Source organism: Streptomyces sp. NPDC102402, assembly GCF_044765765.1.
Lineage (GTDB): Bacteria > Actinomycetota > Actinomycetes > Streptomycetales > Streptomycetaceae > Streptomyces.
Genome location: NZ_JBIWKR010000020.1, coordinates 55,373 through 111,275, shown reverse-complemented (window position 1 = coordinate 111,275; position 55,903 = coordinate 55,373). Strand labels below are relative to the sequence as shown.

Annotated in this window: 39 protein-coding genes and 2 pseudogenes (1 of these 41 only partly in view); 16 read left to right on the top strand and 25 right to left on the bottom strand. The window is 71.5% G+C overall.

The genetic code is table 11. The annotated features are described in order from the left end of the window. Window positions 1–254: 254 nt before the first annotated feature. Complete coding sequence (locus ACIRJR_RS33965; RefSeq protein ID WP_403788046.1) at window positions 255–689, bottom strand: VOC family protein; 435 nt, start codon at window positions 687–689, stop codon at window positions 255–257. A 328-nt stretch (window positions 690–1,017) separates the two neighbouring features. Between ACIRJR_RS33965 and ACIRJR_RS33960 the strand changes: the two genes are divergently transcribed. Next, entirely contained in the window at window positions 1,018–2,133 is a 1,116-nt protein-coding gene (locus ACIRJR_RS33960) for an AI-2E family transporter (RefSeq protein ID WP_403788044.1), read from the top strand. A 105-nt stretch (window positions 2,134–2,238) separates the two neighbouring features. Here ACIRJR_RS33960 and ACIRJR_RS33955 read toward each other — a convergent pair whose 3' ends face one another. From ACIRJR_RS33955 to ACIRJR_RS33915, 9 genes and pseudogenes are all read right to left on the bottom strand, one after another. Beyond that, entirely contained in the window at window positions 2,239–2,598 is a 360-nt protein-coding gene (locus ACIRJR_RS33955; protein ID WP_403788042.1) for a DUF6204 family protein, read from the bottom strand. Between the two features lie 106 nt (window positions 2,599–2,704). Continuing rightward, window positions 2,705–3,142, bottom strand: coding sequence for a glutaredoxin domain-containing protein (locus ACIRJR_RS33950; RefSeq protein ID WP_403788040.1), 438 nt, complete (start codon window positions 3,140–3,142; stop codon window positions 2,705–2,707). A gap of 68 nt (window positions 3,143–3,210) precedes the next feature. Then, window positions 3,211–4,283 (bottom strand): annotated as a pseudogene (locus ACIRJR_RS33945) (protein kinase family protein). An 88-nt stretch (window positions 4,284–4,371) separates the two neighbouring features. Beyond that, window positions 4,372–5,958 carry a DUF6056 family protein gene (locus ACIRJR_RS33940; protein ID WP_403788038.1) on the bottom strand — a complete coding sequence of 529 codons (1,587 nt, stop codon included), beginning with the start codon at window positions 5,956–5,958 and terminating at the stop codon, window positions 4,372–4,374. Window positions 5,959–5,964: 6 nt separating this feature from the next. Further along, window positions 5,965–7,434 carry a glycosyltransferase gene (locus tag ACIRJR_RS33935; protein WP_403788036.1) on the bottom strand — a complete coding sequence of 490 codons (1,470 nt, stop codon included), beginning with the start codon at window positions 7,432–7,434 and terminating at the stop codon, window positions 5,965–5,967. A gap of 334 nt (window positions 7,435–7,768) precedes the next feature. After that, the gene (locus ACIRJR_RS33930; protein WP_403788034.1) at window positions 7,769–9,835 is read right to left on the bottom strand and encodes an iron ABC transporter permease; all 2,067 of its coding nucleotides are present in this window, start codon (window positions 9,833–9,835) and stop codon (window positions 7,769–7,771) included. Between the two features lie 6 nt (window positions 9,836–9,841). Continuing rightward, window positions 9,842–10,825 (bottom strand): ABC transporter substrate-binding protein, encoded by a 984-nt coding sequence (locus ACIRJR_RS33925; protein WP_403788032.1) that lies wholly within the window; start codon window positions 10,823–10,825, stop codon window positions 9,842–9,844. Further along, window positions 10,822–11,721: an ABC transporter ATP-binding protein gene (locus tag ACIRJR_RS33920; RefSeq protein WP_403788030.1), complete on the bottom strand. Its 900-nt coding sequence runs from the start codon at window positions 11,719–11,721 to the stop codon at window positions 10,822–10,824. Before ACIRJR_RS33920 ends, ACIRJR_RS33925 begins: the two co-directional genes overlap by 4 nt. A gap of 344 nt (window positions 11,722–12,065) precedes the next feature. After that, on the bottom strand, window positions 12,066–13,013 hold the full coding sequence (locus ACIRJR_RS33915) for a methionyl-tRNA formyltransferase (protein WP_403788028.1): 948 nt from the start codon (window positions 13,011–13,013) through the stop codon (window positions 12,066–12,068). 248 nt (window positions 13,014–13,261) lie between these two features. On the opposite strand from ACIRJR_RS33915, the gene ACIRJR_RS33910 reads away from it, so the two are divergent. The 8 genes from ACIRJR_RS33910 to ACIRJR_RS33875 all read left to right on the top strand — a co-directional run bounded on the left by ACIRJR_RS33910 (window position 13,262) and on the right by ACIRJR_RS33875 (window position 33,453). Next, window positions 13,262–14,620, top strand: coding sequence for a lysine N(6)-hydroxylase/L-ornithine N(5)-oxygenase family protein (locus ACIRJR_RS33910; protein ID WP_403788026.1), 1,359 nt, complete (start codon window positions 13,262–13,264; stop codon window positions 14,618–14,620). Window positions 14,621–14,788: 168 nt separating this feature from the next. Then, window positions 14,789–15,847 (top strand): FecCD family ABC transporter permease, encoded by a 1,059-nt coding sequence (locus ACIRJR_RS33905; protein WP_403788024.1) that lies wholly within the window; start codon window positions 14,789–14,791, stop codon window positions 15,845–15,847. Next, the gene (locus ACIRJR_RS33900) at window positions 15,844–16,905 is read left to right on the top strand and encodes a FecCD family ABC transporter permease (RefSeq protein ID WP_403788022.1); all 1,062 of its coding nucleotides are present in this window, start codon (window positions 15,844–15,846) and stop codon (window positions 16,903–16,905) included. Before ACIRJR_RS33905 ends, ACIRJR_RS33900 begins: the two co-directional genes overlap by 4 nt. A 35-nt stretch (window positions 16,906–16,940) precedes the next feature. Further along, complete coding sequence (locus ACIRJR_RS33895; protein ID WP_403788020.1) at window positions 16,941–17,780, top strand: ABC transporter ATP-binding protein; 840 nt, start codon at window positions 16,941–16,943, stop codon at window positions 17,778–17,780. A gap of 116 nt (window positions 17,781–17,896) precedes the next feature. Continuing rightward, entirely contained in the window at window positions 17,897–18,949 is a 1,053-nt protein-coding gene (locus ACIRJR_RS33890; RefSeq protein WP_403788018.1) for an ABC transporter substrate-binding protein, read from the top strand. A gap of 43 nt (window positions 18,950–18,992) precedes the next feature. Next, a complete protein-coding gene (locus ACIRJR_RS33885; protein WP_403788016.1) occupies window positions 18,993–20,783 on the top strand; it encodes an ABC transporter ATP-binding protein in 1,791 nt (596 codons plus the stop codon). Window positions 20,784–20,840: 57 nt separating this feature from the next. Further along, window positions 20,841–31,766, top strand: coding sequence for an amino acid adenylation domain-containing protein (locus ACIRJR_RS33880; RefSeq protein ID WP_403788014.1), 10,926 nt, complete (start codon window positions 20,841–20,843; stop codon window positions 31,764–31,766). Further along, entirely contained in the window at window positions 31,753–33,453 is a 1,701-nt protein-coding gene (locus tag ACIRJR_RS33875) for an ABC transporter transmembrane domain-containing protein (protein WP_403788012.1), read from the top strand. The genes ACIRJR_RS33880 and ACIRJR_RS33875 overlap by 14 nt, the downstream gene beginning before the upstream one ends. Before the next feature lies 1 nt (window position 33,454). On the opposite strand, the gene ACIRJR_RS33870 is transcribed toward ACIRJR_RS33875, so the two are convergent. From ACIRJR_RS33870 to ACIRJR_RS33855, 4 genes are all read right to left on the bottom strand, one after another. Further along, the gene (locus ACIRJR_RS33870; RefSeq protein ID WP_403788010.1) at window positions 33,455–34,594 is read right to left on the bottom strand and encodes an alpha/beta hydrolase-fold protein; all 1,140 of its coding nucleotides are present in this window, start codon (window positions 34,592–34,594) and stop codon (window positions 33,455–33,457) included. Between the two features lie 48 nt (window positions 34,595–34,642). After that, entirely contained in the window at window positions 34,643–35,590 is a 948-nt protein-coding gene (gene argB / locus ACIRJR_RS33865; protein WP_403788008.1) for an acetylglutamate kinase, read from the bottom strand. 276 nt (window positions 35,591–35,866) lie between these two features. After that, a complete protein-coding gene (locus ACIRJR_RS33860; protein ID WP_403788006.1) occupies window positions 35,867–37,330 on the bottom strand; it encodes a hypothetical protein in 1,464 nt (487 codons plus the stop codon). Between the two features lie 271 nt (window positions 37,331–37,601). Beyond that, entirely contained in the window at window positions 37,602–37,685 is an 84-nt protein-coding gene (locus ACIRJR_RS33855) for a putative leader peptide (RefSeq protein ID WP_403788054.1), read from the bottom strand. Window positions 37,686–37,930: 245 nt separating this feature from the next. Between ACIRJR_RS33855 and ACIRJR_RS33850 the strand changes: the two genes are divergently transcribed. Further along, window positions 37,931–38,692: an IclR family transcriptional regulator gene (locus ACIRJR_RS33850; RefSeq protein WP_403788004.1), complete on the top strand. Its 762-nt coding sequence runs from the start codon at window positions 37,931–37,933 to the stop codon at window positions 38,690–38,692. A 352-nt stretch (window positions 38,693–39,044) separates the two neighbouring features. Next, window positions 39,045–39,935, top strand: coding sequence for an endo alpha-1,4 polygalactosaminidase (locus tag ACIRJR_RS33845; RefSeq protein ID WP_403788002.1), 891 nt, complete (start codon window positions 39,045–39,047; stop codon window positions 39,933–39,935). A 344-nt stretch (window positions 39,936–40,279) separates the two neighbouring features. On the opposite strand, the gene ACIRJR_RS33840 is transcribed toward ACIRJR_RS33845, so the two are convergent. Together ACIRJR_RS33840 and ACIRJR_RS33835 are read right to left on the bottom strand one after the other, a co-directional pair. Further along, a complete protein-coding gene (locus tag ACIRJR_RS33840) occupies window positions 40,280–41,542 on the bottom strand; it encodes an arginine deiminase (RefSeq protein WP_403788000.1) in 1,263 nt (420 codons plus the stop codon). 85 nt (window positions 41,543–41,627) lie between these two features. After that, complete coding sequence (locus tag ACIRJR_RS33835) at window positions 41,628–43,082, bottom strand: basic amino acid/polyamine antiporter (protein ID WP_403787998.1); 1,455 nt, start codon at window positions 43,080–43,082, stop codon at window positions 41,628–41,630. 652 nt (window positions 43,083–43,734) lie between these two features. Between ACIRJR_RS33835 and ACIRJR_RS33830 the strand changes: the two genes are divergently transcribed. Then, on the top strand, window positions 43,735–44,793 hold the full coding sequence (locus tag ACIRJR_RS33830) for an MsnO8 family LLM class oxidoreductase (protein ID WP_403787996.1): 1,059 nt from the start codon (window positions 43,735–43,737) through the stop codon (window positions 44,791–44,793). On the opposite strand, the gene ACIRJR_RS33825 is transcribed toward ACIRJR_RS33830, so the two are convergent. From ACIRJR_RS33825 to ACIRJR_RS33810, 4 genes are all read right to left on the bottom strand, one after another. Continuing rightward, window positions 44,746–45,135, bottom strand: a complete 390-nt coding sequence (locus ACIRJR_RS33825; RefSeq protein ID WP_403788052.1) for a DUF2267 domain-containing protein — start codon at window positions 45,133–45,135, stop codon at window positions 44,746–44,748. The two genes, ACIRJR_RS33830 and ACIRJR_RS33825, sit on opposite strands and share 48 nt — an antisense overlap. Window positions 45,136–45,308: 173 nt before the next feature. Continuing rightward, window positions 45,309–45,500, bottom strand: coding sequence for a DUF6381 family protein (locus tag ACIRJR_RS33820; protein ID WP_403787994.1), 192 nt, complete (start codon window positions 45,498–45,500; stop codon window positions 45,309–45,311). 114 nt (window positions 45,501–45,614) lie between these two features. After that, complete coding sequence (locus ACIRJR_RS33815; protein ID WP_403787992.1) at window positions 45,615–46,235, bottom strand: L-threonylcarbamoyladenylate synthase; 621 nt, start codon at window positions 46,233–46,235, stop codon at window positions 45,615–45,617. A gap of 455 nt (window positions 46,236–46,690) precedes the next feature. Next, window positions 46,691–48,052 carry an FAD-dependent oxidoreductase gene (locus ACIRJR_RS33810; protein ID WP_403787990.1) on the bottom strand — a complete coding sequence of 454 codons (1,362 nt, stop codon included), beginning with the start codon at window positions 48,050–48,052 and terminating at the stop codon, window positions 46,691–46,693. Window positions 48,053–48,374: 322 nt separating this feature from the next. Between ACIRJR_RS33810 and ACIRJR_RS33805 the strand changes: the two genes are divergently transcribed. After that, window positions 48,375–48,818: a nitroreductase family deazaflavin-dependent oxidoreductase gene (locus ACIRJR_RS33805; RefSeq protein ID WP_403787988.1), complete on the top strand. Its 444-nt coding sequence runs from the start codon at window positions 48,375–48,377 to the stop codon at window positions 48,816–48,818. Between the two features lie 108 nt (window positions 48,819–48,926). Here the strand turns inward: ACIRJR_RS33805 and ACIRJR_RS33800 are convergent, their stop codons facing one another. From ACIRJR_RS33800 to ACIRJR_RS33790, 3 genes are all read right to left on the bottom strand, one after another. Continuing rightward, window positions 48,927–49,856 carry a PmoA family protein gene (locus ACIRJR_RS33800; RefSeq protein WP_403787986.1) on the bottom strand — a complete coding sequence of 310 codons (930 nt, stop codon included), beginning with the start codon at window positions 49,854–49,856 and terminating at the stop codon, window positions 48,927–48,929. Beyond that, a complete protein-coding gene (locus ACIRJR_RS33795; protein ID WP_403787984.1) occupies window positions 49,853–51,016 on the bottom strand; it encodes a Gfo/Idh/MocA family protein in 1,164 nt (387 codons plus the stop codon). Before ACIRJR_RS33795 ends, ACIRJR_RS33800 begins: the two co-directional genes overlap by 4 nt. Window positions 51,017–51,123: 107 nt before the next feature. Continuing rightward, a complete protein-coding gene (locus ACIRJR_RS33790) occupies window positions 51,124–52,098 on the bottom strand; it encodes an acetylxylan esterase (protein WP_403787982.1) in 975 nt (324 codons plus the stop codon). Between the two features lie 83 nt (window positions 52,099–52,181). On the opposite strand from ACIRJR_RS33790, the pseudogene ACIRJR_RS33785 reads away from it, so the two are divergent. Next, window positions 52,182–52,262: pseudogene (locus ACIRJR_RS33785) on the top strand (DUF2087 domain-containing protein); the annotation flags it as partial. Window positions 52,263–52,406: 144 nt separating this feature from the next. Here the strand turns inward: ACIRJR_RS33785 and ACIRJR_RS33780 are convergent. Further along, window positions 52,407–53,231 (bottom strand): aldo/keto reductase, encoded by an 825-nt coding sequence (locus tag ACIRJR_RS33780; RefSeq protein WP_403787980.1) that lies wholly within the window; start codon window positions 53,229–53,231, stop codon window positions 52,407–52,409. Between the two features lie 402 nt (window positions 53,232–53,633). On the opposite strand from ACIRJR_RS33780, the gene ACIRJR_RS33775 reads away from it, so the two are divergent. Beyond that, window positions 53,634–54,935 carry an alpha/beta fold hydrolase gene (locus ACIRJR_RS33775; protein ID WP_403787978.1) on the top strand — a complete coding sequence of 434 codons (1,302 nt, stop codon included), beginning with the start codon at window positions 53,634–53,636 and terminating at the stop codon, window positions 54,933–54,935. A 64-nt stretch (window positions 54,936–54,999) separates the two neighbouring features. Here the strand turns inward: ACIRJR_RS33775 and ACIRJR_RS33770 are convergent, their stop codons facing one another. After that, on the bottom strand, window positions 55,000–55,572 hold the full coding sequence (locus ACIRJR_RS33770) for a rhodanese-like domain-containing protein (RefSeq protein WP_403787976.1): 573 nt from the start codon (window positions 55,570–55,572) through the stop codon (window positions 55,000–55,002). Between the two features lie 210 nt (window positions 55,573–55,782). Here ACIRJR_RS33770 and ACIRJR_RS33765 point away from each other — a divergent pair, with 210 nt between their 5' ends. Beyond that, window positions 55,783–55,903, top strand: the start of a protein-coding gene (locus ACIRJR_RS33765; RefSeq protein ID WP_403787974.1) for a PIG-L deacetylase family protein. It continues 611 nt past the right edge of the window; 121 of the gene's 732 nt are visible here — the first part of the coding sequence; it begins with the start codon at window positions 55,783–55,785; the stop codon falls past the right edge of the window.

Sequence of the window (55,903 nt, the reverse complement as noted above, 5' to 3'; positions counted from 1 at the left end):
ACCGACCCGATCGCCAACATCACCGCGGCGGCCAACTACGCCGCCGACAAGTACGGCTCCATCGACAACGTCGACTCGGCCTACTGAGCAGCCCGCTGCCGGTACCGCGCGGCCATGCCCCGGAAAGGACGCGCGGAAGGCTCCCCTGATCCGGGCAGGATCCAGCCGGCCCGGATGGCGCGCAGCTCGTTCGTCGACGCCCGCACCCCCACGGCCGCCGGTGAGGCTTCCCACCTCGCCGGCTCGGCGGGCGCTCAGTCGAGACAGAACTCGTTGCCCTCGATGTCCTGCATCACGATGCACGACTCGTTCTCACCGTCAGCCGGCAGAGTCCGCACGTGTGCCGCGCCGAGCGCGAGCAGTCGCGCGCATTCGGCCTCCAGCGTGGCCAGGCGCTCCTGGCCCACGAGCCCGGTGCCGGCCCGCACACAGAGATGCACCCGATTCTTGACGATCTTGCCTTCGGGAACGCGCTGGAAGAGCAGGCGCGGGCCCGAACCCGTGGGATCGCTGCACGCGAAGTAGACGACCTGTTCGTCGGGCGGCAGCGAGCGGTGGTACTCCTCCCACGTGGCGAAACCCTCCGGGACCGGCGGTACGACGTACCCCAGGACCTCGCACCAGAACTCGGCGAGCCGCGCGGGATCCGCGCAGTCGAAGGTGACTTGGAACTGCTTGATCGACGGCATCGGCGCACGATAACAGGGCTCTGTCGCTCATCTCCCGTCATAATGCGCGCATTGCCGGTGAGGACGACCCTTTCCGTCCCCTGCCGTGACGCTCGGTCGCAAGGGTGATCCCAGGGGGCGAGGTCTGCTTCGGCCGACTGCTCCTGGGCGCGCTCGGCGCTTTCGGGCACCACGGCAGCGGCGCAGTCACCGGGAACGGATCCCGGCGAGGTGATGCGCGGCAGAGCGAAGCGGTGACGGCCTCGCCCCGGCCGCCCGACGCCCTTCGCGAGGCGGGTCCTGGCGGGAGGTGCGCGCAGAGGGATCACCGGCCAATAGGCTGACCCGCATGTCTGTCACGCTGAGTTCCACCAGGACCCGCGCCGCCCTTCGCACCTCGGCGCGTGTCTCAGCCGAGTTGCTTCTCGTCCTTGTCATGGCCGCGACCGCGCTGTGGCTTCTGGGCCGCATGTGGTCGGTCGTATGGCCCCTCGTGGTCGGCTTGCTGCTCACGACCCTGACGTGGCCCGCCGCCCGCTTCCTGCGGCGTCGTGGATGGCCCCCGGCTCTCGCCGCTTCGGTGGTGACCGTCCTGTTCCTCCTGGTGGCCGGCGGCGTCGTCGCACTGATCGCGGTGCCGGTCGCCTCCCAGTCGGGGGAGCTGAGCGACGGTGTGGTCGAAGGCATCCAGAAGCTGCGTGAATGGGCCTCGGGGCCGCCGCTCAACATAGGCGACGACCAGATCACCGGGGCCTTCGATTCCGCGACCGCCCGCATCCAGGACAGTGTCGGCGGCATGGTCAGTACGGTCGTCACGGGAGTGAGCACCGTGGTCAACGGTGTGGTCACCGCCGTGCTGGCGGTCTTCCTGATGTTCTTCATGCTCAAGGACGGCACGCGGTTCCTGCCCTGGCTCGCTCGTCAGCTGCCCGGGCGGCTGGCCACCGATGTTCCCACGGTGGCCGCGCGCGGCTGGGCGACCCTGGGAGAGTTCGTGCGTTCCCAGGCGTACGTCGGCCTGCTCGACGCCGTCCTCATCGGCATCGGCCTGTGGATCGTGGGAGTGCCGCTGGTGCTCCCGCTGGCGGTGCTGACGTTCGTGTCGGCGTTCGTGCCGATCGTCGGGGCCCTGTTCGCCGGCTTCGTCGCCGTTCTCATCGCCCTGGTGTCGAACGGGCCGACCGACGCGCTGATCGTTCTGGCGATCATCATCGTGGTGCAGCAGCTCGAGGGGAACGTCTTCCAGCCCATGATCCAGAGCCGCGGACTCGGCCTGCACGCCGCGGTGGTCCTGCTCGCGGTGACGCTGGGCGGCAGCCTGGCCGGGATCGTGGGCAGTCTCCTCGCCGTCCCCGCCGCAGCCCTGGTCGCGGTGGTCTGGAACTATCTGCGCGAGCAGCTCAGCGAGCCGGAGCAGGAGCCGGAGCCGGAGCCGGAGCCGGAGAGCCCGCACGTCACTGTGTGACGCCCCTGCTCCGCGCGTGGGCCCGGCCGCGCCCTCCGTGGCCTGCCCCGGTACAGGCAGGCCACGGAGAGGAGCGGGTGCAAGCCGTCTCGGCAGGAGCCGCCCTCAGACGTCCTTCTGGGCGGCGGCACGACGCTGCCGCTTGCCCAGAGGCGCCTGGGAGAGATCCTCGGCCTGGCTCCGGAGGTTCTTGTAGCCGTAGCGCCGCTGCTCCAGCCACGCCTTCGCCGCTTCCTCGGCTCGCTCGGTCGCCGCGAGGATGTCCTCCTCTTCCTCCCCCGAGTCCTGGAAGCGGAAGGTGAACGCCGGCCGTGCGGCGATGTCGTAGCTGAGGTGTCCCTCGGGCGTGAACGCGGCGCGCAGCACATCGTGCTCCGCGGCGCGGGCCAGGAGTTCGGCTCTCTGGTCGGTGGTGAGCCCGTCGAAAACACCGCGGACAGTGATACGGAACGTACGCGTACTCATCCAAGGACCTTAACCAGCGGCTGTTCCGGGATCCACCGCGTTTCCGGGCGGCACGCCGGCGCCGAGGCGACGGCGGCCAGGCTCCTGACCGTACCGACGCTCCCGGTCACGTCGAGCGGGAGAGCTGTGCCCGCACCCAGGCCGCATCGGGATTGACGTGGGGACGGCCCGCCACCACGACCGTCGGCACCGTCTCGTTGCCGTCGGCGGCCGCCCTCACCACCGCCGCGCCGTCCGGGTCGTGCCAGATGTCCACCCAGTGCAGCCGGCGGGCGTCGCGGCCCAGCCGGAACCGGAGGCGGAGGCAGTACTTGCAGCCGGCCCGCCAGTAGACGACCGGACGGCCGTCGACCGCGCTCCGCCGCCGCGCCTCCGCGGAGCCGATCGAACGCGGGAACGCCAACGGCGAATGCAACCCGGCGAGCAGGGCGAAGAACAGGAGCAGCGGAACCGCGGTGCCGGGGAGGCCTCTGGCGAACAGTGAGGCCGCGACGAGTACTCCGCAGGCCGCGAACAGTGTCGGCAGGATCCAGGCGCGCATCATGAGGACGCAGGCTAGCGGCAGCGCCGGTGCGGATGGATCGCGGGCCCGGATGTCCGGCGGCCGGGCGGTCACCGACCCGCACGGAGGGCCAGGCGGAGCGCTTCCGCCGGGTACGGGGTCTCTCTGCTCTCGTCCTGGATCCTGAGGTAGAAGTCCGTCAGCACCGAGGCGAGCGGAGCATGGCGGGAGAGGATCGACATGGCCTCGCGCGGTCCGCCCGGCGGGGCCTGGCCCGCCGCGCACGCGCGCAGGAGCGCCGCACGCTCCTTCCGGTCGCATCCGTACACCGCCGTGATCAGCCAGTTGACCAGCCAACTGAGCGTGTAGCAGCGGTCGTAGGACCGGTGCAGGTCGAAGAAGCCGGTCTCCGGCGGCGAGAGATCGAACCGGGAGGAGAGGGCGAGGCCGAAGTCGGTGAAGTAGAGGCGGCGGCCGTCGGTCAGGATGTTCTCGAAGTGGGCGTCGAAGTGCAGGAGTCCGCGCGCGTTCATGAAGGACGTGCCCGCCTCCAGCTCGCGCTCCACCAGAGCGCACGCCCGGCCGGCGGACTCTTCGCCGGCTTGTACCCGCTCGGTGAACCACGCGTGCAGCGTCCGGGGGATGTACTCCAGAAACAGCGTGAGGCTCGCGGACGACCGGCCGAGGGCCCGATACGACGGCGTACTGCCGGGCCGCCTCCCCAGTAGGGCACGGCGCGCTCCACATCCGCGAGTTCCTCGGGAAGCGCGGCCCGGTCCGGCAGTATCCGCCAGTGGTACATCAGCGGGAACCCCGGGTACTTCCCGCCGAGTACCCAGTTCGTCGTCATCGTGTGCACGGCGAGCTCCCGCCAGGCTCCGAAGCCAGGGCTGCCGACACCGTACTGACAGAACGTCGGAAGTCCGAAGAGGTTGGCCGTGGACCGAAGATGCTCCGGCAGCCTCTCCATGTCCGTGAGCGGCACCCGCTTCACGAAGACCGGCCTCCCGCCGATCTCGAGCAGCGCGGACCTCCCGCCGATACCGGAGCCGAGCGGCCCGGCGGCGTCCACCAGCTCGCCCAGCCGGCGATCACCGTGCCGGGCGAGGGACGTGGAGACCGCGGCGTACGCGGCCGATCGCTCGGTGTCCGGCACGCCGTGACGCCCGATCGCCCTTCGCATCGAAGCGCCGCCTTCCCGCAGGCAGACACGAACGGCCCGTCGACTGCTGCTTCCGGACTGTACGTGAAGGCCGACGGCGCGATCGCCTTCAGCGCCGCGGACGGCCACCGGCCACCGGCCTCCTGCCGCCGTCGTCCGAAGGGACGGTGGCGTCGGTGACGCGGTCGATCCGGTAGTAGTCGGCGACGCACCCCCCGGGCCAGTAGGCGGCACCATCCCGGCCGAACGGCTCCAGCATCTGGCTGATCACCAGCCGCTCGTACGGAAGGACTTCGGCGCCGGCGGCCGCCCCCTCGCGCAGCCGCCGGTCCTGGGCGTCCCACCGCTCGGCGCGTGCGCGCATCTCCGCGTCGAGGTCGAGCAGGGAGACAGCCGCGCTGAGGCAGACCAGGACGCAGAGAGCCGCGCACGCGGCCCGCAGGGGCACGGCCGCGCGCGCACGCCGGGCGGCCAGTCCCAGCAGCACACCGGCACCGACGAGCAGAGCCACGTACACCAGGAGGTAGTCGTTCCAGAGCCGGCCGGCGCTGGGCCTGCTGACCCGGTCCTGGAAGACCGGGTAGGCGATGACCGTGCAGAGGTAGCCGGCCACGAGGAGTGCGGCGACCGCGGCACACACCGTCAGGGCCCAGCGGGCGGGCGGCCCCGGCCGGCTCCCGTCCCCGCGACGGCACAGCAGCCCCAGGAGCGTCCCCACGGCGGCGGCCCCGACGTACTCCCATGTGGTGACCACGGTCTGGGCGATCTCCGTGAACCCGCGCAGGGAGGCGGAGAGGGACTCCGGCGAGGTCATGGACGCCGTCCCCGCCCCGAACCGCTCCCGCCGGTGCGTCGAGCCGGGCGAGGTGATCAGGACGAGGGCCCCTGCCCCGACCCCGGCCAGCCCCGCCGCACACCAGAGACGGAGAAGGCTCCGGGACGGCCCGGCGGCGGCAGGCACGCTGAGCAGGAGAAGGGTGACCAGCAGCACCGCGACGACGATCGCGGTCCCCTCCGACAGGGTGCCGATCAGCAGCCCGCCGAACACCGCGACGGCGAGGGCCACGCCCCTGGCACGCCGCGAGCGGGCCGCCAGGAGCGGGAGCAGCGCCGCGCAGGCCAGCACCGGCGGCATCGTGTGCGAGACCGACGCGGCCGGCCAGTAGAACGTCTTGTACGTGTTGGGCGTGACGAACAGGAAGAGAGCGGTCGTCATGGCCGCGACGAGAAGGGGCAGCCCGCGTGGCACGGTGAGCCGGGCACGCCGCAGCGCGAGGACCGTCACCGCCCACAGCACCGTGAGCGTCAGCACCCCGCTGACGAGGCCGAACCACTGGTGGCCCGCGACCTGGAACTCCGCGTAGGCGCCGACCAGCACCGCGTTGGCGACCCGTCCGTTGTCCTCGAAGTAGAACTGCCCCATGAGAGCGGTGATGCCGCCGTCCCGCACCACGGGCAGGAAGCACCAGTCGTCGGCGCCCGGCCTGACCGACCGTCCGAACCACGCGGCGGCGGCCAGCAGGGCGAGCGGCGGGAGGCAGAGGGCCCACACCCAGAGCGAGGTGTACGAGCGAGGCCGGCGCCCGCGCCCCGCCCGTCCCGGCGCGCCCCGCGGGTCATCCGCGTCCTGTGCGTCCTCCGGCTGTCCCGCGTCCGGCTGTCCCGGGACCGCGGATCCCGCCGTGCCGTCGGACACCCGGACTCACCGTTCCTCGGAGGAGCGGACGGAGCGGTCGGGGAGCGGACGGCCCACCGGCCGCTCCACGGGCCGTGCGGCCGCCCCCGCCGGGACGGAGTCGTCACGCCGGCCCGACATGATCGCCCACCGGGCAAGCAGGAAGGAGACCGGCGTGACGAGGACACCGGCCGCGAGGGCGGCCAGGTTCTTGTCCATGCCGAGACCGCCGACCGCCCCGTAGAGCAGTGCGCCAGAGGCCACGAGGTTGACGAGGCTCGACAGGGGATAGCGGACGAACGCGCGCCACGTCGGCTTCGTCCGGCAGGTGACGTAGGAGTTGAGCAGGAACGAGCACACGATGCTCACCGCATATCCGAGGACATGAGCCACCAGGTAGGGGATCCACCGGTTCAGTACGGCGTAGACGCCGAGATAGACGACCGTGTTCACGCACCCGACCAGGACGAAACTGCCGAACTGGCGGACGGTGCGCGCACGCGGTGGGACGTGCTCGTCCAGCACAGCGGTGGCCGGGGGCAGCACGGGGCGGACCGGCAGTGCCGCACCGTTCGCGTCCGTCTCCCTCACGACGTACGGCGGACGGTGCTTCGCCTCGTGGTAGATGCGGCCCACGTATTCACCGATGACGCCGAGGGTGACCAGCTGGATTCCGCTGAGCGCCACCACCGCGGTGAGCAGAGTGGCGTAGCCCGGTGTCCTGGCGCCGTGCAGCACCACGGTCACCACGGTCCACACCGCGTAGGCCAGGGCCGAGAGGAAGACCCAGAAGCCGGCGTAGATGGCCAGCCGCAGCGGTCGGTTGTTGAAGGACAGGAGCCCGTCGATCCCGTAGTTCAGCAGGCGCTTGCTCCCCCACTTCGAACGTCCGGCCACACGCTCGCTATTGCGGTAGCGGAAGCTGACCGTCTCGAAACCGATCCAGGAGAAGATCCCCTTCGAGAAGCGGTTGCTCTCCGGCAGGGACAGGACGCTCTCCACCGCCCGACGCGACAGGAGCCGGAAGTCGCCCGATCCGTCGAGGAGCTCCACGTCCACACAGCGGCGCACGACCGCGTAGTAGGCGTGGCTGAGGGTGCTGCGCACCAGGCCTTCGCCCGAACGGTCACGCCGCGGGATGACCTGGTCGTACCCGTGCCGGTGCAGCTCGAGCATGCGGGGGACGAGTTCGGGCGGGTGCTGGAGGTCCGCGTCCATGATCACCACGGCGGCGCCCCGCGACATGCGGAGACCGGCGAGCATGGCGGCCTCCTTGCCGAAGTTCCGGCTGAACGCCGTGTAGTGGGTCCGCTCGTCCTGCGCCGCGAAGGCGCTGAGCAGCAGCCGTGTGCTGTCACGGCTCCCGTCGTCCACGTAGCAGATCTCGAACGTCTCCCCGAGCCCTTCCAGGACCGAGAGGAGAGCCGCGTGGAAGGAGCCGATGCCGTCGGCCTCGTTGAAGCAGGGCACGACGAACGACAACTGAAGGCCGGTCACGTGACACCTCCGGACGTCCTCGGGCTCGGAGCGGTGATTTTCCGCGCCACCACAGTGGCCCATCCAACGGTGTGGACCTTCCGCCGTCGCTCCGCACGCGCGGGCCGCGGCCCTCTTTCGCACGAACGGCGCACGAACGGCGCACGAACGGCGATCAGGAGGGGCCGCCCGGGCAGGGGGCCGGTCCGGCACGGGAGTCATGCCAGACGGCTGCTCCCACGTGCGGGTGGGGAACCGGACGCCGACGGTCCGGCTGTCCGGCTGTCCGGCAACGGCCCGGCAAAGGCGGCGGCCCCCCGGCCGGTCGCCGGGGGGCCCGCACACCTGTCCCGTCTCAGCGCCGTGTGCGGACCAGCAGGTAGACGAAGTACGGCGCACCGATGACGGCTGTCATCAGACCGGCGCCGAGCTGCGCCGGGGCGATCACCGTGCGTCCCGCCAGATCCGCGACGCAGACCAGCAGACCCCCGAGCAGCACGGCCACCGGGACCACGCGTACGTGGCGCCTGCCCACCAGGGCGCGCGCCGCGTGCGGGGCGACCAGCCCGACGAAGGCGATCGTCCCGGCTGCGGCCACCGCAGTGGCGGCGAGCAGGACGGAGACGACGAGGAAGCCGAGACGCGCCCGGGGGAGTCCGAGGCCGAGGAGCCTCGGGGTGTCCTCGTCGAGCGCGACGAGATCCAGCTCCCGCCGGCGTGTCACTGCCACGACGATGCCGATCGCGAGCGCGACGGCCACCGGCACCGCATCGGGCATGTTCCGCCCGTACGTCGAGCCCGACAGCCAGGTCAGGGCCTTGGTGGTGTCGAACGGGTCGCTGAGCACGATCACCAGGCTGATCAGCGCGGCCGCGGCGGAGGACACCCCGAATCCCAGCAGGACCAGCCTGTTCTGGCGGAAGCCGCCCCGCGCTGCCAGTCCGAAGACGAGCGTCGCGGTGATCGCCGCCCCGCCGAACGCCGCCCCGGCCACCTCCCACGAGCCGGGGGCCTGTGCGGTGGTGACCAGGAGGACCGCGCCGAGACCCGCGCCTCCCGAGACTCCCAGGATGCCTGGTTCCGCGAGCGGATTGCGGGTCACCGCCTGCACCAGGGTGCCGGACAGGGCGAGTGCCGCACCCGCGAGGAGAGCGGCCGTCACCCTGGGCACCCTCGTGTCGAGGACGAAGGTGACGATCCGGCCGGCCCGGCCCTGCGCCCAGTTCACGACGTCGCCGAGCAGGAGCTTCGAGTCGCCGAGGAGGACGGCACCGACCAGCACGCCCACCAGGAGGACGGCGAGTACGACCACGGTGACGAGGAACGTGCTCCGCCCCGGGATCCGCAGCCGGTCCGGCGCCTCGGCCGAGGCGGTGTCACGGGTGCGGAGCGCCATCACGACGAGGAACACTCCGCCGACCACGGTCGTGACGACGCCGGTCGGCACCTCCACAGCGGTGTCGGCGGGGACGACCGCGCGCAGCGCGACGTCCGAGAGGAGGACGAGCGCGGCACCGACGAGTCCTGCCACGGGCAGGCTCACCCGGGAGCGGACGAGTCCCCGGAAGCGGCGGGTGAGGGGTCGGACGAGCGCGGGCGCGCAGAGGCCGACGAACCCGATCGGGCCGGCGAGCGTGACCGCCGCCGCGGAGAGCAGCGTGGCGAGCACGACCGTGGTGACCCGGGTCCCGCGGACGGAGACGCCCAGCCCGCGGGCGGCGTCGTCGCCCAGCGCCAGGGCGTCGACGCGGCGGGCGACCAGCAGAAGCCCGATCAGGCCGACGGCTATGACGGGGGCCATCTGGACGACGCCGTCGAACCCGTTCTGGCCGATGCTCCCCTGGTTCCACCGGTAGAGGCCCTCGGTCTGCTGGGGGAAGAGGAGCAGCAGCGCATCGGTCACCGCGTTCAGCCCCAGAGCGAGGGCGGTCCCCGCGAGGACCAGGCGGACGGTGCCCTTGCCGAGCCCGGAAAGCCCGAGCACGACGGCCGCGGCGGCGAGCCCGCCGACGAACGCGGCGCCCGACGAGGCGAGGAGCGGAAGGGCGGTCCCGGTGACGGCCAGCATCCCGAGCGCCAGATAGGAACCGGCGTTCACGGCGAGGGTGTCGGGCGCGGCGAGCACGTTCCGGCTGACCGCCTGGAGGGCGGCGCCGGCCATGCCGAGGGCCAGCCCCACGAGGACGGCGGCGACCATCCTCGGCAGCCGGGACGCGATGACGACGGAGGCGTCCCCGGCCTCGGCATTGCCGGTGAGAGCGTGCCAGACCTCTGACGCGCCCACGTCGGCTGTGCCCTGGGTGATGTCGACGGCGGAGAGAACCGTGACCAGCAGCACGAGCGTGGCCGTCACGGCGACCGCGCCCGTCGTGGCCGCGGCGGTGCGGTCACGGCCGACCGCGGTCTTGTCGATGACGGCCACGGCGCGCTACTTCGTCAGCGCGTCGACGAGGGAGTCGATGTACGCCTCCATCGAGCGGGGACCGCCGAACATCCAGACGCCGTCGGGCAGCCGGTGCACGTTGCCGTCCTTCACGAAGGGAAGCGACTTCCACACGGCGTTCTTCGCGAGGGGGCCGGTGAACGTGTCACCGTCGGCGTCGTTGGCGACATAGGTGAACTGGACGTCGCCGAGGCCGGTGAGGCCCTCGACGTCGGTGGTGGCGAGGCCGTAGCTCTCGTCGCCCTTCACCTTCCAGGCGTTCTTCAGGCCGAGCTTCTCGTTGACGGCGCCCAGGAGGGATGTGCCGGTGTAGGCACGGATGGAGACCTGGTTCGACGCCTCGTACCCGTCTGCGGAGGCGATCTCGGCGCCGCCGAGACCGGCGTCCTCGAGGGCCTTCTTCCCCTCGGCGAGACTGTCCTCGAAGCCCTTCTTGAGGGCGTCCGCCTCGGTCTCCTTGCCGGTGGCCTTCGCGATGAGGTCGACGCTCTCCGTCATGGAGCCGATCTGGTCGGCGCCGTCGGCGGCCGTCAGCTCCAGGACGGGCGCGACCTTGCGGAGCTGCTTCACGACGGCCGGGGCGAGGTCGGTGGTGGCGACCACGAGGTCGGGCGCGAGCGCTGCGACGGTGTCGATGCTCGGCTCGCCGCGGGTCCCGATGTCCTTGGGGGCGCCGGTGAGGGGGGCCGCGGTGTTCCACGCGGTGTAGCCCTTCACATCGGCGACGCCCACGGGGGTGACTCCGAGGGCGACCAGGTCCTCGACCACGTTCCACTCGGTGGCGACGACCTTGGTGGCCGGGCCGTCGAGGGTCACCTTCGTGCCCTTGGCATCGGTGAGGGTGATCTTCCCGGCAGCGGGCTTCTTCGCAGCAGCCGAGTCGTCGGAGGACGGCTCCGTGGTTCCGCAGGCGGCCAGGGAGAGGGCGGCGACGGCGACGGTGGCCGTGGCGAGGAGGTTGCGTCTCATGAGGAGGTGCTGAGCCTTTCGGTTCTGGAGTGGTGGCGGCCGATCGCGCGGGTGCGCAGCCGGCCGGTGGAGGGGTCGGTGCCCACGTCGATCCGGATGCCGTAGACGTCCGACAGGAGGCCGGGGGTGAACACGTCCTCGGGTACACCGTCGGCGACGATGCGTCCTGCCCGCAGCAGGGCGACGCGGTCGGCGACGGCCGCGGCCTGGTCGAGGTCGTGGAGGACGACACCCACGGCGATGCCGTGGTCGTCGGCGAGATCGCGGATCAGGTCGAGGAGTTCGACCTGGTAGCGGAGGTCGAGGTAGGTGGTCGGTTCGTCCAGGAGGAGGACTCCCGTCTCCTGCGCGAGGCAGCTCGCGAGCCACACGCGCTGGAGCTGGCCGCCGGAGAGCTGGTCGACGCCCCGGTCCGCGAGGTCCTGGACACCGGTGAGGGCGAGCGCCCGGTCCACCGCGGCGGTGCCGCGGGGATCGGGACGCCCCCAGCGGCCCCGGTAGGGGTAGCGGCCGAAGTCGACCACGTCCCGGACCGTGAGTCCGCCCGGCGTCGTCCGGGACTGCGTCAGGAGCGCGACACGGCGCGCGAACTCACGGGCGCCGAGCGCGAAGCCGTCCTCGGCCTGGTCCGTTCCCGCGTCGACCGTGAGCGAACCGGCGCGCGCGCCCTGCAGACGGGCGAGTGTGCGCAGCAGCGTCGACTTGCCGCTGCCGTTCGGGCCCACGAGGGCGGTCACCTCGGCCGGCCGCAGGGCGATGGCCGCTTCGTGCACGACGTCGACGCGGCCGTACGCCACCGTCACGCCGTCGGCGGACAGTCCGTGTCCACGTGTACGTGGCACGGCGTCGGCCACAGGGGTGCCCACAGCACTGGAAGTGCTCTCACCAGCTCTCATGGACCTTAGGTTAGCCTGCCCTTATGCATGCTCGTGACGGGCGTCCTCCCCAAGGGGCCCCGCACCTCGCCCGACTGCCGGCCGACGACCGCGCGCCCGGCGCCGGAGCGGCCCCGGTCCTCCGGCGCGGCACCGCCCTTCGAGGCGGCCCGGCGGGCGGCGGTCGCGAGTGTCCGGCCGCCGCCCCTCGTTCGAGCCCCGGCGGGACGGGCGTCACCGGGCGCGGTGACGTGGGCGCGCGCGTTGGCGCGCGAATGCCTCGCCGGCCGTCCCGGGCTGCCGCCGGGACGGAGGCGTGTGGCCGGTGGTGAGGGCGGGCCGTCCCGGCCCGCCGTGACGTGACGTCAGGGGCGGCCGGTCAGATAGCCGCCCATGGTGGTGAAGTGCTCCGTCGCGGGCAGTTCACGGCCGTCCTCGGTGCGTACGCGGGTGATGGCCAGACCGTGGTTGCGGCCGGTCCGGGCGTCGGCACCGGCGACGATCACCACGCCCTCGCCCTCGCGGTAGAAGACGCGGCCGGGCGTTCCGCCGTAACGCCCTTCGGAGACCACCGCTGCGAGGACCTCTATGCGCTTGCCCTTGTGGAACGTGAAGGCGCTGGGATACGGCTCGGACTGGGCGCGGACCAGGCGTTCGAGGTCTTCGGCCGGCCAGGTCCAGTCGATGCGGATGTCCTCGGCCGACCGCTTGTGGAAGAAGGTGGCCTGCGAACGGTCCTGGCGGGTGAACTCGGTCTCACCGGCGGCGATGCGGCCGAGGGCCCCGACGGTGACCGGGCCGATCAGGTCGACCGTCTTGTGGAAGAGGTCGGTGGCGGTGTCCGTCGGGCCGACCGGGACCGCTTCCTGGCCGACGATGTCGCCGGCGTCCAGTTCGTCGTTCATCATGTGCGCGGTGACGCCCACTTCGGACTCCCCGTTGATCAGTGCCCAGATCAGCGGGGAGAAGCCGGCGTACTTCGGCAGCAGCGAGTCATGGATGTTCAGCGTGCCGTGGCGCGGGAGGGCGAAGATGCGCGGGGGGATCCACGTCCGCCAGTTGTTGGCGACGATGATGTCCGCCGCGGCCTCCTCGAGGCGCTGGAACAGCTCCTCGTCGTCGGGGCGGTTGCGGATCAGTACCGGCACGCCGTGGGCCTCGGCGAGATCGGCGACGGAGTCGCTCCAGATCTTCTCGTAGGCGTGCTCGCTTCTGGGATGCGTCACCACCAGCACCACGTCGTGCTCGGAGTCCAGGAGGGCTTGCAGGGTGCGATGCCCCCAGGTCTGGTACCCGAACATGACGACCCGCATGGGTTCCTCCTTGGAGCAGGGACTGGCGAAGTGCCAGTAAAGCGAGGCTTACCTTACTTTGCAACACGGCCTCGCGGGAGCCGTGTTGGAGTGTGCTGTGTGCCGTCCGCTTTCCTGCGTCCTATCGACAGCTCCGGCAGATGAGCTTAGGCTCACCTAAGCATCAGCGGCCCGTCCTGTCGGCGTGCCCGCTCGTCCCCTGATTCCCCCACGCCATTCAGGCGGCTTCACCGCACGATGGGAGTGACATGTCACAGGTTCTGCCTGGCGACACAGCACCACCGGTCCACGACCTCATCGGCATCGGTTTCGGACCGTCCAACGTGGCCATGGCGATCGCGCTCAGCGAGCACAACGCGGGCGTCGGCGCGCAGGAGGCGGTGTCCGCCCACTTCTTCGAGCAGCAGCCGCGCTTCGGCTGGCATCGAGGGATGCTGATCGACGACGCGACCATGCAGGTGTCCTTCCTCAAGGACCTGGTGACACTCCGGAACCCGACCAGTGAGTTCAGCTTCCTCTGCTACCTCAAGAGCAAGGGCCGCCTGGTCGACTTCATCAACCACAAGAGTCTCTTCCCCCTGCGGGTCGAGTTCCACGACTACTTCGAGTGGGCGGCCGCCAAGGTCGGCGACATGGTCTCCTACGGCCACGAGGTCGTCGGTGTCACGCCCGTGGTCCAGGACGGAACCGTGGACCACCTGGACGTGACGGTCCGTTCGGAGGCCGGGCTCGTGGTCCACCGGGCCCGCAACGTCGTCATCGGAACAGGGCTGCGGCCCCTGATGCCCGAAGGCGTGGAGCGCGGCGACCGCGTCTGGCACAACTCCGAACTGCTGGCGAAGGTGGAGCGGTTGCAGGGCACCTCGCCCTCCCGGTTCGTGGTCGTGGGTGCCGGGCAGAGTGCCGCCGAGAACGTCGCCTACCTGCACCGCCGCTTCCCCGGTGCCGAGGTCTGCGCGGTCTTCTCCCGCTACGGCTACAGCCCCGCCGACGACAGCAGCTTCGCCAACCGGATCTTCGACCCCGGCGCGGTCGACGAGTACTTCGACGCTCCCGGGAGCGTCAAGCAACGGCTGATGGACTACCACGGCAACACCAACTACTCCGTGGTGGACATCGACCTGATCGACGACCTGTACCGCCAGACGTACCAGGAGAAGGTCCTCGGCACCGAGCGGCTCCGCTTCCTCAACGTGTCCCGGCTCCAGAGCGTCGAGGAGAAGCCGGACACGGTCCACGCCACGGTGAAGTCCCTCGTCACCGGGGAGGAGACGGTCCTGGACGCGGACGTCGTGGTGTTCGCCACCGGATACAGCCCCGTCGATCCGCTCGGCCTCCTCGGCGAGGCCGCCGACCTCTGCCTCCGGGACGAGGAGGGACGCGTCCGCGTCGAGCGGGACTACCGCATCGTGACCGACCCCGAACTGAGCTGCGGGCTCTATCTGCAGGGTGGGACAGAGCACACGCACGGCATCACGTCCGCCCTGCTGTCCAACACCGCTGTCCGGGTCGGCGAGATCCTGGACTCGCTGCTCGACCGGGGCGTCAAGGCCGCGTCCGACGAGGCGCGGCTCGTCGCGGACGGGGCGGGTGGCGCAGCCGGCTAGGGCCTCTCGTCCGGATCAGGCCGGAACCGGACGGAAGACCCTGGGCGGCGCACGGGCCCGCCTCCCGGGCCCCGGACCCACCCTCTGCCCGAGGGAGGTGGGGCGATCGCGCGCGGGGCCCAACCGGCCGACGGTTCCGAGAAGATCAAAGGGATATCGTACGTCGACATGAGCACGACTGCAGTGGAGCGCTCCGCTCCCCGGGGCGCAGCGGAGGCCCGTCGGAGACGGGTGGTGGGTCTGGGCGCGCTGGTGGTGGTCCTCGTGGCGGCGGTGGTGGCCTCGCTGGCCGTCGGCGCGCGTTCGTTGAGCCCCGCGGAGGTGTGGCACGGACTGTTCGCCGAGCCGGACACGGACCGGCGCCTCACCGAGATCAGGCTCATCGTGCAGACGGTGCGGGTGCCCCGGACGGTGCTCGCTGTCGTCGCGGGCGTCGCTCTGGGGATCGGCGGGGCATTGATCCAGGGGTACACCCGCAACCCCATCGCGGACACGGGGCTCCTGGGCGTGAACTCCGGGGCCTCGTTCGCCGTCGTCGCCGTGATCGCCCTCTTCGGGTTCGCGGACCCGCTCCAGTACGTCTGGTTCGCCTTCCTCGGGGCGGGGACCGCCGGCGTCGTGGTGTTCGGCCTGTCGAGCATCGGCAGGGGGGCGGGCAACCCGCTGACCCTCGCGCTGGCCGGGCAGGGGGTCACGGTGTTCCTCGCCGCGATGACCACGGCGGTCGCCCTCTCGGACCTCAAGTCGCTGAACGCGCTGAGGTTCTGGAACGCGGGGTCCGTGGCCGGTGTCGGCTTCGACGTCATCTGGCCGGTGACCGCGTTCATCGGGGTGGGCTTGGTGCTGTCGCTGACCACACTGCCTTCCCTCAACCTGCTCAACCTCGGTGACGACGTGGCGCGGGGGCTGGGCGTGAACATCGCGCTGAGCCGGACGGTCGGCATCGTCGCCATCACCCTGATGGCGGGCGCGGCGACGGCGGCGTGCGGCCCCATCGTGTTTCTGGGGCTCATGGTGGCTCACGTCGCCCGGTACCTGACCGGGCCGGACTACCGCTGGCTGGTGCCGTACGCGGGTCTGCTCGGAGCGGTCGTCCTCCTGGTCTGCGACATCGTGGGGCGCGTGGTGGTACGGCCGGGAGAGCTGGACGCGGGCGTCGTCGTGGCCCTTCTCGGAGCCCCGTTCTTCGCGGTCCTGGTGTGGCGAGGAAAGTTCAGGAGCGCATGAACGCGACAGAGGTGAAGCGACCGGTGGTGCCCGGACTGCGGCTCGGGCAGGTGTCGTTCGTCTGGCGGCCCTGGCTCGTCGGCGTCACGGTTGTGCTCGCGGCGGCCACCTTCCTGGTGTTCTGCCTGTCCATCGCCGTCGGGGACTTCCCCATCGGGCTGTCCCGCGTGATCGCCACGATCCTGGGCCAGGGCGAGCAGGTCGACGAGTTCGTGGTCATGGACCTGCGCATGCCGCGCGCTCTGGCCGGCCTCCTCGTGGGTATCGCCCTGGGGGTGTCCGGAGCGATCACGCAGTCCGTCGCGCGCAATCCGCTGGCCAGCCCCGACATCCTGGGGATCACCGGGGGAGCCACCGTCGTAGCGGTGTTCCTGGTGACGGTGTCCGGGGGGACCGCTGCTGCGGTCATCAGCTCGGTGGGCCTGTCGGCCGCGGCGCTCGCCGGCGGTCTCGGCACTGGTCTGCTGGTGTACTTCCTGGCGTGGCGGCGGGGCATCGACGGCTTCCGGCTCATCCTGATCGGGATCTCCGTGACCGCCGTGACCGAGGCGATCACGACGTGGCTCCTGGCCACGGCCGACATCCGGGACGTGGCGAGAGCCCAGGCATGGCTGGTCGGTTCGCTGGACAACCGCTCGTGGGACGAGGTCCGGGTCGTGTTCTGGTGCACGCTGGTCCTCGTGGTGGTCGTGACGGGGGCCGCCTTCCAGTTCAAGCCGATGCACCTCGGTGACGAGGTGGCCGCCGGACTGGGTGTCCGCTTCACGCGGGTACGGGCGGTCCTCCTGCTGTGTGCGGTCCTGCTGGCCGCCGCGGCGGTGAGCGCGGCGGGCCCGGTCCCGTTCGTGGCGCTGGTGGCGCCCCAGGTGGCGATGCGTCTGGCCCGCTGTCCGACCCCGCCCCTCGTGGCGTCCGGGCTGGTGGGCGCGCTGCTGCTGATCGGTGCGGACCTGACCGCGCGCTCGGTGCTGCCGTTCACTCTCCCGGTCGGCGTGGTCACCGCCGCGATCGGTGGGCCCTTCCTTGTATACCTGCTGGTGCGGGCGAACCTCAGATGACCGAAGGCCGTACGAACCGAACAACCGGGGGACCTGTGGGCGTTCAGCGCGTCACCGAGACCGATCCCGCCGTCCGCGGCCTCTCCCGGCTGGCCGCCCGGGGGGTCACGGTCGGCTACGGCGGACGGACCGTCATCGACGGCCTCGACGTGAGTGTGCCGTCCGGACTGGTCACCACGATCATCGGACCCAACGGGTGTGGGAAGTCCACCTTGTTGCGCACCCTGACCCGGCTGCTCAAGCCGACCGCGGGAGCTGTCGTCCTGGACGGTGAGGACATCGTCAGGCTCAGGACCAGGGACGTGGCCAAGAAGCTCGGTCTCCTGCCGCAGGCACCGGTCGCGCCGGAGGGACTGACGGTCGCCGATCTGGTCGCCAGAGGGCGCCACCCGCACCAGAGCTGGCTGCGCCAGTGGTCCTCGGACGACGCCTCCGTCGTGGAGCGTGCGCTGGCCATGACAGGGGTGTCGGATCTGGCCGACAGGCCGGTCGACTCGCTGTCCGGCGGGCAGCGTCAGCGCGTCTGGATATCCATGACGCTGGCTCAGGGCACCGACCTGCTCCTGCTGGACGAACCGACGACGTACCTGGACCTGGCCCACGCGATCGACGTGCTGGACCTCGTGGACGATCTGCACGAGTCGGGACGCACCGTGGTGATGGTGCTGCACGACCTCAACCTGGCCACCCGGTACAGCGACAACCTCGTCGTCATGCGGGAGGGCGCGATCCTGGCGCAGGGGCACCCGCGTGACGTGATCACGGAGGAGCTGCTGCTGGAGGCGTTCGGGCTGCGGGCCAGGGTGATCGACGACCCTGTGGGTGACCGTCCCCTGATCGTGCCCATCGGCCGGGCTCACGTTCGTCTCAACTGATGCTTCAGTAAAGGAAATAGTAAAAGTTAGGCTAGGCTAACCTCATTCCGCATGGATAAGGTTTGGCTGCCCTCACATGGGGTGCAGGGACAGTGCGAAAGCAGGGGGATTGACGGATGTTCTTCCACAGATCGACGTTTCTGAAGCCGTGGCGGCGGACGGCGGCGACACTCTCCGCCGTGACCCTCGGCGTCGGCCTCCTCGCGGCATGCGGCTCCGACCCGGCGGACGAGACGAGCGACAAGGCGCCGGCCGCCGAAGCCGGCGCGTTCCCGGTCACGGTGGAGCACGCCTTCGGATCCACGGAGATCACCAAGGCGCCCGAGAAGGTCGTCACCGTGGGCTACACCGACGACCAGGCCGTCCTGGCGCTCGGCATCAAGCCCGTCGGCATGGTCGACCAGTACCCGAACCCGGCCGGAACGTCCCCTGACATCAACACCCAGTGGCCCTGGGTGAAGGACAAGTGGGGCGACGCCGAGCCGGAAGTCATCATGAAGAACGGCGACACGGGCCCCAACTACGAGAAGATCGCCGCCCTGCGGCCGGATCTGATCATCGCGGTCTACTCCGAGGTCGACCAGGCCGCCTACGACAAGCTCTCCAAGATCGCCCCTACCGTGGGCCGCACCAAGGCCGAGAAGGAACTCTTCAGCGCGCCGTGGCAGGACAACGCCGTCCACATCGCCAAGGCGCTCGGCAAGGAGGACGAGGGCACCGCGCTGGTCAAGGGCATCCAGGACAAGCTCGACGCCGCTCGTGAGGCGCACCCGGAGTTCGCGGACCAGACCGCCGTCCCGCTGTCCTGGTACGAGGACTCGGTGGCGCCGTTCACCACCACCGACGTACGCGGCCGGCTGGTGACGGGCATCGGGTTCAAGGGCAACACGAAGATCGACGACATCGCGGGCGACAAGTTCTACACCCAGCTCTCTCCCGAGCGCATCGACCTGATCGACGTCGACCGCATCTTCGTCATCAACGACAAGGCGGACCAGGACGCGCTGAAGAAGTTCGAACTCTTCGCGAACCTGCCCGCGGTCAAGGAGGGCAAGGTGTCCTACCTGCTGGACAGTGAGGGACCGGCCGTCGGTGCCGCCATGTCCCAGGGCACCCTGCTGTCGCTTCCCTACGCGATCGACGAACTCGTCAAGTCGGTCGACCAGTGACGCCGGCGGCCCCGTCCCGTCACCAGCGCGTTCAGGCAGCTGAGTGAGCATCACCGACACGCGCCTCGCCCCGGCCGCCGGCCTGCGCACGGCGGCCGGAGGTGAGTCCACCCGATGGGTCGCCGCGCGCTGCCGCGAGGTGCCCTGGCTCACGGCCGCCACCGTGCTCACCACGGTGGCCGGGGCAGCGCTCCAGGTACTCCCGGTGCTCCTGCTCGGCCGCGTGGTCGACGGTGTCGTCGAGGGCGACGGGCGTTCGGTCCTCGTCACGACCGGGATCCTGATGGGAGCCGCCGCGCTGCTCGGCGCGGCGGCCACCGCGGCGTCCACGTACCTGATCGGGCGGCTGGGCGCGGATCTCCTCGCACAGCTGCGTGAAGCCGCGGTCCGGGCGGTGCTGGGGATGCCCAGCGCACGGGTCGAGGAGGTCGGCCGGGGAGACGTTCTGTCCCGGGTCGGCGACGACGTGGCCGTACTGTCCAGGGGCATCCGCACGGCCATCCCGACGGTGTTCTCCGCCGGAGTGCTGGTGGCCATCGCCACGGTCGGCATGTTCGGCCTGGACTGGCGACTCGGCCTGGCGGGTGCCGCGGCGCTGCCCGCGTACGCGCTGGCCCTGCGCTGGTACCTGCCCCGGTCGGCGCCGCTCTACCGGCGGCAACGGGTCGCCCAGGCCGACCGCGCGCAGGCGCTGATCAGTGGTCTGAACGGGATAGACACCGTACGGGCCTACCGACTGGAGGCCGCCTTCCGCGAGAAGGTCACCGACAGGTCGTGGCGCGTGCGCGAGCTCGGGATCGAGGTCTTCCGGATCTTCGGCCGGTTCGTCGGCAGGGAGAACCGCGCCGAGTTCATCGGTCTGGTCCTGATCCTGGTCGTCGGCTACGTCCTGCTGGAGAACGACGCCGCGACCCTGGGCGAGGTGTCGGCGGCGCCGCTCATGTTCCACCGGTTGTTCACCCCGCTGGGCGCCATCATGTTCACCTTCGACGAGGCGCAGAAGTCGGGCGCGAGCCTCACCCGGCTGGTCGGAGTGCTCGGCGAGGCGGCGGACGACCGGCTGGTGGGCGACGGGACCGTGGCGTCCGCGGACACCGTGCCGTACCCCGTGACGGTGGAGGGGCTGACCTTCGGCTATCCCGGCTCCGAGGAGCCGGTCCTGAGGGACGTCAGCCTGACGATCCCGGCCGGTGCCTCGCTGGCCCTGGTGGGGGCGACCGGCGCGGGCAAGTCGACGCTGGCCGCGCTGATCGCCGGCATCGGGACACCGCAGGCCGGATCCGTGCGCGTCGGGCCCGACGACCTCGCCACGCTGGACGAGGCCGGGGCCCGGGCCCTGGTGAGCATCCTTACGCAGGAGACGCACGTGTTCTCCGGCCCGCTCGCCGACGACCTGCGGCTGGCCGCGCCGCGGGCGACCGACTCCGCGCTGATGGACGCCCTGCACACCGTCGGCGCCGGCGGCTGGGCCGAGGCGTTGCCGGACGGCCTGCACACCCTGGTCGGCGAGGGCGGCGAGCGCCTGGACGTCACCAAGGTCGCCCAGATCGCCTTGGCCAGGCTGGTCCTGAGCCAGGCACCGGTGGTCGTGCTCGACGAGTCGACCGCCGAGGCCGGCAGCGAGGGCGCCGCCGAGCTGGAGCGGTCCGTGAAGGCCGCGTGTGCCGGCCGGACCACGCTCTTCGTTGCGCACCGGCTGACCCAGGCCATGGCGGCGGACCGGATCGCCGTGCTCGACGCGGGACGTGTGGTGGAGCAGGGAACCCATGAGGAGCTGGTGGCTCTGGGCGGACGGTACGCGCGACTGTGGCGGGCCTGGCGCGAGGGCAGTTAGGCCCGCCCGAATCGAAGTTGGCTCCACACTCATACGCTGAAAGGACGACGGGTCTCGATGACGGATCAGACTGCTCGCCGTGTGCTGCTTTCCCCCACGAGCCTGGAGGACATACGCAGGCGGACCGGCGGCCACTCCGACAGGACCATCGCCGAGGCATGCGCCATCGGCCTGTCGTACTGGGCGACGGGCCGGAGCCCCGACGGCATCGACCTGACTCCCGGCACGCTGTTCGCCGACGTCCTGCGGTGGGCCGGCAACGGCGGTGCCGCCCCCGCCGGGTGGGAGGTCGGCGCCGACGGCCGGAGCATCGCCGCCCCCGAGGGCGTCGTACAGGCCGAGGCGCAGCTCGCGCTGGACGACCTCGCGGACTTCCCGGACCGGCCCGTCGGCACCATCGGCCCCGTCGGCGCCGAGGCGAGGGCCAGGGCGCTGGCCGAGTGGAACGACACCGGTACCGACCGGATCCGCCCGACCATCGTGGACATGTTCCGCGAGCAGGCCCGGAAGAGGCCGGACGCCGTCGCGATCGTCGACGGGCACCGGTCCCTGACCTACCGCGAGGTCGCGGCGCTCTCCGGTCAGCTGGCCCACCACCTGACCGGTCGCGGGCTCACCGCCGAGCAGGTCGTGGGCATCTCGCTCAGCCGTTCCGCCGACATGGTGATCGGGCTGCTCGGCGTGCTCCGGGCGGGGTGCGCGTTCGTCCCGCTCGACCCGCAGTGGCCGGCCGCGCGCCGCGCCGTCGTCATCGAGGACGCCCGGGTCGTGCTGCAGCTCGACGGCACGGGCGTGCAGCCCGAGGGCGAACCGGCCTCCGTGGCCGTCGACCTCTCCGACTGGCGCTACGGCGGCTGCCCCGAGGAGGACGGCACCGAGGCCCGCGTGCACGGCGCCGGCCTCGCGTACGTGATCTTCACGTCCGGATCGACCGGCCGCCCCAAGGGCGCCATGATCCGGCACGACGCGATCAGCGAGCGGCTGTTGTGGCAGTCCGAGGAGATCCTCGGGTTCGGCCATGACGACGCGTCACTGTTCAAGGCCCCCCTGTCCTTCGACATCTCCATCAACGAGATATTCCTCCCCCTGGTCCGAGGCGGCAGACTCGTGGTCCTGCGCCCCGGCGGAGAACGCGATCCCCAGCACCTGCTGAGCGTGCTGGCCGAGCAGCGCGTGACCTTCACCTACCTGGTGTCGTCCATGCTGGACGTGCTGCTGGAGATGGCGGGGGACTCCGGCCGGCTGGACAGCCTGCGGCACGTGTGGTGCGGCGGAGAGGTGCTGACCCCGGAACTCTACGAGCGGTTCCGCACCCGGCTCGACATACCGATGTACCACGGCTACGGACCCGCGGAGACGACGATCGGCGTCTCGCACGTCGTCTACCGCGGCGCGGCGGAGCGCCTGTCGACGTCCATCGGCCGGGCCAACCCCAACACCCAGCTGTACGTGCTGGACGACGAGCTGCGCCCGGTCCCGGTGGGGGTCGGCGGCGAGCTGTACGTCGGCGGGTTCCTCCTGGGGCGCGGATACGTCAACGCGGCCGGTCTCACGGCGTCCCGGTTCGTCGCGAACCCCTTCGCGGGGGACGGTTCCCGGCTGTACAGGACCGGCGACCTCGCCCGGTACACCCCGGACGGGACGCTGGACTTCCTCGGCCGGGCGGACAACCAGATCAAGATCCGCGGCATGCGGCTGGAGATCGAGGACGTGGAGGTGGGCCTCGCGGAGCACCCCGCGGTACGGCACACCTGCGTCGTCGCGAAGAAGAACACGGCGGGAGGTACCTACCTGGTGGGGTACGTGATCCCGTCCGCCGGCAACGAGGACCTCCCCGGCGAGGAGGTCGGGGCCTGGGCCGAGGCGCACATGGTGGAGTACATGGTGCCCACCCACATCGTCGTGCTGAAGGAGTTCCCGCTCACCGCCAACGGCAAGATCGACCGGGGCGCGCTGCCGGAACCGCGCCCCGGCGCCGGCCCGCTCGTCCCGCCCGCCACCGACAACGAGCGCCTGGTGTGCGAGGCCGTCGCGACCGTGCTGCGACTGGACGAGGTCGGCGTCGACCAGGACTTCTTCCGGCTCGGCGGGGACAGCATCCTGGCCATCTCGCTGCTGAGCGCGCTGCGGGCAGCCGGTCTCTACGTGACGGCACGGCAGATCTTCACCCACACCGTCGTGGGCGCCCTGGCCGCGGTGGTCAGCAGCGAGGAGGTCTCCACGGCGGAGCACGGCGACGAGGCGACCGGCACCGTCGTGGGATCGCCCATCGTGCAGTGGCTCGGAGGGACCACGGACGCCGTCGACGGCTTCGTGCAGTCGGTCGTGCTGAACACCCCGGCGGACCTGACCTCCGACGCCCTCGGCGCGATCCTCACGGCGGTGGTGGGGCGGCACGACATGCTGCGCGCCCGGCTCGTGCGGGGCGACCGCTGGAGCTTCGACATCCCTCGGGCGGCTCCGCCCGGACCGACCGGCGCGGTGTGGGAGGAGAGCGACCTCCCGCTGGACGACTGCGTCGACCGGGCCACCCGGGCGCTCGACCCGGACAACGGTGTGATGCTGCGCGCCGTGTGGCGCCCCGCCGCACGGCAGCTGGTCCTGGTCGCCCACCACGTGGTGATCGACGGTGTGTCCTGGCGGATCCTCATGGAGGACCTGGCCACCGCCTGGAGCCGGATCACCTCCGGAACGCGGATCGAACTCCCTCCCGTGGGAACGTCGTTCCGACGGTGGACACAACTGCTGGAAGGAGCCGCCTTCGCATCGGACCGCGCGGCCTTCGAGCGCCCGCTGCCGGGCACGGACGAACCACTGGGCAGGCGCGCCCTGTCGGACAGGGACACCGTCGCCGGGGAACGGACCCGCATCGTCCGGGCCGGCACCGATGTCACGGCCGCACTGCTGGGGGAGGTTCCCGCCAGGTTCCACGCAGGCGTCAACGACGTGCTGCTGACCGCGCTCGCCGTCGCCCTGGCCCGGTGGCGCCGCGAGCGCGGACAGGACCAGACATTCGCCCACATCGAGCTCGAAGGGCACGGCCGTGAAGGGCGCTTCGTGGCGGAGAGCGCCGGGTTCGAGCCCGAACTGTCCCGGACCGTGGGCTGGTTCACCACCCTGTTCCCGGTCGTCGTGGACCCCGGGCCGGCGGCCGACCCCACCGCGCCCGAGTACCTGAGCGCCGCACTCAAGGCGGTCAAGGACGACCTCGCCCGCGTGCCGGGCAACGGCCTCCCCTACGGAGTCCTGCGTCACCTGAGCGCCACCGGGCTCGACACGCCCGCTCCGCAGGTGCTGTTCAACTACCTGGGCCGCTTCGACTCGGGCACGTCCGGGGACTGGCAGTTCGCCGGGGCCACGGGGCAGCTGGGCGAGAAGCGCGACCCGCGGATGCGCCTGCCCCGCGCCCTGGAGTTCAACGCGGTCGCGGAACCCGCGTCGAGCGGGGAGTACGAGCTGGTCACCACCATCTCCTGGCCCGACGGGATGTTCGCCGACGAGGACATCACGGCCATCGGCGTGTACCTGCGGGAGGCCCTGACCGGCCTCGCCACGCTGGACGGGGGCGGCCACTCTCCCGGTGACTTCCCCCTCGTTCCGCTCACACAGGCCGACGTCGACGCCCTGGACGGCCCGGAACTCCGTGACATCCTGCCCATGACCCCGCTGCAGGAGGGCCTCTACTTCCACTCGGTCTTCGACGACGATTCGGCGGGCAGCTACGTCGAGCAGCAACTGCTCACGCTGGAGGGCGAGGCCGACGCCGTGAGGCTCGCGACGGCGGCGACCCGGCTGCTCACGCTCTACCCGAACCTGGCCGCCCGGTTCACGGCGCTGGCCGACGGCCGTGTCGTCTCCGTGCTGGAGAGCGGGGTGGAGGCCCCCTTCACCACGCTGGACCGCCCCGGGATCACCGACGCCGAGATCCGCGAACACGCCGAACGCGACCGACGCGCGGGGTTCGACCTGGCCACCGGCCCGCTGATGCGGTTCACGCTGATCCGCGCGGGTTCCGGCAGGAACGTCCTGGTGCAGACCGTGCACCACATCATCGCCGACGGCTGGTCCGTGCCGCCGATGCTCCGCGCCCTGCTCACCGAGTACCACGCGCCCGGGACCCTGTATCCGCTCGGCGGCTTCCCCGACTACGTGCGCAGGCTCGCCGGGCTCGACGACGAGGAGAGCGACCGGGTCTGGCGCGAGGAGCTCGCCGGTCTGCCCGGCCCGTCCCTCGTCGCCGGCGGACACACCCCGTCCGACCGGTTCGACGACACCGCCGTGGAGCCCGAGGACGACATCGACGCGGCAGCCCGGGCGGCGGGCGTCCCGCTGAGCGTGGCCGTGCACAGCGCCTGGGCGATGACGCTGGGCGGGATCCTGCACAGCAGGGACATCGTGTTCGGATCCACGGTGTCCGGACGCGACGCCGATGTGCCGGGCATCGAGGACATGGTCGGCCTGTTCATCAACACGATCCCCCTGCGCGCCCGTTGGGACGGCGACACCACGGCCCGCGACCTGCTCGCCTCGGTGCGCGAGCACCGGAGCGCGGTCCTCGCCCACCAGCACGTCTCCCTGGCGAGGACCGCCCGCCAGGCAGGCGGCGGCGCCCTGTTCGACACCCTGGTGGTCTTCGACGTCGCGACCGACGTGGAGGCGCTGCGGCGGCCCGGAGACGAGCTGGCCGTCACCGGCATCGTCAACGAGGGTGCTCCCCACTATCCGCTGACCCTGGTCGTGGAGCGCACCCCCGCGGGCCGCCCGCGCTTCAATCTGATCTACGACGGCGAACTGCTGGGGGAGCGGGGCGCGCTCACCGTCCTGCGCACGTTCGACCGTACCCTCACCGGGCTGCTCACCCGGCCGGACGCCCGCGTCGAGGAACTCGGGCACGACGGGGCCCGGCGTCCCGCGCCGGTCGCCCCCACATCACTGGGCGAGCTGTTCGACGCCGCCGCGGACCGTGCCCCGCAGGCCACCGCCGTCACCCACTGCGCTCTCGACGGCGGGACACGATCGCTGACCTACGGCGAACTGGCCGAGGCGAAGAACGAGCTGGCATCCGCGCTCCGCGCGGCCGGAGTCGGACCGGGCAAGCGCGTCGCCGTCGCCGTGCCGCGCTCCCCGGAGCAGGTCGTCGCCCTGGTCGCGATCGTCACCGCGGGCGGAGCGTACGTCCCCCTCGACCCGGCCTATCCGGACGAACGGCTGGAGTACATCCTGGCCGACGCCGCCCCGCAGGTCGTCCTGGTCGGCCGTGACCAGCGGGACCGGTTCACGGAACTCCTCGGCCGGGGGACGGGGGAGCCTCCGCGTGTGGTGGTGCTGGGTGAGGACCTCCCGCGGGGCGACGCGCCGGAGGCAGCGGCCGTCCGCGCAGGATGGCACGACCCCGCGTACGTGATCTACACGTCCGGTTCGACCGGCAGGCCCAAGGGCGTCGTCGTCCCGCACTCCAGCGTGGTGACGCTCCTCGCGAACACCGGGCCCGACATGGGATTCGGCCCGCACGACGTCTGGGTCCAGTTCCACTCGTACTCCTTCGACTTCGCTGTCTGGGAGCTGTGGGGCGCGCTGGCGCACGGTGGGGAGCTGCTGGTACCCGACTACGGACTCACCCGCTCCCCGGTGGACTTCCACCGGCTTGTCCGTGAGCGGGGGGTGACCGTGCTCAACCAGACCCCTTCGGCCTTCTACCGGTTCATCGAGGCCGACCGCCACAGCGGTGAGCCCGTCACCGCGCTGCGCCGGATCATCTTCGGAGGCGAGGCGCTGGACCTCGGCCGGCTGCGCGGCTGGGCCGATCGGCACGGCACCCGGTCGCCCGAGCTGGTCAACATGTACGGCATCACGGAGACCACCGTCCACGTCACCCACCGGGTGCTCACCGACGAGGACTTCGCCGACGAGGCCAGCCCCATCGGCGGAGCCGTTCCCGGCCTGACCACTCATCTGCTCGACGACCTGCTCCGTCCGGTGCCGCCCGGAAGGGTGGGCGCCATCTACGTCGCGGGCGACCAGGTGTCGCTCGGCTACCTGGGCAGACCGGGGCTCACCGCCGGCCGGTTCGTGGCGAACCCGTTCACCGGTGACGGCTCCCGCATGTACCACACGGGCGACCTGGCCCGCCGCACGCTCGACGGTGAGCTGGAGTTCGCCGGCCGGGCCGACGACCAGGTGCAGCTCAAGGGGTTCCGCATCGAACTGGGAGAGGTGGAGTCCGCGATCCGGGAGCTCGACGGTGTGACCGATGTGGCCGTCACCGTGGCGGACGGGGGCGACCACCTGGTCGCACATGTCGTGGGCCGGGTGCCCGGCGGCCTCGGCGGTCCGCTGTCAGCGAAGCTGCCCGCGCACATGGTGCCGGGCCGGGTGCTGACGGTCGACGCCCTGCCGCTCACGGTCAACGGGAAGCTGGACCGGAAGGCTCTGACCGAGCGCGCCGCCCGGGTTCCGGCCGAGCGCGCCGCGCAGGACGGGACCCCGGTCGCCGCGAACGGTTCCGCCCTCGACGCCCTGGCCGGGATCTTCGCCGATACGCTGCCCGGATCTCCCGCCGTGGACGGCGACACCGACTTCTTCGAGGCCGGGGGCGACAGCATCGTCGCCATCACCGTGATCAACCGGGCCAGGGCCCTCGGCCTGTCGGTCGCGCCGCGGGACGTGTTCCTGTTCAGGACGCCCCGCGCGCTCGCGGAGCACCTGGCGTCGCAGACGCCCCCAGCCGTGGAACCGGGGCCTGCCCCCCACCAGGACGGCCCGCTGATGCCCACGCCGATCATCCTGCGGCAGCGTGAACTCGGCGGCTCCCTGGCCCGGTTCGCCCAGGCCAGGGCACTGGTGGCGGACGAGGGCACCGGCTTCGCCGACGTGCGGCGCGCCGCGGAGGCGGTCGTGGCCGCACACCCGGCGCTGCGGCTGCGGCTGCACGTGGAGCACGGGGTGTGGACCCTGGCGACCGAGCCCGCCCGTGCGGTCAGCGTCGTGACCGCGGACACCGACGCGACGGCCGCGGCGGACGAAGCGGCCGGACGCCTCGATCCCCGGGCGGGGGACGTCATCGCGTTCGCGTGGCTGGAGTCCAGCCGGACCCTGGTGGTCACCGTGCATCACATGGCCGTCGACTCCGTCTCCTGGCTGGTCCTGCTGGACGACCTCGCCGCCGCCCTGCGCGGCGCTCCGCTCCCGCCGCCGACCACGTCCTACGCCGAGTACGCCGAAGCCCTGAACGCCCGGCCCGCGCGTGGGACCGACGACCTCGGTCACTGGATCACCACCCTCGAAGCACCCGCGTTGCTGCCCGCCCCTGAACGGCTGCGGGAGTCCACGGTCGTGCTCGCCCCCGAGGTGAGCGACCGGGTGACGCGCACCGCGCCCGCCGCACTCGGCATCGGCCTGACCGAGCTGCTGTGCGGGGCGCTGCGGACCGCGCTGACACACGTCCAGCCGTCGCCCACCGATCTCGCCGTCGACCTGGAGCGGCACGGACGGGTCCCGGCGAGGGAGCACCACGACTACACCCGTACGGTCGGCTGGTTCACCTCCATCGCCCCTGTGCGGCTCACCCCGCACACCGACCCCGTCGCGGCGGCGCGCGAGATCGCCGAACGCCAGCCGGACGAACACGGCCACGTCGCCTACGGCCGGCTCAGGTATCTCGACCCGCAGACGGCACCGCTGCTCAAGTCCCACCCGCAGGTGCTGTTCAACTACCTCGGCCGGGGCAGTGAGTCGCAGGCACTTCTCCTGACCGGCGGGGACCAGGGCAGCCCGTACGCCGTCGAGGTCAACGCCTGGATCGACGAGCCCACCGGCAGTCTGCACGCTGCCTTCACCCTTGCCGACGGCATTCCCGACGAGGTGACCGGCCACTGGCGAAGGGCACTCGAACACATAGCGGACGCCTCCGTCACGGCCGAGCGCACCGCACCGGTCACCCCCCTCCAACGGGGCCTGTTCTTCCAGGCCCAGATGGCCGGCACGGCCGGACACTACGTCGCGCAGAGCTACTTCACCTTCGACCGGCGCCTCGACGCCGACGCGCTGTCCGAGGCCATGGCCCACGTCATCGTCCGGCACCCCGTAGTGGGCGCCGGCTTCACCACCGACGCCGGAGGAAACCCCGTCCAGGTCCTCAAGGCGGGCCGGCGGGTCACCGTGCGCACCGTCGGGCTGCGGACGGACGCCGAGGTCGAAGCCCTGCGCGCCGAGGACCGCGACACGGGGTTCGACCCGGGTGAGCCACCGCTGGTCCGGCTGACCGTCGTCCGCCGGCCCGGCGGACGCGACAGCCTGCTGCTGAGCTACCACCTGCTGCTGTGGGACGGCTGGTCCCGCGAGATCCTGCTGCGGGACCTGTTCGACGCCTACCGTGCCGTGCTCGCCGGCGACGTACCGGAGGCGGCCCCGGCGACGCCGGGCTTCGAGGAGTACGCCCGTGGGCTCGACGCCAGGGACGCCGCCGTGTCGGAGCGTTTCTGGGCCGGGCACCTGGCCGGCCTCACCGGTCCGACACTGCTCGCCGGACCGGAGCCGTCGTTCACGGACGCACTGCCGCACGCGCTCGTGCACACACTGTCCGCCGAGCGCTCGGAGCTTCTGCGGGAGGCGGCCAGGACGTACGGCGTCACCCTGAACACCCTGCTGACGGGCGCGTTCGGCCTTCTGCTCGGCGCGCACACGGGCCGGAGCGACGCCGTGTTCGGTGTGACCGTCTCCGGCCGCGAGGGAGAGGGACTCTCCGGCATCGTCGGTGTCCTGCTCAACACCGTGCCGATGTGGACGCGGGCACGGCCCGACGCCACCGTCCAGGAGTACCTGTCGGCCGTCCAGGCGGCCCGGGTCGAAGCGATGGATCACGAGCACCTGGGGCTGGGCGAGATCCAGCGGGCTGCCGGGCACGACAGCCTGTTCGACAATCTGTTCGTCCTGCAGAACTTCCTCGATCTGGACGCCCTCGCCGAGATGAACGCCCGGCACGGCATCACGGCCGTGAAGGCCGACGACTCGACGCACTATCCCTTCACCTGGGTCGTCACCCCCGGGGACCGCCTCACGGTCAAGCTGGAGCACCGCGACGACGACACCGTGAAGGCCCGACGTCTCGTCGACGACTACCTGCGGGTGCTCGACGACCTGGCGCGGCCGACCGGCCCGGTCGGCAGGCTGCGCGGTCTCGGCACGACACCCGAGCCCGCCGGGCGCACCGACATCGGCACGGACACCGTCGTCGACCGGTTCGACCGGGCGGCCGACCGGGACCCCCAGAGGGTCGCCCTCGTCGCCGACGGCTCGACGATGACCTTCGCGCAACTCAGGGACCGCAGCCGCACGGTGGCGGGCGTACTCGCCCAGCGCGGCATCGGCCCGGAGACCACCGTGTGCCTCGCGATCCCCCGCTCCCTCGACTCGATCGTGGCCCTGTTCGCCGTACTGCGAGCCGGAGCCTCCTACGTGCCGCTGGAGCTCGACCACCCGGACGAGCGGATCGCCGCGATCGTCGAGGCGGCCCGCCCCGACGTGATCCTCACCGTGAGCGCGGTGTCCTCCCGCCTGACCGGCGAACTGATCGAGCTGGACCGGCCCCTCCCCGCAGCGGAGCCCTTCGTCACGTTCACACCGGACGCCCCGCACCGTCTGCGGCACCCCGCCTACACCATCTACACCTCCGGTTCGACCGGGAAACCGAAGGGCGTGGTGACCGAGTACGCCGGGCTCACCAACATGCTGATCAACCATCAGCGCCGCATCTTCGAACCGGTGCTGGCGGAGCACGGTCACCGGATCTTCCGGATCGCGCACACCGTGTCGTTCGCGTTCGACATGTCGTGGGAGGAGCTGCTCTGGCTCGCCGACGGCCACGAGGTGCACATCTGCGACGAGGAACTGCGCCGCGACGCCCCCAGGCTCGTCCAGTACTGCCTCGACCACGGGATCGACGTCGTCAACGTCACCCCGACCTACGCGCAGCAACTGGTCGCCGAGGGACTGCTCGACAACCCCGCGCGGCGGCCGGCACTGGTCCTGCTCGGCGGTGAGGCCGTCACCCCGGGACTGTGGCAGCGGCTCGCCGAGACCGAGGGCACGGCCGGGTACAACCTCTACGGGCCCACCGAGTACACCATCAACACCCTGGGCGTCGGCACCTTCGAATGCCAGGACCCGGTGGTGGGCGTGGCGATCGACAACACCGACGTCTACGTACTGGACCCGTGGCTGCGCCCCCTTCCGGACGGGGTCCCGGGCGAGCTGTACGTGTCGGGCATCGGCATCGCCCGGGGCTATCTCGGCCGGCCCGCCCAGACCGCGGACCGCTTCGTCGCGTGTCCCTTCGGTGCGCCGGGCGAGCGCATGTACCGCACAGGGGACCTGGTGGTCCGGCGGCCCGACGGCAACCTGATGTACCTCGGCCGCACCGACCAGCAGGTCAAGATCCGGGGGCACCGTGTCGAACCAGGGGAGGTGGAGGCCGCTTTCGCCGCGCACCCCGCCGTGCGGTTCGCCGCGGCGGTCGCCCAGCCCGACCCGCAGGTCGACGGCGCGTACCGGCTGGCCGCCTATCTCGTGCTGGGCGGCTCGGACCTCGCGACGGTCGCGGGCGAGGTGGGCGCCGGACTGCCGGACTTCCTTCGCCCGACCCACTACGCCCAGGTCGAGGGCATCCCGCTGACCGTGAACGGCAAGGCCGACACCAAGGCGCTCCCCGAGGCCAAGCCGCTCGGTGTGCTGACCACGGGGGGCGAACGCGCCCCGGAGACAGCGACCGAGACCACGGTCTGCGAGTTCTTCGCCGAGGCCCTGGACCTCGACGACGACGAGGTCAGCGCGGTCAGCGACTTCGTGTCCCTCGGCGGGCACTCCATGCTGGCGGTGCGGCTGATCGGGCTGCTCCGCAGAGAGTACGGTCCTGTGGTCACGATCCGTGACCTGCTCACCCTTCGAACCCCGGAAGCGATTGCCCGCCACCTTGATGACAACATCTGACGCGCGCCGGCCCCGCCCGGGGGCCGACATCCTCCGGACCGCCCTGCGCCGCAATGCCGGCGCCGTGGTCCGGGGAACCGTCCTCATGGGTCTGTACCAGGCGGGCGAGACCGCCTTCCCCATCGCGCTCGGCCTGATCGTCGAACACACGATGCAGGACCGGAGCCTCGGCTCGCTGGGCCTGTCCGTCGCGGCGCTGGCCGTGATCATCACGACCGTCTCGCTGTCGTGGCGGTTCGGCATGAGGGTCCTGCAGAAGGCCAACACGACGGAGGCGCACCGCTGGAGGGTGCGGGTCGCGGCCTGCGGGCTCCAGCCGGTGGCCAGGGACGTCGATCTGAAGTCCGGCGAGGTGCTCACCATCGCCACCGAGGACGCCGACCAGACCGCCGACATCGTCGAGGTGGTCCCGCTGCTGATCAGCTCGCTGGTCGCCGTGGTGGTCGCGTCCGTCGCGCTGGGCCTGGCCGACGTCCGGCTCGGCCTGCTCGTGATCGTCGGGACCGTGGCGATCCTGTCGGTGCTCAGCGTGATGTCCAGGAGGATCGGCGACAGCACCCGCGAGCAACAGGCCCGGGTGGCGCGGGCGGGAGCCAAGGTGGCCGACCTCATCAGCGGCCTGCGCCCGCTGCACGGCTTCGGCGGCAACCACGCGGCGTTCGTGTCCTACCGGAAGGTCAGCACGGAGGCGAGACGGCAGGCGGTCACCGTCGCCAAGGTGAACGGCCTGTACGCGGGCACCGCGCTGGCCCTCAACGCGGTGCTCGCCGCCGCCGTGACCCTGACGGCCGGGTGGCTGGCGTACGGCGGGCGGATCACCATCGGGGAGCTCGTCATGGCCGTCGGGCTGGCGCAGTTCATCATGGAACCGCTCAAGATGTTCTCGGAGATGCCCAAGTACGTGATGATGGCGCGCGCCTCGGCCGAACGCATGGCGCTGGTGCTCGCCGCGCCGGCCCTGGCGGACCCGGGCCATGAACACCCGGCCGCGGGCGGAGACCTCGAGATCGACTGTGTCCGGTACGGCTCCCTGCACGCACTCAAGTTCCAGGTGCGCGCGGGAGAGTTCGTGGCTATCGCCGCCTACCAGCCACGCGCGGCCGCCGACCTCGCCGCGGTGCTGGGTGCCAACGTCCCGCCCCAGGCCTACGGGGGAGTGGTGCGGGTCGGCGGTCGGGAGATCGCGGACCTCTCGGTCGAGGCGCTCCGTGAGTACATGCTGGTGAATCCGTACGACGGTGAGATCTTCGAGGGCAGCCTCCGCACGAACATCGATCCGTCGGGCACCAGCCGGATGGTTCCCGAGGCCGTGGAGGCGTCGTTGCTGACCGATGTCGTCGCACTCCACCGCGAGGGCCTCGAGCACGGCGTCCACGACCGCGGCGCGAATCTCTCCGGGGGGCAGCGCCAGCGGCTCTCCCTGGCCCGCGCTCTCGCAGCCGACGCCGAGGTCCTCGTTCTGCACGACCCGACGACAGCGGTCGACGCGGTCACGGAACAGCTCATCGCGCGGAACATCGCGAAGCTCCGCAAGGGCCGGACCACGGTCGTGCTCACCAGCAGCCCCGCTCTGCTGGACGCCGCCGACCGTGTCCTCGTCCTGGACGACGGTGTCGTCACCGCCGAGGACACACACCGCCGTCTCCTCGCCTCCGACGAGTCCTACGGCCGGGCCGTGGCCCGGTGACCTATCCGGCCAGCGCCCAGGCGACATCCCTGAGCAGGGCGTGCCGCCAGCCCGCCCGGTCGTGACCGGACGCGGACCGTGACACCCGCACGGTCGCACCGGCCTGCCGGGTGAGGTCCTCGGCCGCCTCGCAGTGGGCGAGCATCCGCTTCTCGTGCTCCCCGACGTCGAACGCGACCCGCAGGCCGGAGAGGTCGGGGCGCGCTCGCAGCCGCGCGGCGATCGCGCCGCCGACCGGCCCGCCCAGAGGGTCGGCCCGGTCCGGGGCGCCCGGTTCCCACCAGAACGACGGCGACTGGCAGGCGACACGGGAGACCAGGTCAGGGAACTCCAGTGCCGCGTACATCGCGCTGAGCCCGCCGAGGCTCTGCCCCGCGACCACCAGCCGGTCCCAGTCGGCGCGTACGCCGGATCCGGCCACCAGTCGGGGAAGTTCGTCCCGTACCGCCTCCCACAGGGCGGCCCCGCACCCGAACTCCTCCTCCCGGTCCCCGGCCGGCAGGAAGACGAGGGTGGCGGGAGGCATCTCGCCGGCGGCGAAGGCCGAGTCGAAGGCCGTCATGGCCGGATGGAGATACAGCCAGTCGTCCCCGTCGAGCAGGAGGACCACGGGTCCGCCACCGCCGACCGGGTGGACGCGCACGGTCCGCCGTCCGCCGAGCCGTCCGCCGGCCCATCTGATCCGGGTGCGCGGGACGGGCAGGACGTCGTCGGCCCCGATGCCGGGCCAGTGCGGCTGGGGCGGGGCGTCCGGGGTCGCGACGACGGACCGGTCACCACCCGCGCCCTGCGGGTTGAGCGGGTCGGCGTACGCGGCGTCGTCCGCGACGAACTGATAGGTCACCCGCAGCCGCGCGGGCATGTCCACCTCGGCGTACCAGCAGTCGGTGTCGCCCCAGCGGCGCAGGGGCACGGGCTCCGACCAGCTCTCGAAGACGATGCGCGCCGACGAGCCCCGCCGGAGGAACAGGGTCACCCAGCCCCCGTCGCCGGCGGGGACCGACGCGGGTGCCCCCGCCGTCTCCCAGAAGGCCTCCGTCCCGGGACTGCCGGACAGCCCGAACGCGGAGAAGCCGTCACCCGCACCGGATCCGAGGGCGGTGCCGCCGTGTTCCGTCGCTCGGTGCGCGAACGTCTCCATGAACGTCTCCATGTGAAGTAGAGGGGGAGGAGGGCCGGACGCCGTCCATCAGGTGAGGGCGACCTGGCCTCGTGCGGCGTGCGGAGCCCGGGCCGTGCGGGCCACGTGGTCCTCGCCGTCGCCGGGCACCACGGTGGTGCCCGGGGCCGTCTCGTCGAGGACGCAGCGCAGGACGGCGTGCGGTACACGGCCGTCGAGCACGTGCGCCCTGCCCACACCGCCCCGGACGGCACGCAGACAGCCCTCCATCTTGGGCAGCATGCCGCTCGCCAGCCCGGGCAGCATCACGTGCAGGGCGTCGGCGCTCATGCGCGTGATCACGTCGGTGCTGCGCGGCCAGTCGGCGTAGAGCCCCTCCACGTCGGTCAGCATCACTAGACGTTCGGCTCCCAGGGCAACGGCGAGTGCCGACGCCGCGAGATCGGCGTGGACGTTGTAGACCTGCCCGTCCACGCCGCGCGCGACGGGGGAGACCACCGGGATGTGTCCCTGCGCGAGGAGCGCGCGGAGCATGCCCGGATCGACGTCCACGACGTCGCCCACCAGGCCTATGTCCACGGGACGGCCGTCCACCCAGGCAGGCCGCCGGACCGCCGTCATCGAATGCGCGTCCTCGCCGGTGAGCCCCACGGCGAACGGCCCGTGCGAGTTGATGTGGCCCACCAGCTCCCGCTGGACGCGTCCGGCCAGCACCATCCGCACCACGTCCATGGTCTCCGGTGTGGTCACCCGCAGGCCCGCCTCGAAACGGGTCTCGAGGCCGAGGCGGTCGAGCATGGCGCTGATCTGAGGGCCGCCGCCGTGCACGACGACAGGGCGCAGGCCCGCGCGCCACAGTTCCACGACGTCCTGGGCGAACGTGCGCTGCAGGTCCGCGTCCACCATGGCGTTGCCGCCGAACTTGACGACGACCGTGCTGCGGCCCGGCTCCTGCGGACGGCCGGGTTGCCTGGTGAACGGATCCGTGCCCGTGCGCTCCCTGACGGCCGGTCTCATCTCAGTCCCCACCCCGTTCGCGCGGTGCGCATCGGATCGATCGCCCAACTGACGTGCGAACGGGGGTGGTTCTCCTCCGAGACTCACCCCCGCGCGGCAGAGGTAAGCCTAACCTAATTTGAACTGACCGGGGTGAACGCCTGCAGACGCCGGGCTGTACGGCCCAGGTCGTCCTGGAGGAAGTCCAGGGCGTTCGCGCCTGCTCCGGGCGTGTCGCGGCGGCGGGTGCCGGCCGTCAGCCGTGGCGGGTGGGATCCGCCCGCCCGCCACGGCCGTTCACCGCGCGGCTATGCGCAGCACCCCGGTCACCGTTCCCTGGAGGTAGGCGCCCTCCGGTGTGATCGTGCCCGCCATCTGCAGGGTGTCGTACAGGGACCCCACCCCGACCTTCGTGGAGCGGGTGATCTGCCCGCTGGCCGGATCGATCTGCACGTAGCGGTACGTATCGAGCAGGCTCGTCCCCCTGGTGCCCGGGATCAGAGGATCGCGCACCACCGTGTGCAGGCGCCCGTCCGCCGTCGACAGCTTCGGTACGGCCGCCGATCGCAGCGTGTTGTCCCAGACGAGCGAGCACCCCGTACCGTCCGCCCGTACGTCGACGCGGGACAGACCGCCGGCGAAGTCGGCCGAGGCCGGCACGCTGGTGCCCGCCCCCTCCGGGACCGCCGGGTAGGGGTAGCCGTAAGTGCCGGCGACGAAGACGCTGCGGCCCACACCCACCGGGGAGTTCTCGCTGCCGGGACCCTTCGCGGCCCCGAGGACCGGCGCCGAGCAGACGTCCGAGCCGTCAGCGGTGCGGTACACCTTCAGGTTGGCCGCGGTGTCGGCGTTGTCGACGACCGCGACGTACTCCGTCCCCGTGGCCGGACCGAAGAACGTGGGAGTCGATCCGCTGCCCCAGCTCAGCAGGCCGGGTTTCCGGGCCGAACCACGGTCGTACGCCTTGCGCCAGAGGACCCTCGGCGTACCGGCGTCGGAGGTCAGCAGGTAGGTGGCGTGCGTGGTGGTGACCGCGGTGCCGTCCGGGGCCGTGGAGATGCTGTTGGCGACGCGCTCGCCCGCGGGCAGGGTGAGAGCCTTCACCGTGCCCGTGGCGTCGTCCGCGGTGCCGACCACTCCTCCACCGGTCGCGAACCAGACACGGCCGTCCCAGTCAGGGGAGAGGCCGGTGACCGCGTCGCCCTCGGGGATGACGGAGGCCAGGGACAGACTCCGGTCGACCCTCAGGCTCCAGTCGCCCTCGGCGTCCTGGTGGTGCCCGACCCGGAGCAGGCTGCGGCTCCCGTCGGCGACCACCAGTCGGTCCTGATGGTCGATGTAGGCGTAGACCCCGCCCAGCAGCGAGCCCTTGGTCAGCTTCAGCGAGGTCAGGGAGGAGCCGTCGTCCGGATCGAGGAGATGGACCGTGGGCACCTGGCCGAAGATCGGGGTGCACAGGGCGACCGGGTAGCCGTCGGCCCCGACCAGGACGGTGGGGCACGCCGAGGCGAGGGCGGTACGTGCGGACGACAGGGTTCCGGCACCGGGCCCGGCCAGCGGCGTGGTGTCGGAGGAACTCGTGTCCCCGTGCATGGTGGCGGTGCCGTCGGGGCCCGCGTAGGGATGGTGGGGAGGTGTCGGGCCGAAGGCTGCGGAGGAGGTGGCCGAGGCGGATCCGGCGCAGCCGAGGACGAAGGCCGCGAGCAGGGCACCCACGGGCTTCCACCGGGCGGATCGCCGGGGAGCGGGGGAGAGGGGCACGACGGGACGGTCCTTTCGGATGAACGGACGAATGGGCGGGCGTGGCGGGGAGACGTGCGAGATCAACCTCTGCTGAGGAGGGGTGTGTTGACCTGCCGCGTACATGAGCACCAGCCCCAGGTGCGAGGGCGAGGGCGAGGGCGGACGGAATGCGGCTCCGCGGAGGGCAGGAGCATCGTCGGGCCGGGCCGGACGCCCGTGCGTTCGTCGGTGGAGGAACGGTGGCGGAGCCGGTGCCCGAGCAGGAGCGGGGTGGGAACCGCCCGCGCCGTCAGCCCGCGTGGCGACAGAGAGCACCTGCGGTACGCACGAGATCGACGTGGCGTCGTCGCGTGAGTTCCTGGCAGCGCTTCATGCGGGTGATCCAAGCAGCAGGCCTGACACCCGGTCAAGACCGGCCCGTCGGGGCGGTCCTGCGAAGGGGCGTGAGTCCGGGGCCCGCCCATCGTGAGAGGAAGTGAGGACCGTGGTCTGCCACGCTTGGTCACCTGGCACGGAGCTGGTGGTGGCCGCCGGTTGCTCCTGCATGTGACCGGCCCGGAATCATGGGTGCGGGCCCGCACCGGAACACGGCCCCCACGACACGACCGAGAGGACCCCGTGGCCGACCCCAAGAGCTACATCATCGAGTCATTGGACACCGGGCTGCGCCTGATGCGCCTGTTCCTCACCCATGACACCCTGTCGGTCACCGACGCCGCCAGGGAACTGGACGTCGCCCGCTCCACCGCGCACCGTGTCCTCAGCACGCTCGAGTCGCGGGGCTTCGCCACCCGCGACACCTCGGGCCGGGGCTACTCCGCAGGACCCGAACTGGTCACGCTGGGCCGGCCGGCAGGCTACGCGCCCGAGATCAGGGCGCGGCTGCAGGGGGTGCTGGACGCGGCGGCCACCGCCACCGGAGAAACGATCAGCACCGCCGCCCTGATCGGTGACCAGGTGATCATCACCGACGGCCGGGAGTCACCACACCCGGTGCGCGCCGTCCTGGAGACGGGGCGCGCACACCCCGCACACGCCACCTCGGCCGGCAAGGTGCTGCTCGCCCAGCTGACCACCGAACAGGTCTGCGCCCTCTACCCGGAGGAACCGCTGCCCGGGGTCACCAGCCGTACTCCGGCCTCACGTTCCGCCCTCCTGTCCGAGCTGGCCGGAATCCGCTCCACCGGCCGCGCCGACAGCGTCGGCGAGTCGGTGCGGGGAATGAACGCCGTCGCCGTGCTGCTGGGTGGAAGCAGCTGGCGCGACCGGCTCGCCCTCATGGCGTCCATGCCGGCGGACCGGGGCGGCGAACCCGAACTCGCCCGGCACGCCCTGGCGCTGCGGAAGGCCGCTGCCCTGCTGCCCTCTCCGCCTTGCTGACCGGCACGTTCCACCCGGCTCAGGGCCTGTCAGGACGCGATCGACCGGTGACGGACAGGTTCGAGGAATCGACGGTCCGCGCGCTCGCCGGCGCCGCCCGCCACGCCCACGTCGTCATCACACAGCCCTGCGTCTTCACCTTGCCGGTGTTCCGTGAGGCTCCCGCGCCGCGGACGGCCTCCGGGCCCGTAGGCTCCCGCGCCGCGGACGGCCTCCGGGCCCCGACCGGCACGGCGGGCCACGGCCCTGCCCGTGTCCCGGGGCCATGCCGTCCACCCGGGGAGATCCCGAAGGGGGCGGTGACGGAGGATGTACACGTCCTCTTCCGGATCCCCCGACACCTGGAGCACGCGTGGCCGCCCGCGCCCCCTTCCCGTACTTCCGCCGCGGACGTGTGGTGCCCGGTGCCTCCACCGGCCTGGCCTGTGCCCTCGGGGCGACCCTGCTGGTGGGCTGCACCGCCGCGAACGAGGCACCCGAGGAAGCGCGGCCGGAGCGGCGCACGCAGGCCGCCGAGGTACTCCTGCCGACCCCCGGAACGGGGTTCGACTACCAGATCGGCGGGGGCTACACGCCGCCCGACGGAGTACGAGCGGTGTCCCGCGACCGCGAGGACCAGCCGGCCGACGGTCTGTACAACGTCTGCTACGTGAATGCCTTCCAGACGCAGCCCGGCGCACTGGAGTGGTGGCAGGACGCCCACCCCGGCCTTCTGTTGCGTGACGGCGACGGGGAACTGATCATCGACGAGGGGTGGGACGAGGTGCTCCTGGACACCTCCACACCCGCCAGGCGGACCGAGCTCGCGGAGATCGTGGGGGAGTGGATCGACGGCTGCGCGGAGAGCGGCTTCCAGGCGGTGGAACCGGACAACCTCGACTCCTTCGAGCGCTCGAAGGGCAAGCTGACACAGGCCCATAACGCCGCATTCGCAACGCTGTTGGCCGACAGAGCGCACAGCGAAGGCCTCGCGATCGGGCAGAAGAACACCACCGACCTGCTCGATCGGCACACAGGGATCGGCTTCGACTTCGCCGTGACGGAGGAATGCGCCCAGTTCGACGAGTGCGGCGCCTACGCCGAGGCGTACGACGACCGGGTCTTCGCCGTAGAGTACGAGGGCGAGGGTGACGTGGGCTTCGACGAGGCCTGCTCCACCTGGGGCGACAGGATCTCCCTCGTCCTGCGAGACCTCGACGTGCTGCCCGCGGGCGGGAAGGGGCATGTGTACCGGGCCTGTTGAACACGGGACGGTGAGGCTCTCGACCGCTCCACAGACAGGAGGGGAGAACCCGGTGACAACGCGGGACCCGACGGTCTCGGCGCCATCGCAGCGCGTGTGGCCGCCCAGCCGTGTCCGAACCCCCGCGCCTTGGAGACCGAGGCGCTCACCGGACTCCTGGAGGAGGCCTGGTGAGCGGGCGGGGAGCAGCCTTCCCGCTCCGGACGTGAGCTTCCCTGTCGCTCAGGTCCCGCCGCAGTGCCGAGGAATGACGTCCGGCCGTGCGGGCGGGCGCAGTCGGTGAGGTCGACCGACCGGAGTGCTCGGACGCGCCTCACCCGGTCCCGCGTCGTCCCTCGCACGGCTCAGAAGTCCACCGGCTCGCGGATGAGCGGGCAGGTCATGCAGTGCCCGCCGCCCCGGCCCCGGCCCAGTTCCGCACCGACGATCGTGATGACCTCTACGCCCGCGGCGCGCAGCAGATCGTTGGTCTGGGTGTTGCGGTCGTAGGTGACGACGACTCCCGGTTCGAGGGCGACGGCGTTGTTCCCGCTGTCCCACTGCTGGCGCTCGGAGGCGTACACGTCGCCGCCCGTCTCGATCACCCGTAGGGCGGGCAGGCCGAGACTCCTTGCCACGACCTCGGTGAACGGGCGCGATCCCTCGTCGACGACGTCCACGCCGGGCGCCTTGTCGCTCGGGTGGAGGGAGAAGGTGTGGACCGCGTCCATGATCCTCGGGTAGAGGGTGACGATGTCGCGGTCGGCGAAGGTGAGGACGGTGTCCAGATGCATGGCCGCCCGCAGTTTCGGCATGGCGGCCACCACCACCCGCTCGGCGGCCCCCTGCTCGAACAGGGACGCGGCGACCTGGGTGATGGCCTGCCGTGAGGTGCGTTCGCTCATGCCCATGAGGACGACGCCGTTGCCGACCGGCATGATGTCGCCGCCCTCGAAGGTGGCCTGGCCCCAGTCCAGCTCCGGGTCGCCCCACCAGACCTTCGACCCCGTGAAGTCCGGATGGAAGCGGTAGACCGCCTTCATCAGCAACGTCTCGTCGTGACGGGCGGGCCAGTACAGCGGATTGAGCGTCACCCCGCCGTACAGCCAGCAGGTGGTGTCGCGGGTGTAGAGCGTGTTCGGCAGCGGAGGCATCAGGTACTCGCGCGCCCCCGTCGACTCGCGGGCGAGGGAGAGGTAGCCGGAGCGGTACTCCTCGGGCAGCTCCGCTGTGGCCAGGCCGCCGATCAGGTACCCGGCCAGCTCCCGCGGCTCCAGCGACTCCAGGTAGGAGCGGGTCGGGTCCACGAGTCCCAGGCCGACCTCGTTGGGGACGATCTTGCGGTCGAGCAGCCACGCCTTGGCCGCGGGGTCCGTGAGCGTCCGGGCCAGCAGGTCGTGGAGCTCCACCACCTCGACACCGGCCTGCTCGAGCTTGCCGACGAAGTCGGCGTGGTCCCGCTGGGCGTTGTCCACCCACATCACGTCGTCGAAGAGCAGGTCACTCGCGTTGCTCGGGGTGAGCCTGCGGTGTGCGAGGCCCGGCGCGCAGACCAGCACCTTGCGCAGTCTGCCGACCTCGGAGTGGACACCGTGCACGGGGGGCGCGCCGGCGGATGGGTTCGTCATGGGGCTTCCCTTCGAAATTCCGGATGAGGACCGGGTACTCGCTCGTGGACACACCGGGCCGGTGGAGGGGGACTGGCGGTGACCGTCAGAGGCTGATCCACCCGGAGGCCAGGGCGATCACGCCCGTCACGGCCCCGAGGACCGAGAGCGCGCAGATGGCGAGTTCGACCGGGGAGAAGACACGTCGGCCCTGCTCTCTGCGGGCCATCGCGAACAGGATCGTGGCGGGCGCGTAGACGATGAAGGAGACCAGGACGAATTTCAGCCCGGCGGCGAACAGGAGGAACGCGGTGTAGACCGTCGCCAGCACGCTCACGACCAGATCGCGCCCGCCACGCTGTCCCCTGGTCAGTTCATCGGGCCGCACCAGGATCTTGAGCGCGAACGCCGCCGCGAGGAGGAACGGGATCAGGGACAGGGAGCTGGTCAGATCGAGGGCGAAGTTGAACGCGTCGTCCGAGAACAGCGTGATGACCAGGACGATCTGCGACAGCAGGGTCGTCATCAGCAGCGCCGGCACGGGTACGTCGGCGGAATTGGCGCGGCGCAGGAAGCGGGGCATGTCGTCGTCCTTGGCGGCGACGAAGAGGACCTCCGCCGCCATCAGGGTCCATGCGAGATAGGCGCCGAGCACGGACACGATCAGCCCTACGCTGACGAAGACCTGCCCCCAGGTGCCGACCGCCTCCTCCAGGACCTCTGCCATGGAGGGCTGTCGGAGGTCGGCGATCTCGGCCATCGGCATGATGCCGTACGACACGATGGTGACCGAGGCGAAGACCGCGAAGACACTGAGGAAACCCAGGACGGTGGCCCTCCCGATGTCCTCCCTGCGCTTCGCGTGGCGGGAGTAGACGCTGGCGCCCTCCACTCCGAGGAAGACGAACACCGTGGCCAGCATGGTGCCCCGCACCTGGTCGAACAGGGAGCCCGCGTAGTCCGCGCCGCCGAAGTTGTCGGCGAAGACCCTCGCGTCGAAGAAGAACAGGGCGAGGATGACGAAGACGATGATCGGGACCACCTTGGCCACCGTCACGACCCTGTTGATCGCCGCGGCTTCCTTCACTCCCCGGCGGATGAGGAAGTAGAACGCCCACAGGCCGGCCGTGGACACGATGATGGCGAGGACCGTGTCGCCGTCGCCGAGCGCCGGCCAGACGGCTCCGACCGTCGAGGTGATGAGCACCCAGTACGTCACGTTGCCGACACAGGCGCTGGCCCAGTATCCGAAGGCGGAGAAGAAGCCGAGGTACTCCCCGAAGCCGGCCTTGGCGTAGGCGTAGACACCGGCGTCGAGGTCGGGCCTGCGCACGGCGAGTGTCTGGAAGACGAACGCGAGCATCAGCATGCCGGTCCCGGCGATCGCCCAGGCGATCAGCGCCCCGGCGACACCGGTCTCCTGCGCGAAACGTGACGGCAGGGAGAACACCCCGGCGCCCACCATCGAGCCGACCACCATCGTCGTCAGCGTGAGCAGTGTCATCTTGACCGCGGTGGTGGGTCCTTCGGGGGCATCGGTCCCGGTGCGGGAGCTGGTCATGTGGTCCCCTCGTGCGGCGCGGATACGAGGGCAACTTTAGCTTCAGAATATCCGAAATGCCCGAGTGTGGGTGTGATGGGCTGCCGGCTGTACGGCATCGCCGACGGGTGGCGACCCGTGTGGTGACGCGTCGTCAGCCGGGACTGGGAGCGGGCCGGGTGACAATCGTGCGGTGGGTCCGGCCCCCGCCCGTCCGTGCGGCACCACGCCGATTCGCGCAGCAGCCGGAGGCCACTGAGGCCGATGATGACGGTGGGGCCTTCGTGCCCGAGGACGCCCAGCGGGAATGCAGGTGGCCGACGAGGCCCCGGACGGTCCGGGCGGAGGCGAACGCGCCGACGGCAGCCAGGTTCTGCACGACCGGTGGACGGGTCGCCCGGGACAGGGCCGCCGCTCTGGTCACGGTCGGGTCCGCGTGGATGACTCGCGGATGACGACGCCGTCCGAGGTGTCCAGGGTGAGATCGCAACCCCCCGCGCCCACCGCCGTCCCGACGTGTGCGGCGGCGACGGCGGGCGTGTCGTAGACCCCGTCGGCGAACACCCGCTCCTCGGACTGCGTGACCGCCCGCGCAGGCCATCGCGGCGGTCTCGGCGCGCTGAGCGGCCGCCGTCCCGGGGAATCCCGGCGCGCTCACGGCGTTGAAGCAGGAGTGAGCTCTTCTTTCGCGTCGACCCGGTTCTCCTTCCTCGACCGCTCCCGCACCCGCGAGGGGCACGACGGCCCGCAGGCCCTGCGGGACACCGTCGCGCTGGCAGGGACGGCCGAGGCCCTCGGCTTCCACCGCTTCTGGGTGTCCGAGCACCACAGCGTGCCCGGTGTGGCCGGCTCGGCGCCGACGGTTCTCGCCGCCGCCGTCGCTGCCGCCACCTCCACGATCCGGGTGGGCACCGGCGGGGTGATGCTCCCGAACCATCAGCCTTTCGTCGTGGCCGAGCAGTTCGGGGTCCTCGCTTCTCTCTTTCCCGGCCGGATCGACATGGGGCTGGGGCGTTCGGTCGGCTTCACCGACGGAATCCGCAGAGCTCTCGGCCGGGACAAGGAGGACGCCGACGGATTCGCCGGACAGCTCACCGAGCTCCTCGGGTGGATGGACGGCACTCAGCATGCTCACCCCCAGGTCCACGCCCGCCCCGCCGAGGGGCTGCGCGTCCCCCCGTACGTCCTGGCGACCGGTGAAGGCGCCGCCATCGCCGCGGCCGCTGGGCTGCCGCTGGTCGTGGGCGATCTCCGCGGCCGGGAGAAACTGATACGGGCGGTCGAGGAGTACCGCGCCGGATTCCGCCCCTCCACCTGGGCTCAGGAGCCCTATGTGATCGTGGCCGGCACCGTCGCGGCCGCAGGCACCGAGGAGGAGGCCCGGCGGCTTCTGGTACCCGAAGCCTGGTCCATGGCGTACGCGCGCACCCGCGGCTCCTTTCCGCCGCTGGCACCTGCCGGGCGGATCGACGCCCTGACCATGACCGGGAAGGAGCGGGTTCTGTTCGAGAGCGGCCTGCGCGGACACCTGGCGGGCACCGAGGAGGTGGTGGCGGCCGGGCTCGAGCGGGCCGTCGAGAAGACCGGCGCCGACGAGGTGCTGGTCACCACGAGCACGTACGACCGCGAGGCACTGGTGGATTCCCTGGGGCGGCTGGCCCGGATCGCGGGTCTGGGCCAGGCCTCAGCCGTCGCCGGGGTGGCCGAAGAGCAGGTCGTACCCCGGAGGTAGCTGCAGGAGGATCCGCTCCAGCAGTTCCGCGCCCGAGGCGTCGGCCACCACGCTCAGCACGGCACTCGTGTCCCACGCGGCCGTCTGTTCGTTCGCACCCTCGATCCAGGCGGAGACCGCGCGCACGAACCGCTCCGGACCGAGGGGCTCGGCGGCCTGCAGAGGGTTCAGGAGAATGAGGGCGAACGTCTCCGGCAGCCGGGCGGCCAGTTCGTTCCGCTCCTCGCCGACCACATGCGCTCCGAGCAGCGCGAGGACGACGCGGGACGCCCTCTCCGCTTCCAGGCCGGACGGATACTCGCCGCGTTCCTGGACTGCCTCCAGGAACGGCTGCCACCTCATGTACGTCACGGCGTCCCCTTCGCGGAGCGCGGGCGGAGAGCGGGGCGGGGGAGGGGAAGCCCGTGCCCCACCCTCCGCGTATCCACCGAAAGCACCTCAGTTCCGGTGATAGCACGCGATCGAGGTGTGGGCAAGCGGGGCCCGGCCTTCGTACCCCGGAGTCGCCTCCACGCCTACTGCATGGGGTAGATGTCTCCGCTCGCCATGCCGCTGAACTGCACACTCCGGGATTCGAGCTGGTGCGCCTCGTCCTCGAGGCGCTGTCGTTCCGCGGGGTCGGAAGCCCGCTCGGCGGCCTTCTCGAGGTCCTCGGCCTGGTCGCGCATCTGCTGGAGACGGTCCCGGACATCATCTGCGTCGCTCATGATCACTCCCTGGGGCGGTGGGCGGAGCGGACCCCTCCACCGAACCAGGCACCCGGGGGTGCGCGCATCTCGGCAAGGGTGCCGGAAGCGCGGAGTGACCGTGGGCGGGGTGTCCTACTCGAACCGGGACAGGTCGCCGGCGCCCCGGCGCACGACCTCCATCTCCCCGCCGGAGAAGTCGATGACGGTCGTCGGCTCGGTGCCGCAGTCGCCGGAGTCGAGCACGACGTCCACGACGTGGTCGAGACGTTCCTTGATCTCCCAGCCCTGCGTCAGCGGCTCTTCCTCGTCCGGCAGCAGCAGCGTGCTGGACAGCAGCGGCTCGCCGATCTCGGCGAGCAGGGCCTGCGTGACGATGTGATCCGGGATGCGGACGCCGACCGTCTTCTTCTTCGGGTGCAGCAGCTGGCGCGGCACCTCCTTGGTGGCGGGAAGGATGAAGGTGTAACTCCCGGGCGTCGCGGCCTTGATCGCCCGGAAGACGTCGTTGTCGACCTGGACGAACCGGCCGAGCTGCGCGAAGTTCTGGCACACCAGGGTGAAGTGGTGGCGGTCGTCGAGGTTCCGGATCGACCGGATGCGGTCGATCCCGTCGCGACTGCCCAGCTGGCAGCCCAGGGCGTAACAGGAGTCGGTCGGATACGCGACGAGGGCGCCGGACCTGATGCTCTCGGCCACGTTGGTGATGGTGCGGCGCTGGGGGTTCTCGGGGTGCACATCGAAGTACTTGGCCATCCGGCGAGTCTACGGCCTCCGGGCAGACGCGTTCCGCTTACGGCGGGTGCACGGGGCGGGGCGGTCCACCCGCCGTGAGCGGAACGGGAGCGGCGACGAGCAGGAGCGCCCGAAACGTCCCGCCGGACTGTCAGCACGGCACGATTCCGCCCCGGCCGGCACGAGAACCACCGGACCACGTCGCACGCCAGGCCGCTGACCTGCCTTCAGGACGGCGGCAGTTCGGTGCTGAGCCAGGGCAGGCACTCGCTGGACGCCTTGCGTGTGCGGGCGCTGTCACCCGGCCCCCGGCCGGCGCACGGATCGCTCGCGGGTGCCTGGAACCGGCCGGCCGGGCGCACGGACGCCGTAGCTCGGAGCATGCCGGTCCGGAGTGCTCCGAGGCCCGGACAGCACCACGCCCCCGGAGCCCGCCTGCGGCGGAGGATCCAGGGGCGCGGAACGTTCTGAGGCCGTCAGGCCCCGGACGCGTCCAGCATGGCCGCACGGTCGACGACCTTGACCCGCTCGCGGCCCTGCTCGGCGCCGAGCGCCTGCTCGTGGGCGTCCAGGCGGTGCCAGCCCTCCTTGGTGGTGTAGCGGACACCACGCTGCTCCAGGAAGTCGACGACCGCGTCGGAACCGGGCTGCGCCGGCTCGGGCAGCCGGCCGGCGGCATGGTCCTCGAGCAGGCAGGCCACCGTCTCGTTGGCGTCACCCTTGGTGTGACCGATCAGGCCGATCGGTCCGCGCTTGATCCACCCCGTGACGTACACCGAGGGCATCGGCTCGTCACCGGTCAGTACGCGTCCCGCCGCGTGCGGGACGGTGCCGGAGATCACGTCGAAGGGCAGCTTCGCGAGCTCCTCCGAGTAGTAGCCGACCGCGCGGTAGACGCTCTGCACGTCCCAGTCCGTGTGACGGCCCGTGCCCTTCACATTGCCCGTGCCGTCCAGCTCCGTGCGCTCGGTGCGCAGCGCGACGACGCGGCCGTCCTCGCCGACGACCTCCACCGGGGATTCGAAGAAGTGCAGGAAGAGCTTGTGGCGGCGGTCGCCCACGTCGCGGATCGCCCAGTTCTCCAGCGTGGAGGCGACCATGTTGGCCTGCTTGTTCTCCCGCCGGGTGGCGATCGAGCCCTCGTCGTAGTCGATGTCCTCGGGGTTGACGATGACCTCGATGTTCGGCGAGTGGTCCAGCTCGCGCAGCTCCATCGGGCTGAACTTCGCCTGGGCCGGTCCGCGCCGGCCGAAGACGTGCACCTCGAGGGCCTTGTTCGCCTTGAGCCCGTCGTAGACGTTCGCGGGGATCTCCGTCGGGAGCAGCTCGTCCGCCGTCTTGGCGAGGATGCGCGCGACGTCCAGGGCCACGTTGCCGACGCCGAGCACGGCGACCTTCTCGGCCTCGAGCGGCCAGGTGCGCGGGACCTCCGGGTGACCGTCGTACCAGGCGACGAAGTCCGCCGCGCCGTAGGAACCCTCCAGCTCGATCCCGGGTATGTCCAGGGCGCGGTCGGCGTCGGCGCCGGTCGAGAAGATCACGGCGTCGTAGAAGGACCGCAGGTCGTCGAGGCCGATGTCGTTGGGGTAGTCGACGTTGCCGAACAGCCGCAGCTGCGGCTTGTCCAGGACCTGGTGCAGCGCCTTGACGATGCCCTTGATCCGCGGGTGGTCAGGAGCCACCCCGTACCGGATCAGGCCGAAGGGAGCGGGCATACGCTCGAACAGGTCGATCGATACGCCCGGCTCCTGGGCGGCCTCGGACTTGAGGAGCGCGTCCGCTGCGTAGATTCCGGCGGGACCGGCTCCGACGATGGCGACGCGGACGGGGCGTGTCATGGAGTGTTGTTCCTTAGGGCGGACGAGCACGGGCAGAGTGCAGCGGGGTAAGGCTTGGCTTACTCCGCTGCCCCCACGGTACGGCCTGTCCCCAGGAGACCCCGGAGTGGGGCGAGAGGATAGTCAGGCAATAAGTGGACGTATGGCTATGAAAAGGTTCGATTTCTGTGGGCGGAACCTCCCTCGGCCGTCTCACGTCGGTCCAGGGAATGAGACGGCCGAGGGCGGGCAGGCTGTACGCCGGTGTCATCGCGTGCCCCGGTTCCCAGGCGGAGCCATGATGGGCACACGACCGAAGCACTCCGACGAGAGGACATGAGAGATGCCGATCGAGGGCGAGTACGAGCCGAGCCCGACGACGTGGGTCCGTGAGCAGGTCGAGCTGATCGAGAGCTCCGGTGGGACGCAGGGCACCACCATGCGCGGCATGCCCGTCATCCTCCTCACGACGCGCGGCGCCAAGAGCGGCAAGATCCGCAAGACCCCGCTCATGCGGGTCGAGCACGGCGGGGAGTACGCCGTCGTCGCCTCCCTCGGCGGGGCTCCCAAGCACCCCGTCTGGTACTACAACGTCCAGGCGGACCCCGAGGTGGAGCTGCGGGACGGGACCGTACGGCAGGACATGGTCGCCCGCGAGGTCACGGGCGAGGAGAAGGACCTGTGGTGGGCCCGCGCCGTCGAGGCCTTCCCCGACTACGCCGACTACCAGACCAAGACGGACCGCGAGATCCCCGTGTTCATCCTGTCGCCGTCCGGTAAGGGCTGAGGCGCCGGCCGCGACCGGACCGGCAGGGGCCGCGGAGGATGCCGGGCCGGGCGGTCCGGCCCGGCGGACGCGGTTTCCGGACCGCCCCCGGCCCGGCGGCCGAATCCGCTACCAGGAGAGTCCGCCGACCACGGAGGCGATCCGGTCGCGCTCCCACGCGCCGTCCGCGACCACCACCCGGTAGCGGCGGGTCAGGGTCGCCTCCGGCTCCAGCACCAGCTCGTCGTTGAAGGCGAACGACGGGGCGACGGCCGCGAAGGACGAGTTGCGCACGAACCAGTGCGCCGGGTGCTGCCCGTTCGCACCGGTGTGGTCGTTCTCGGGGGAGTGGACGAAGACGAGCGTCGCGTGCCCGTCGGCCTCGTCGTGCTCCCCGCTGTACGCGAGCCAGGGAGCCTGCTGGCCCATCAGGTCCGGCCCTTCCGCGTGCGGAGCGATGATCCGGCCGTCCCGGAAGGCGCGTGGTCCCCGCCAGAACAGTCCGGTGTATCCCGCGTTCGGGCGGCCGTGCGTCGTCGGGCTGCCGAAGCGAAGCGGCTCCCGACGGCGGTTGGTGATCGCGGAGGACCAGGTCAGCGCCCAGCTCCCGCTCGTCTCGTCGAGGTCGTGGACCTCGATCCTGCGCGTCTCGTCCGCCCAGAGGGCGCCGCTGCGCGGATGCCAGGTGAGCCGTTCGGAGAAGCGGGCGCCGTCGTCGTGCACCGACACGTCGTCGAACCCGGCGTGTGCCATGGAGCCCACGCGTTCCGGCAGCGCGACGTACCCCTCCCCGTGCACGTAACTGTTGCCGCCCCACAGGTTCGCGCCGGACAGGTGGGAGGCGGTCATCTGCAGCCCCTTGTGCCAGCGGTGGTCGTTCGGGCGGTAGCCGGTCACGACCTGGCCGGACAGGGTGCGCAGGGGATGGATGTACGGCTTCGGCGCCTCCCACTCGTCCTCGGCCCGGTAGACGTAGCGCAGCAGTTCCACCCCGCTCCGTGACGATGTCACCGAGAGGTGGTGTCCGTGGTGGTGGACGAGTCCCACGGCCGGCGTCATGCGGAGACCCCTGCCGCCTTGTCCAGGTGCTCCGGTGCCCAGCCGGGAGCACCGCCGTGCAGCGCGCTGTAGTACGGATCGCCGGGGCCGATCTCGCCCGCCCGTACGGTGCCGCCGGTGAAGGCCGCCTTGTAGAGCGCGGCCACCAGTTCGAGGCTCTTGCGGCCGTCCGCACCGCTGCTCCGCGGCCTGCGTCCGGCCCGCAGGTCCTCCAGCAGGCCGGTGAGCTGAGCCTCGTGCGAACTGGGTATGTCGGGCCCGAAGTCCCGCCAGGCGGCGGCCTCTTCGGAGGCGACCCCAGGGGCCGGTGTGATCCGCCAGTCCGCGTTGCGATGCCCGTACAGGTGGGTGAGTTCGACCGTGGCGCGTTCGCAGTCGATCCGGATGCGGCTGACCTCGTCCGGGCTGAGGACGCTGTTGACGACGGTGGCCAGCGCGCCGTTCTCGAAGCGGACGAGTGCGGTGGAGACGTCCTCCGTCTCCACGTCGTGCACCAGGCGTCCGGCCATCGCCCTGATCTCCGTCCACGGGCCCAGCAGATCGAGCAGCAGGTCCATCTGGTGGATGCCGTGCCCCATCGCCGGTCCGCCGCCCTCGCTGCTCCAGCTTCCGCGCCAGGGTGCGGCGTAGTACGCCTCGTCCCTGTACCAGGTGGTCTGGCAGTGGGCCACCAGCGGCCGGCCCATGGCCTGACCGGCGAGCAGCCCCCCGACGTGCCGGGATCCCGATCCGAAGCGGTGCTGGAACACGATCGCCGCGTACGGACCGTCGCCGCGGGACCCCTCGGCCTCCTCCATCGCGTCGAAGTCCTCCAGTGACGGGCAAGGAGGCTTCTCGCACCACACCCACGCCCCGGCGCGTAGGGCGGCCACCGTCTGATCGCGGTGGAACCGGGGCGGGGTGGCGAGTGTGACCAGGTCGGGGCGTTGCTCGGCGAGCATCCGGTCGAGGTCCGTGTACGAGTGGGCGATCCCCGCGCCGGCGCAGAACGCCTCGACCGAGGCCGCGTCCACGTCGACCGCGGCGACGATCTTCAACGGCTGTGCGGCGGAGAGCGCGGTCAGCGCGGGCAGATGACTGACCCGCGCGATCGCACCCGTCCCGACTATGGCGACCCGCACCGGCTCCCCGTGCGAAGACTTGCTGGTCGTGACAAACACCCCTTCAGGCGGAGATATGGGCGCCCACCGGACAGTAAGCGCTTTCTCTCCGAGGAACCTAGGCTCCGTGCGGGAGGCGGGTCAAGGGGTCCGCGCCGCGGTCGTCCTCAGGCCTTCAGCAGCTGCGGCAGCCGCTTGAGCTGCAGAGCCTGCTGGAACGGGCCGCCGCCCTCGTGGTCGTTGAAGTCGTAGACCTCGATCTCCTTGTCGGTGTGCGCGTAGGCGTTGAACGCGGCGAACACCGTCGACGGCGGGCACGTGAGGTCCTCCATGGCCACCGAGAAGAGCGCGGGTGCCCGCCCTCGCGCGGCGAAGTGGACCCCGTCGAAATAGGCGAGTGTCCGGTTGGCCTGCTCGGCCCTGCCCCGGTGCGTCTTGAGGTAGTCACCGATCTCGCGGTACGGCTTCCGGTCGGTCACCCGGGTCGCCCGGGGGAAGTCGCAGAGGAACGGCACGTCCGCGGAGACCGCCGCCAGATCGGGTATCAGGCCGCCGGCCGCGAGGGCGAGACCGCCACCCTGGCTGGTGCCGAACACCGCGGTGCGGGACGCGTCGGCCAGCGGGTGCGAGCGGGCCGCCTCCACCGCGCGCACCGCGTCGGTGATCACTCTGCGGTAGTAGTACCCTGCGGCGTCCTCGATGCCCCGGGTCATGAAACCGGCCGACGAGGGACCGGATCCCACGGGGTCGGCCGTGTCACCCGGAGCCCAGCCGCTGCCCTGGCCCCGGGTGTCCATCACGAAGTGGGCCATGCCCGCGGAGGCCCAGAGCAGGTGTGTGTGGGGAAGGTTCCGTCCGCCGCCGTATCCGATGAACTCCACGACCACGGGCAGCGGCTCGGTGGCTCCGGCCGGTACGACGAACCAGCCCTTGACGGGGTGGCCGCCGAAGCCGGCGAACGTGACGTCGTGGACCTCGACGGTGGTGAGTCCGATGCCGCCGCACCGCTCGAAGCGGGCGTCGAGGTCGTGGGTCCTGGCCTCGTCGAGCGTGGCCGACCAGAACGCGTCGAAGTCCTCGGGCTCCACCGACGTGCTGCGGTAGGTGCGCAGTTCGTCGAGGGGCATGTCGAACAGGGTCATGCGGGACCGCCTTCAGCAGTACGGTGAATGAATGGTCATACCGTACGACGGTCGGCCCGGAGGCTGACAGGTCTCTCGGCCGCTCGACCCTGCGTCGCCACCTCGTGGTCGCGGGTCTCCTGGAGCGCCCCAGGGACGGCAGCAGTTACCGGCGCGGCCGTTAGGGCCTTACGTTCGGATCAGGCCGGATCGGGCACCGGCGCACGCGAGCCCGGCGTGATCCAGGCGGGAGGCCCTGGCCGGAGGCGGGCCTCGTCCTGGTCGTGCGTCCGCCGGGCAGGCGTGGGGTGCCTGCCCGGCGTCGCTCGTCAGTTGAGGGTGTCGGGGTCCGGGCCCGTGCGCATGTCGCGGTCCAGGCCGGCGATCGCGTCCATGTCGGAGGCCGAGAGCTCGAAGTCGAAGACGTCGAAGTTCTGGCGGATGCGTGCGGGCGTGACCGACTTGGGGATCACGACGTTGCCGAGCTGCAGGTGCCAGCGCAGCACCACCTGGGCCGGCGACTTGCCGTGGCGCTCGGCGAGGGAGGTGATCGCCTCGTCGCCGAGGACCGCGCCCTGTGCCAGCGGGCTCCAGGCCTCGGTCGCGATGCCGTGTTCCGCGTGTACGGCGCGCAGCTCGCTCTGCTGGAGGCCCGGGTGGAGTTCGATCTGGTTGACCGCCGGGACGAGGGAGCTCTCCTCCCGCAGGCGGCGCAGGTGGGCGGGCTGGAAGTTGGAGACACCGGCGGCCCGGATGCGCCCGTCGGCCAGCAGCTTCTCCAGGGCGCGCCACGTGTCGAGGTAGAGGTCGCGGGCCGGGGTGGGCCAGTGGATGAGGTAGAGGTCCACATGGTCGAGGCCCAGCTTGGCGAGGCTGGCGTCGAAGGCGGTGAGGGTGGAGTCGTACCCCTGGTCCGCGTTCCAGAGCTTCGTCGTGACGAACAGCTCCTCGCGGGGGAGTCCGGACTCCGCCAGTGCCCGGCCCACGCCCGCCTCGTTGCCGTAGACGGCGGCGGTGTCGATGGAGCGGTACCCGGCCTCCAGCGCGCCGGCGACCGCGGTGGTCGTCTCGTCGTCGGGGACCTGGAAGACACCGAATCCGAGCTGCGGAATCGTGACTCCGTTGTTGAGGGTGACGGTGGGGACCGTGGGCATGGTGAGGCCTCTCGTGGGTCGGACCGAGCCGGTCCGCGTGCAATGATTACTGGCGTCGACAATAATTGCATACGCGGGTTAATGGCAAACGCTGGTGAATCTGGAGGGGGTGTGCTCCGCGCGCCGGGCGCTCAGGTCCCGGGGGATCGGCCGAGTCGCCGTCCACGGCCGGTCTCACCCTCGACCGGAGGTTGAGGGATGCGCTGTGGGCGTCGCCCTGATCGGCCCTCGCGGACCTCGGGAGCACGGCCGCTCGCCAGGGGCGAATCGCTGACCCGACCTGGGCGAACCGGTCCATGGGGCACGGTAGGAGGGGTGGCGGCAGGACGCACACGGGCCGGGGCCGAACGGGTCACGGAGGTGTGCTGAACTGTCCTGGAAGCACCGGATACAGGAGTTCCCTTGAACAGCTACCGCCAGCCCGGCATCATCCTCACCGACCGACGGTTCACGGTCCCCCTGGACCACGACGATCCGGGCGGCGAGACCATCGAGCTCTTCGGCCGCGAGGCCGTGGCGAGCGGGAGGGTGTCCGAGGACCTGCCGTGGATGGTCTACCTGGAGGGCGGTCCCGGCTTCGGCGCCCGCCGCTTCGTCGGCACGGAGGCGTGGCTGGGCCGGGCGGTCCGGGAGTTCCGCGTGCTGCTCCTGGACCAGCGCGGCACCGGCCTGTCCACCCCGGCCAACCGTCAGACCCTGCCGCTGCGGGGCGGCCCGCGTGAGCAGGCCGACTACCTCGCCCACTTCCGTTCCGACAGCATCGTCCGCGACTGTGAATCGATCCGGCCCCGGCTGACCGGCGGTGCGCCGTGGACCGTCCTCGGGCAGTCCTTCGGCGGGTTCTGCGCCGTCCGGTATCTCTCCGCGGCTCCGGAGGGGCTGGACGCCGTGCTGATCACCGGCGGTCTGCCCTCCCTGGACGCGCACGCCGACGACGTCTACCGGGCCGCATACCCGCGGATCGAGCGAAAGGTCTCGGCGCACTACGCCCGCTATCCGCAGGACGTCGCCCGCGCCCGCGCGATCGCGGCCCACCTCGCCGAGCACCGTCCGGACAGCGCGGGCCACACGCTCACACCCGAGGGCTTCCAGTCCCTCGGCATCATGCTGGGAACGGGCAGCGGGAGCCACCAGCTGCACTACCTGCTGGAGAACGCGTTCGTGGACGGCCCCCGGGGTGCCGAGCTGTCCGACGCCTTCCAGGAGGCCATGTGTGCCGCCACCTCGTTCGCCGGGCATCCGCTGTACGCCCTCATGCACGAGGCGATCTACGGCCAGGGCGCACGGCCCACCGGCTGGTCGGCCGAGCGCGTCCGCGCCGAGTTCCCGCAGTTCGACGCCGCCGCCGCACTGGCCGGTGAGGGCCCCGTGCTCTTCACCGGCGAGAGCATCCATCCCTGGCACTTCGACGTCGACCCCGCGCTGCGTCCCCTGCGCGAGACGGCGGAGCTGCTCGCCGCCCGAACCGACTGGCCCGCCCTGTACGACGCCGGTCGGCTCGCGGCCAACGAGGTGCCGGTGGCCGCCGCCGTCTACCACGACGACATGTACGTCGACACCGGCCACGCGCTGCGGACCGCGTCCTCGATCCGCGGGCTGCGTACGTGGGTGACCAGCGAGTACGAGCACGACGGCGTGCGCGCGGGCGGCCCCCGCGTTCTGGACCGGCTGCTCGCCCTCGTGCGGGGCGAGAGCGACCGCTAGGGACTTGTCGTCAGGCCGGCCCGGGGCGTGGCGCGACCCCGGACGAGGTCCTGGCCTACCGTGGTCAGCCCTGGAGGGCGTCCAGCGTGGCGTCCAGGCCCGCCGACGACTGCCGGGCGCGGTTGTACGGAAGCCTCGCGAGGACGGCGGCCATCCCGCAGGTGTTGCTCACCGCGGAATAGACGAGACCGGCGCCGACGCCGGCCGAGAGCCACCGTGCCGCCGGGAAGCGGCGGCCCGCTGCCAGGCCCGCCACCACCAGGGAGCCGGCGGCGAGGCGCACCTGCCGCTCCATCGGCCACGTCGCCGGGGTCCCCACCGGGCGGTCCAGCCCGTGCCCGTCACCCTCCCAGGCGGAGGTGCCGCCGGTCAGGGTGGCGGCGTCGATGTCGGCGTCCGCGAGGATCTCGCACGCCCTGGTGGACCGGACACCGGAGGCACACACCACGAGCAGGGAACCGCGGGCGGAGGCCGACTTCAGGGCGGGCACCGCCTCGGTGAGCCGGTCCAGCGGAATGTTCAGGGCGCCGGGCACGTGCCCGGACGCGTACTCGCCGGGGGCCCGCACGTCGATGACGGTGAACTCCTCCAGGCGGGCCGCGGCCTCGGCGGGGGAGAGGGATGCGGGGCTGATCACGAGCGGGTTCCTTTCGATCGCCTGAACGGGCCTCCGGGGTCGTGTTCACCCCGGTGTCCCGGATGGAAATAATACCCCCAGGGGTATTCTGCCCGGCTCGGCACGGCTGGTCGGGCGGTACGTCCGGCCGGAGCGACTCCTTGCGCCCCTGCCCAGAACCGCTTCCGCGATGCATGGGCCCGTCATCGTCCGCCGGATAGCCTGCCGGGTATGACTCAGCAGCTGCAGCCCATGCCCACGGACTGGCGCCGCGCACTGGCGGTGGTCGCCCACCCGGACGACCTGGAATACGGCTGCGCCGCCGCCGTGGCCGGCTGGACCGATGAGGGCC

What these genes read in the sequence shown, in the direction of transcription:
- ACIRJR_RS33965 (WP_403788046.1), bottom strand. Translation starts at nt 689, where the DNA reads ATGCCGTCGATCAAGCAGTTCCAAGTCACCTTCGACTGCGCGGATCCC.
- ACIRJR_RS33960 (WP_403788044.1), top strand. Translation starts at nt 1,018, where the DNA reads ATGTCTGTCACGCTGAGTTCCACCAGGACCCGCGCCGCCCTTCGCACC.
- ACIRJR_RS33955 (WP_403788042.1), bottom strand. Translation starts at nt 2,598, where the DNA reads ATGAGTACGCGTACGTTCCGTATCACTGTCCGCGGTGTTTTCGACGGG.
- ACIRJR_RS33950 (WP_403788040.1), bottom strand. Translation starts at nt 3,142, where the DNA reads ATGATGCGCGCCTGGATCCTGCCGACACTGTTCGCGGCCTGCGGAGTA.
- ACIRJR_RS33925 (WP_403788032.1), bottom strand. Translation starts at nt 10,825, where the DNA reads ATGAGACGCAACCTCCTCGCCACGGCCACCGTCGCCGTCGCCGCCCTC.
- ACIRJR_RS33920 (WP_403788030.1), bottom strand. Translation starts at nt 11,721, where the DNA reads ATGAGAGCTGGTGAGAGCACTTCCAGTGCTGTGGGCACCCCTGTGGCC.
- ACIRJR_RS33915 (WP_403788028.1), bottom strand. Translation starts at nt 13,013, where the DNA reads ATGCGGGTCGTCATGTTCGGGTACCAGACCTGGGGGCATCGCACCCTG.
- ACIRJR_RS33910 (WP_403788026.1), top strand. Translation starts at nt 13,262, where the DNA reads ATGTCACAGGTTCTGCCTGGCGACACAGCACCACCGGTCCACGACCTC.
- ACIRJR_RS33905 (WP_403788024.1), top strand. Translation starts at nt 14,789, where the DNA reads ATGAGCACGACTGCAGTGGAGCGCTCCGCTCCCCGGGGCGCAGCGGAG.
- ACIRJR_RS33900 (WP_403788022.1), top strand. Translation starts at nt 15,844, where the DNA reads ATGAACGCGACAGAGGTGAAGCGACCGGTGGTGCCCGGACTGCGGCTC.
- ACIRJR_RS33890 (WP_403788018.1), top strand. Translation starts at nt 17,897, where the DNA reads ATGTTCTTCCACAGATCGACGTTTCTGAAGCCGTGGCGGCGGACGGCG.
- ACIRJR_RS33880 (WP_403788014.1), top strand. Translation starts at nt 20,841, where the DNA reads ATGACGGATCAGACTGCTCGCCGTGTGCTGCTTTCCCCCACGAGCCTG.
- ACIRJR_RS33875 (WP_403788012.1), top strand. Translation starts at nt 31,753, where the DNA reads ATGACAACATCTGACGCGCGCCGGCCCCGCCCGGGGGCCGACATCCTC.
- ACIRJR_RS33870 (WP_403788010.1), bottom strand. Translation starts at nt 34,594, where the DNA reads ATGGAGACGTTCGCGCACCGAGCGACGGAACACGGCGGCACCGCCCTC.
- argB (WP_403788008.1), bottom strand. Translation starts at nt 35,590, where the DNA reads ATGAGACCGGCCGTCAGGGAGCGCACGGGCACGGATCCGTTCACCAGG.
- ACIRJR_RS33855 (WP_403788054.1), bottom strand. Translation starts at nt 37,685, where the DNA reads ATGAAGCGCTGCCAGGAACTCACGCGACGACGCCACGTCGATCTCGTG.
- ACIRJR_RS33840 (WP_403788000.1), bottom strand. Translation starts at nt 41,542, where the DNA reads ATGACGAACCCATCCGCCGGCGCGCCCCCCGTGCACGGTGTCCACTCC.
- ACIRJR_RS33835 (WP_403787998.1), bottom strand. Translation starts at nt 43,082, where the DNA reads ATGACCAGCTCCCGCACCGGGACCGATGCCCCCGAAGGACCCACCACC.
- ACIRJR_RS33825 (WP_403788052.1), bottom strand. Translation starts at nt 45,135, where the DNA reads ATGAGGTGGCAGCCGTTCCTGGAGGCAGTCCAGGAACGCGGCGAGTAT.
- ACIRJR_RS33820 (WP_403787994.1), bottom strand. Translation starts at nt 45,500, where the DNA reads ATGAGCGACGCAGATGATGTCCGGGACCGTCTCCAGCAGATGCGCGAC.
- ACIRJR_RS33815 (WP_403787992.1), bottom strand. Translation starts at nt 46,235, where the DNA reads ATGGCCAAGTACTTCGATGTGCACCCCGAGAACCCCCAGCGCCGCACC.
- ACIRJR_RS33810 (WP_403787990.1), bottom strand. Translation starts at nt 48,052, where the DNA reads ATGACACGCCCCGTCCGCGTCGCCATCGTCGGAGCCGGTCCCGCCGGA.
- ACIRJR_RS33805 (WP_403787988.1), top strand. Translation starts at nt 48,375, where the DNA reads ATGCCGATCGAGGGCGAGTACGAGCCGAGCCCGACGACGTGGGTCCGT.
- ACIRJR_RS33800 (WP_403787986.1), bottom strand. Translation starts at nt 49,856, where the DNA reads ATGACGCCGGCCGTGGGACTCGTCCACCACCACGGACACCACCTCTCG.
- ACIRJR_RS33790 (WP_403787982.1), bottom strand. Translation starts at nt 52,098, where the DNA reads ATGACCCTGTTCGACATGCCCCTCGACGAACTGCGCACCTACCGCAGC.
- ACIRJR_RS33780 (WP_403787980.1), bottom strand. Translation starts at nt 53,231, where the DNA reads ATGCCCACGGTCCCCACCGTCACCCTCAACAACGGAGTCACGATTCCG.